The sequence below is a fragment of the Streptomyces hazeniae genome, from assembly GCF_031845485.1.
GTDB classification, from domain to species: domain Bacteria; phylum Actinomycetota; class Actinomycetes; order Streptomycetales; family Streptomycetaceae; genus Streptomyces; species Streptomyces hazeniae.
The window spans coordinates 1-57081 of the sequence record NZ_JAVREQ010000010.1; the positions used below are offsets into that span (position 1 = coordinate 1).

At 73.5% G+C, this 57081-nt stretch carries 50 protein-coding genes (1 of these 50 only partly in view); 32 read left to right on the top strand and 18 right to left on the bottom strand.

The features are described from left to right. Positions 1 to 123 precede the first annotated feature (123 nt). A complete protein-coding gene (locus RM572_RS12895; protein WP_311673613.1) occupies positions 124 to 1404 on the bottom strand; it encodes a transcriptional regulator in 1281 nt (426 codons plus the stop codon). Between the two features lie 274 nt (positions 1405 to 1678). On the opposite strand from RM572_RS12895, the gene RM572_RS12900 reads away from it, so the two are divergent. Continuing rightward, positions 1679 to 2416 carry a DUF4232 domain-containing protein gene (locus tag RM572_RS12900; RefSeq protein ID WP_311673465.1) on the top strand — a complete coding sequence of 246 codons (738 nt, stop codon included), beginning with the start codon at positions 1679 to 1681 and terminating at the stop codon, positions 2414 to 2416. Positions 2417 to 2542: 126 nt separating this feature from the next. Here RM572_RS12900 and RM572_RS12905 read toward each other — a convergent pair whose 3' ends face one another. Then, complete coding sequence (locus RM572_RS12905; RefSeq protein WP_311673466.1) at positions 2543 to 2965, bottom strand: hypothetical protein; 423 nt, start codon at positions 2963 to 2965, stop codon at positions 2543 to 2545. Between the two features lie 285 nt (positions 2966 to 3250). Between RM572_RS12905 and RM572_RS12910 the strand changes: the two genes are divergently transcribed. The 11 genes from RM572_RS12910 (at position 3251) to RM572_RS12960 (ending at position 20415) form a co-directional block, all read left to right on the top strand. Beyond that, entirely contained in the window at positions 3251 to 3538 is a 288-nt protein-coding gene (locus tag RM572_RS12910) for a hypothetical protein (RefSeq protein WP_158687344.1), read from the top strand. Positions 3539 to 3543: 5 nt separating this feature from the next. Next, a complete protein-coding gene (locus RM572_RS12915) occupies positions 3544 to 5595 on the top strand; it encodes a BTAD domain-containing putative transcriptional regulator (protein ID WP_311673468.1) in 2052 nt (683 codons plus the stop codon). Positions 5596 to 5599: 4 nt separating this feature from the next. After that, positions 5600 to 7807, top strand: a complete 2208-nt coding sequence (locus RM572_RS12920; RefSeq protein ID WP_311673469.1) for a TOMM precursor leader peptide-binding protein — start codon at positions 5600 to 5602, stop codon at positions 7805 to 7807. Beyond that, the gene (locus RM572_RS12925; protein WP_394813598.1) at positions 7794 to 9809 is read left to right on the top strand and encodes a TOMM precursor leader peptide-binding protein; all 2016 of its coding nucleotides are present in this window, start codon (positions 7794 to 7796) and stop codon (positions 9807 to 9809) included. Before RM572_RS12920 ends, RM572_RS12925 begins: the two co-directional genes overlap by 14 nt. Before the next feature lie 56 nt (positions 9810 to 9865). Beyond that, positions 9866 to 11503 (top strand): nitroreductase family protein, encoded by a 1638-nt coding sequence (locus RM572_RS12930; RefSeq protein ID WP_311673470.1) that lies wholly within the window; start codon positions 9866 to 9868, stop codon positions 11501 to 11503. Between the two features lie 7 nt (positions 11504 to 11510). Then, positions 11511 to 14306, top strand: a complete 2796-nt coding sequence (locus tag RM572_RS12935; protein WP_394813599.1) for a lantibiotic dehydratase — start codon at positions 11511 to 11513, stop codon at positions 14304 to 14306. After that, a complete protein-coding gene (locus tag RM572_RS12940; protein ID WP_311673472.1) occupies positions 14303 to 15412 on the top strand; it encodes a lantibiotic dehydratase C-terminal domain-containing protein in 1110 nt (369 codons plus the stop codon). The genes RM572_RS12935 and RM572_RS12940 overlap by 4 nt, the downstream gene beginning before the upstream one ends. A gap of 95 nt (positions 15413 to 15507) precedes the next feature. Then, complete coding sequence (locus RM572_RS12945) at positions 15508 to 16557, top strand: M50 family metallopeptidase (protein ID WP_311673615.1); 1050 nt, start codon at positions 15508 to 15510, stop codon at positions 16555 to 16557. A 113-nt stretch (positions 16558 to 16670) separates the two neighbouring features. Further along, positions 16671 to 17552: an ABC transporter ATP-binding protein gene (locus RM572_RS12950; RefSeq protein ID WP_311673616.1), complete on the top strand. Its 882-nt coding sequence runs from the start codon at positions 16671 to 16673 to the stop codon at positions 17550 to 17552. A 62-nt stretch (positions 17553 to 17614) separates the two neighbouring features. Further along, positions 17615 to 18370, top strand: a complete 756-nt coding sequence (locus RM572_RS12955; protein WP_136183351.1) for an ABC transporter permease — start codon at positions 17615 to 17617, stop codon at positions 18368 to 18370. Beyond that, the gene (locus tag RM572_RS12960; RefSeq protein WP_311673473.1) at positions 18367 to 20415 is read left to right on the top strand and encodes a TOMM precursor leader peptide-binding protein; all 2049 of its coding nucleotides are present in this window, start codon (positions 18367 to 18369) and stop codon (positions 20413 to 20415) included. Before RM572_RS12955 ends, RM572_RS12960 begins: the two co-directional genes overlap by 4 nt. 168 nt (positions 20416 to 20583) lie before the next feature. Here RM572_RS12960 and RM572_RS12965 read toward each other — a convergent pair whose 3' ends face one another. Further along, a complete protein-coding gene (locus RM572_RS12965) occupies positions 20584 to 20760 on the bottom strand; it encodes a thiazolylpeptide-type bacteriocin (protein ID WP_023529351.1) in 177 nt (58 codons plus the stop codon). A 194-nt stretch (positions 20761 to 20954) separates the two neighbouring features. Here RM572_RS12965 and RM572_RS12970 point away from each other — a divergent pair, with 194 nt between their 5' ends. Both RM572_RS12970 and RM572_RS12975 read left to right on the top strand, forming a co-directional pair. Then, the gene (locus RM572_RS12970) at positions 20955 to 22328 is read left to right on the top strand and encodes an amidohydrolase (protein ID WP_394813603.1); all 1374 of its coding nucleotides are present in this window, start codon (positions 20955 to 20957) and stop codon (positions 22326 to 22328) included. Further along, a complete protein-coding gene (locus RM572_RS12975) occupies positions 22325 to 22606 on the top strand; it encodes a hypothetical protein (RefSeq protein WP_311673475.1) in 282 nt (93 codons plus the stop codon). The genes RM572_RS12970 and RM572_RS12975 overlap by 4 nt, the downstream gene beginning before the upstream one ends. A 60-nt stretch (positions 22607 to 22666) precedes the next feature. Here the strand turns inward: RM572_RS12975 and RM572_RS12980 are convergent, their stop codons facing one another. The 3 genes from RM572_RS12980 to RM572_RS12990 all read right to left on the bottom strand — a co-directional run bounded on the left by RM572_RS12980 (position 22667) and on the right by RM572_RS12990 (position 25977). Beyond that, positions 22667 to 23644, bottom strand: coding sequence for a helix-turn-helix transcriptional regulator (locus RM572_RS12980; protein ID WP_037790409.1), 978 nt, complete (start codon positions 23642 to 23644; stop codon positions 22667 to 22669). 367 nt (positions 23645 to 24011) lie between these two features. Further along, positions 24012 to 25079, bottom strand: a complete 1068-nt coding sequence (locus tag RM572_RS12985) for a zinc metalloprotease (protein ID WP_311673477.1) — start codon at positions 25077 to 25079, stop codon at positions 24012 to 24014. Positions 25080 to 25581: 502 nt separating this feature from the next. Next, positions 25582 to 25977, bottom strand: coding sequence for a pyridoxamine 5'-phosphate oxidase family protein (locus RM572_RS12990; RefSeq protein ID WP_311673478.1), 396 nt, complete (start codon positions 25975 to 25977; stop codon positions 25582 to 25584). Positions 25978 to 26144: 167 nt separating this feature from the next. Here RM572_RS12990 and clpB point away from each other — a divergent pair, with 167 nt between their 5' ends. The 3 genes from clpB to RM572_RS13005 all read left to right on the top strand — a co-directional run bounded on the left by clpB (position 26145) and on the right by RM572_RS13005 (position 31856). Further along, positions 26145 to 28760, top strand: coding sequence for an ATP-dependent chaperone ClpB (clpB, locus tag RM572_RS12995; protein ID WP_311673480.1), 2616 nt, complete (start codon positions 26145 to 26147; stop codon positions 28758 to 28760). 210 nt (positions 28761 to 28970) lie between these two features. After that, a complete protein-coding gene (locus RM572_RS13000) occupies positions 28971 to 29510 on the top strand; it encodes a type III secretion system chaperone family protein (protein WP_311673481.1) in 540 nt (179 codons plus the stop codon). 252 nt (positions 29511 to 29762) lie between these two features. Next, positions 29763 to 31856 (top strand): acyltransferase family protein, encoded by a 2094-nt coding sequence (locus RM572_RS13005; protein ID WP_311673482.1) that lies wholly within the window; start codon positions 29763 to 29765, stop codon positions 31854 to 31856. Between the two features lie 23 nt (positions 31857 to 31879). Here RM572_RS13005 and RM572_RS13010 read toward each other — a convergent pair whose 3' ends face one another. The 4 genes from RM572_RS13010 to RM572_RS13025 all read right to left on the bottom strand — a co-directional run bounded on the left by RM572_RS13010 (position 31880) and on the right by RM572_RS13025 (position 38554). After that, positions 31880 to 33961 (bottom strand): SpoIIE family protein phosphatase, encoded by a 2082-nt coding sequence (locus RM572_RS13010; protein ID WP_311673483.1) that lies wholly within the window; start codon positions 33959 to 33961, stop codon positions 31880 to 31882. Positions 33962 to 34158: 197 nt separating this feature from the next. Beyond that, the gene (locus RM572_RS13015) at positions 34159 to 35103 is read right to left on the bottom strand and encodes a M28 family metallopeptidase (RefSeq protein WP_311673485.1); all 945 of its coding nucleotides are present in this window, start codon (positions 35101 to 35103) and stop codon (positions 34159 to 34161) included. A gap of 105 nt (positions 35104 to 35208) precedes the next feature. Then, positions 35209 to 36807, bottom strand: a complete 1599-nt coding sequence (locus RM572_RS13020; RefSeq protein WP_311673486.1) for a M4 family metallopeptidase — start codon at positions 36805 to 36807, stop codon at positions 35209 to 35211. Positions 36808 to 37357: 550 nt separating this feature from the next. Next, positions 37358 to 38554 carry a pyridoxal phosphate-dependent aminotransferase gene (locus tag RM572_RS13025; RefSeq protein WP_311673487.1) on the bottom strand — a complete coding sequence of 399 codons (1197 nt, stop codon included), beginning with the start codon at positions 38552 to 38554 and terminating at the stop codon, positions 37358 to 37360. A gap of 169 nt (positions 38555 to 38723) precedes the next feature. On the opposite strand from RM572_RS13025, the gene RM572_RS13030 reads away from it, so the two are divergent. The 13 genes from RM572_RS13030 to RM572_RS13090 all read left to right on the top strand — a co-directional run bounded on the left by RM572_RS13030 (position 38724) and on the right by RM572_RS13090 (position 50080). Further along, positions 38724 to 38951 (top strand): hypothetical protein, encoded by a 228-nt coding sequence (locus tag RM572_RS13030; protein WP_311673488.1) that lies wholly within the window; start codon positions 38724 to 38726, stop codon positions 38949 to 38951. 337 nt (positions 38952 to 39288) lie between these two features. Continuing rightward, complete coding sequence (locus RM572_RS13035; RefSeq protein ID WP_311673489.1) at positions 39289 to 39894, top strand: DUF2617 family protein; 606 nt, start codon at positions 39289 to 39291, stop codon at positions 39892 to 39894. A gap of 116 nt (positions 39895 to 40010) precedes the next feature. Further along, positions 40011 to 41666, top strand: coding sequence for a polyamine aminopropyltransferase (locus RM572_RS13040; protein WP_311673490.1), 1656 nt, complete (start codon positions 40011 to 40013; stop codon positions 41664 to 41666). A gap of 146 nt (positions 41667 to 41812) precedes the next feature. Next, positions 41813 to 42766 (top strand): SRPBCC family protein, encoded by a 954-nt coding sequence (locus RM572_RS13045; RefSeq protein WP_311673491.1) that lies wholly within the window; start codon positions 41813 to 41815, stop codon positions 42764 to 42766. A gap of 118 nt (positions 42767 to 42884) precedes the next feature. Next, entirely contained in the window at positions 42885 to 43721 is an 837-nt protein-coding gene (locus RM572_RS13050) for an aldose epimerase family protein (RefSeq protein WP_311673492.1), read from the top strand. Between the two features lie 39 nt (positions 43722 to 43760). Continuing rightward, positions 43761 to 44300, top strand: coding sequence for an orotate phosphoribosyltransferase (pyrE, locus tag RM572_RS13055; RefSeq protein ID WP_311673493.1), 540 nt, complete (start codon positions 43761 to 43763; stop codon positions 44298 to 44300). 249 nt (positions 44301 to 44549) lie between these two features. After that, positions 44550 to 45572 carry a class II fructose-bisphosphate aldolase gene (gene fbaA, locus RM572_RS13060; RefSeq protein ID WP_311673494.1) on the top strand — a complete coding sequence of 341 codons (1023 nt, stop codon included), beginning with the start codon at positions 44550 to 44552 and terminating at the stop codon, positions 45570 to 45572. A 120-nt stretch (positions 45573 to 45692) separates the two neighbouring features. Then, entirely contained in the window at positions 45693 to 46106 is a 414-nt protein-coding gene (locus RM572_RS13065; protein ID WP_027764225.1) for a DUF3151 domain-containing protein, read from the top strand. 251 nt (positions 46107 to 46357) lie between these two features. Beyond that, a complete protein-coding gene (locus RM572_RS13070) occupies positions 46358 to 47248 on the top strand; it encodes a tryptophan 2,3-dioxygenase family protein (protein WP_311673495.1) in 891 nt (296 codons plus the stop codon). Beyond that, complete coding sequence (kynU, locus tag RM572_RS13075; protein ID WP_311673496.1) at positions 47241 to 48497, top strand: kynureninase; 1257 nt, start codon at positions 47241 to 47243, stop codon at positions 48495 to 48497. Before RM572_RS13070 ends, kynU begins: the two co-directional genes overlap by 8 nt. Beyond that, positions 48494 to 49231, top strand: coding sequence for an alpha/beta fold hydrolase (locus RM572_RS13080; RefSeq protein WP_311673497.1), 738 nt, complete (start codon positions 48494 to 48496; stop codon positions 49229 to 49231). Before kynU ends, RM572_RS13080 begins: the two co-directional genes overlap by 4 nt. 136 nt (positions 49232 to 49367) lie before the next feature. Next, positions 49368 to 49745, top strand: a complete 378-nt coding sequence (locus tag RM572_RS13085; RefSeq protein ID WP_311673498.1) for a type II toxin-antitoxin system RelE/ParE family toxin — start codon at positions 49368 to 49370, stop codon at positions 49743 to 49745. Next, positions 49742 to 50080: an XRE family transcriptional regulator gene (locus RM572_RS13090; RefSeq protein WP_311673499.1), complete on the top strand. Its 339-nt coding sequence runs from the start codon at positions 49742 to 49744 to the stop codon at positions 50078 to 50080. Before RM572_RS13085 ends, RM572_RS13090 begins: the two co-directional genes overlap by 4 nt. Positions 50081 to 50251: 171 nt before the next feature. Here the strand turns inward: RM572_RS13090 and RM572_RS13095 are convergent, their stop codons facing one another. Further along, positions 50252 to 51613 carry an MFS transporter gene (locus tag RM572_RS13095; protein WP_311673500.1) on the bottom strand — a complete coding sequence of 454 codons (1362 nt, stop codon included), beginning with the start codon at positions 51611 to 51613 and terminating at the stop codon, positions 50252 to 50254. Beyond that, entirely contained in the window at positions 51610 to 52236 is a 627-nt protein-coding gene (locus tag RM572_RS13100) for an ArsR/SmtB family transcription factor (protein ID WP_311673501.1), read from the bottom strand. Before RM572_RS13100 ends, RM572_RS13095 begins: the two co-directional genes overlap by 4 nt. Positions 52237 to 52404: 168 nt before the next feature. Here RM572_RS13100 and RM572_RS13105 point away from each other — a divergent pair, with 168 nt between their 5' ends. Together RM572_RS13105 and RM572_RS13110 are read left to right on the top strand one after the other, a co-directional pair. Beyond that, positions 52405 to 53367 (top strand): D-2-hydroxyacid dehydrogenase family protein, encoded by a 963-nt coding sequence (locus tag RM572_RS13105; protein ID WP_311673502.1) that lies wholly within the window; start codon positions 52405 to 52407, stop codon positions 53365 to 53367. Positions 53368 to 53439: 72 nt separating this feature from the next. After that, a complete protein-coding gene (locus RM572_RS13110) occupies positions 53440 to 53835 on the top strand; it encodes a hypothetical protein (RefSeq protein WP_311673503.1) in 396 nt (131 codons plus the stop codon). Here RM572_RS13110 and RM572_RS13115 read toward each other — a convergent pair. From RM572_RS13115 to RM572_RS13140, 6 genes are all read right to left on the bottom strand, one after another. Further along, positions 53822 to 54097, bottom strand: a complete 276-nt coding sequence (locus tag RM572_RS13115) for a hypothetical protein (protein ID WP_311673504.1) — start codon at positions 54095 to 54097, stop codon at positions 53822 to 53824. The genes RM572_RS13110 and RM572_RS13115 overlap by 14 nt on opposite strands. Continuing rightward, positions 54097 to 54405 (bottom strand): hypothetical protein, encoded by a 309-nt coding sequence (locus RM572_RS13120; RefSeq protein WP_311673505.1) that lies wholly within the window; start codon positions 54403 to 54405, stop codon positions 54097 to 54099. Before RM572_RS13120 ends, RM572_RS13115 begins: the two co-directional genes overlap by 1 nt. 167 nt (positions 54406 to 54572) lie before the next feature. Beyond that, complete coding sequence (locus RM572_RS13125; protein ID WP_311673617.1) at positions 54573 to 54752, bottom strand: DUF397 domain-containing protein; 180 nt, start codon at positions 54750 to 54752, stop codon at positions 54573 to 54575. Positions 54753 to 54765: 13 nt separating this feature from the next. Next, a complete protein-coding gene (locus RM572_RS13130; protein ID WP_311673506.1) occupies positions 54766 to 55626 on the bottom strand; it encodes a Scr1 family TA system antitoxin-like transcriptional regulator in 861 nt (286 codons plus the stop codon). 367 nt (positions 55627 to 55993) lie between these two features. Then, a complete protein-coding gene (locus RM572_RS13135) occupies positions 55994 to 56185 on the bottom strand; it encodes a DUF6381 family protein (RefSeq protein WP_027764216.1) in 192 nt (63 codons plus the stop codon). Between the two features lie 244 nt (positions 56186 to 56429). Further along, a protein-coding gene (locus RM572_RS13140) for an adenylosuccinate synthase (protein ID WP_311673508.1) crosses the window boundary here: on the bottom strand, positions 56430 to 57081 show its 3' portion. It continues 632 nt past the right edge of the window; the window shows 652 of its 1284 coding nt (coding positions 633-1284); the start codon falls outside the window, past its right edge; it ends in the stop codon at positions 56430 to 56432.

A 57081-nucleotide genomic window follows, 5' to 3' on the forward strand; every position in this document is an offset into this window, starting at 1 on the left:
GACGCCCCGTCGTCGGTAAGTGCGGCTCCAGTCGGGCCCACTCCGCATTACTCAGATCACCCCGCCCCATGCCGAGCACAACGAGCCATCGACCCGACAGTCACATGATCCGCCGGACAGGCCCTAGCCCTCCGTCCGCTCGACCCACTCGCTGCCGCCCAGCGGGTAGTCGTAGCCCGGGCGGCCCGCGTTGGCACTGGTGCGGAAGGGGGTGCTGCCGTTCTCGACGTGCACCGTCCCGCGGCGGCCGCCGCTGGACCAGTCCAGGGAGAGGTCCCAGCGGACGTCGTGCGCCTTGGTGCGGGCGTCGACGTAGAAGACCTCGGGGTCGGACTCGCTGACCTTGTACGGGAAGTCGCGCTGCCCGTTCCTGCCGGTGACCGTCGGGCTGCCGTCGTCGAGGTCGATCTCGAACGACCTGGTGGCGACGTTGCCGCCGCAGCCGACGCCCATCGAGTAGTCGTTCCAGGCCACCGGGGCGCCCTTGGTGACGACGCGTACGTGCAGCGCCTCCAGTACGACGGTCTCGCTCCCCGTGCCCTGCACCGTGAGGGCCACGCGCTGCTCCCCGGAGGGGACCGCGCCGTAGGCGGCGGCCCAGCGCGGCGCGTCCTGTTCGCCGGCGGGCGGGCCGACCTGCTCGGGCTCGCTGTCCACGAGGAAGTGCTGACTGCACGGGTTCTTGTAGACGTACGGGCGGGTGGAGACCTTGAGTGGTACGCCTCCGGGCTGCTCCGCGGAGTCGTCGGTGTCCCGGGTGGCGGACGCCGAGGGCGGGGCTGACGGCTTGCCGGACTTCCCGCCGCGCGACGGGGAGGCGGAGGTGGAGGGCCGTTCCCCGCCCGCCCGGGCGGTGTCCGTGCCGTTCCCGGCAGGTTTCCGCTTCCCGCTGTCGCCGCCGGTGGACGACGACAGGTCCACGGCGAGCACGACTGCCCCCAGCACGGCCACCGCGGCGACGGAGGCGAGCACGGCGGGGCGCCTGCGGAGCCGTACGGGCGCGGAGGGGCCGGTACTGCTGACGACCGGTTCGTCGCCGTCCGGTTCGTCGCGTACGCCGCCCGGGGTGGATGCGACGGGAGCCGGTCCCTCCGCGGCGGGCTCCCGCCCCGGCGGGGGCTTCCCGTCTCCGGTGCCCGCGGCGGCCTCGGTCGTGGCGCCCGCGGCGGCCTGCCCCGGCCCCTTCCGGCCCCGTGCCGCGTCCGCGAGGATCCAGAGGCGGTGCAGCTGTACCAGTTCCTCCGGCGTCGCCCGGCACTTACGCGCCAGCCGCTCGGCCGGCGCGTACTCGGCCGGGACCGCGCTGCCGTTGCAGTAGCGGTGCAGCGTCGACGTGCTCATGTGCAGTCGCTGGGCGAGCGCGCCGTAGCTCAGCCCGGACCGCTCCTTCAGCCCCCGCAGCATGCGCGCGAACGCGTCCGCCTCCCCGGCGGTGCCCGCCGCTCCGGCGTGCCCTGCTCCGTCCTTCGCCCCTGACAACGTGGTTCCCCTCCCGGTACAGCACCCGGCGCGTCCCGTTCCCGCGTTCCAGGCTTCGCGCGTTTCCCCTGATCAGAGCCCGTTCTTCCGTTCCAGTGTCCCCGGCTGCCCGGCAGGCGTGGCGACGGGGACAGGTCAGCCCGCACGCTCCGGTCATCAAAGCATCACACCCACCGCGCCATCGAAGGGGAACAGCCACATGACCGCCATCCGGAGCTCCCGTACCCGCCTCCTGACCGCCGCCGCGACCGGCGTGCTCGCCGCCCTCTCGCTCACCGCGTGCGGCGACGGCTCGGGCGTCGAGGACGACGGTTCGGCGCACGTCTCCTCCTCGTCCTCCGCCTCCGAGTCCGATGGTTCCGGCTTCTGGGCCGAGGAGGGCGACGAGTCCGCACCCGGCGGTACGGAACCGGGCGAGGGCAAGGACTCCGCGGCCTCCGGCAAGGACGGGGAGGAGGGGAAGGACGGGAAGGGCGGGAACGGCACGAGCACCGCCACGAACGGAAGCGGAGCGGTCACCTGCCACGGCTCCGGCACCAAGACGGTCGCCACCCCCGTACGCCGCCCCCTGAACCACGTGCTGCTCACCGTCACGAACACCGGCAGCAAGACCTGCCACCTCTACGGTTACCCGGCCGTCCGCTTCGGCGAGGCCCAGTCCGTGCCGCCGGTCATCGAGTCGTCCAAGCCGCAGGCCGTCGTCACTCTCTCGCCGGGCGAGTCCGGCTACGCCTCGATCACCACCTCCGCCGCCGACGGCACCGGCACGCACGGCCGTACGGAGAAGAGCCTGGCCGTCCACTTCCAGGACCGCTCCGGCTCCTGGGACGGCCTCGCGCCCGCCCACCCGGCGCTGCCCGCGAAGGGCGTGCACGTCGACGACACCCTCAGGGTCTCCTACTGGCAGCAGTCGAGGGACGACGCCCTCACCTGGTGACACCGGCGGCCCGCACGCCACCCGGGGGCGCACAGGGGACGCCCCCGCGTGGCGTGCCGGCATCCCGGAGGGCCCCTCGCTTGCGAGGTGCCCTCCGGCGTGTGTGGGCCCGGTGGCCGGCCGGTGTCAGGGGTGGCAGGTGACGCAGGACGGGTCGGGGCACTGGGGGCGTTCGCTGTGCAGGAGTTGGGAGAAGCGCTGCGGGGAGACGTTCAGTACCCGGGCGGCGTCCCGGCCGGTGAGGCCGGCGTCGCGGAGGCTCGCCGCCATCCAGCGGAGGTGTGACGACACCTTGAGCTGTGCCCTGTGCAGGTCCACCTGCGCCTGCACGGTGGTGCGCCGGGCGCGGTCGAGTGCGTCGCCGAGCGCGTACGTGAGGACGGGGAGCAGGGAGTCGGGCGGTACGTCGCGCGCCAGGGCGATCTCCTCGCGGGCCCGTTCGAGGGCGCCCTCGAGGCGGCGGGTGAAGAAGGGTTCGATGCCATCGGCGCTGAGCTGCCACCCTTCGGGTACGCGCCGGGCGACGACCTTCTCCGAGCTGAGGGTCATGGTGGTCCCCTTTCGTCGCGGTGCCGCTCGTCAGGCCCGACAAGAAGTCTAGGGCGCCTTGATGTTTGCGTCTAGGGCTATGGATGCAGATGTGAGGGGCCCTTTCATGCATGTAAGCGCTGGCAAGAACCTGCTTCACGGATGCAGCAACCTGACACGTCGCCGTATGGGCCCTCACGGCCCCAGCTGGCAAGGTCTGTTGCGCCGGTCGGCCGGACGAAGATCCTCTTCTCCCGCCGGGACGGACCGGTGCAGACCTGAGACCAGCAGTTCGAGGGGACAGTGATGGGTGCACAGACCACATCCAGCACGACGGACGGGCAGCGTTCGACTCGCGCCGGACGGGGGCGCGGCGCGGTTCTGTCGGTGCTCACCGCGGCACTGTTCTCCCTGTCAGCCGGTGCTGCGGCGGCGTCCCCCGTTGTAACGCCCCCGTCGCCGCAGCACCTTCAGGGCGAGGTCTCCGTCTCGCAGTCCGTCGTGGACGACGTCTGCTCCGGCCTGACGGGCGTCCTGCCCTCGGCCGGTGCGATGCCGGACGTGGTCTGCAAGAACGTCAACGGCTGGCAGTAAAGGCCATGCGGTTCCAGCTTCTCGGACCGCTGACCCTCACCGACGGGAACGACGCCGTCGTCCTGCAACCGTCCAAGCCGACGATCCTGCTCGCCACCCTGTTGCTGCAGGCGGGCTCGGTGGTGTCCGCCGGCTACCTGCAGCGCACCATCTGGGGCCCGGACCAGCCGGCGACGGCGAAGGCGGCGCTCCAGACCTGTGTGCTGCGCCTGCGACGGCTGTTCACCAAGCACGGGGTGACGGAAACCCCCATCGACGCGGTGCCGGGCGGGTACCGCATCACCGCCGATCCGGACACGCTCGACCTGCTCGCGTTCCGTGAGCGGGTGCGGGCGGCGGCCGGGCTGACGGACGATCCGGAGGCCGAGCTGTACGCCCTCCAGGACGCCCTCTCGCTCTGGCAGGGTTCGCTGCTGGCCAACGTGCCCTCGGACGTGCTGCACCGGGACGAGGTGCCGCGGCTGACCGAGGAACGCCTGCGCACCGTGGAACGTGCCTGCACCCTGGAGCTGCTGCTCGGCCGGTACGGGCAGGCGCTCGTCGAACTGTGGAGTGCGACCCGCGCGTTCCCCGCGCACGAACGGTTCCGGGAGCAGCTCATCGAGGCGCTGTACCGTTCGGGCCGGCAGGCCGAGGCCCTGGCGGAGTACCGGTCCATCAAGGGATACCTGCTGGACGAGCTGGGCGTGGACCCGTCGCCGGCGCTGCAACGTCTGGAGCTGGCGATCCTGCGGGGCGACGAGCTGGACGCGCCGCAGCCGCGCGAGCGGGCGGTGCTGACCCGGGCGACCGTGCCCGGCCAGACCCGCGGCCACCGGCCCGGCGCGAGCCGGCTCGCGCTGCCCGCCGGGGCCGGAACGCCGGCCCCGGAGGCCGGCGCGGAGGGCACGACCGGCACGCCGGGCCCGGCCGCGGAGGCGGCCGCCGCCCCCGCCGGAGCCGCGACGGGAGAGGCCGCGGAGTCCGTAGCGGACCACGGCGAGGACGCCGCGCCGGGCGCGAGCACCCCCACGGGGAGCCCCGCGCGCGAGCAGGTCACGGTGCCCGCCGTGCCGTCCGCCGTGTCCGAGGTGGCGGGCGTGCCCTCGTTCGCGGGACGGGCGGCGCACCTGGCCGCGATGACGGAGCACCTCACCGGCGTCCGCGACGACCCCGCCACCCTGCTGGTCTGCGGCGCGCCCGGCATCGGCAAGACGGCGCTGGCCCGGCAGGTGGCCCACCTGGTGCGGGACCGCTACCCGGGCGGCCGGCTGCTGGTGCGCATGGTGGGTCCGGACGGCGCGGCGCGCAGCGCCGAGGAGGCGGCCGCCGAGATCGCCGCCGCCCGGCTCAGACGCAGCGGCCCCGTTCTGCTGGTGCTCGACGACGTGGTGGACGCCGATCAGGTACGGCCGCTGCTGCCCGCCGACTCCGACGACGCCGCTCTCGTCACCAGCCGCCGCTGGCTCGCCGGACTGATCGCCACGCACGGCGGCAGGGTCCACCGTCTGGACGCGTTCGTCTCCGACGAATCGCGCGCGCTGCTGCGTGCGGTACTCGGCGCTACGCGCGTCAACGCCGAACCGGAGGCGGCCGACCGGCTCGCCGCGGCCTGCGGCCACTTCCCGCTGGCGCTCCGCATCACCACCGCCTGGCTCTCCACCCGGCCCGGGCTCCCCCTCGCCGACGCCGCCGACTGGCTCGCCGAGGACCCCGTCGGCCGCCTCTCGCTGCCCGGCGACTCCCGCATGTCCGTCCGCGAGGTGCTCACCGGTGCCCTCGGCCGGCTCGAAGAGCCGTGCGCGGAGGCGCTGTTGCGCCTCGGGTCGCTCGACGGCGCGGACACCGACGGGTTCCGTGCGGACGACGCGGCCGCCGTTTTCGACGCGGACGCCGCCGAGGAGGCGGCGACCCTCCTGGACCACCTCGCGGACGCCGGGCTGCTGGAGGACGGGCCGCCCGGCCCGTACCGGATGCACGCGCTCGTCCGCTCCTTCGCGCGGCACGCCGTCCGCACGCACGGCACCGCCGGCCCCCACGGACACCGACCGACTCGCAGACACGCACAGAAGGTGTGACCAGATGGCAGCAGCGTTCGAGGCCCTCGCCGGCACCAGACCCCGTATCCGGCGCGACGTGCTCTTCACCGAGACGCCCGGCGGGGTGCTGTTCCACAACGCCGACGGAGGCTTCCACCTCACCGGCCGGACCGCGTACCGGTTCGCCTCGCTGCTCGTCCCGCACCTGAACGGCCGGCACAGCCTGGCCGACATCTGCCAGGGCTTCCCCGACGCCCAGCGGGCCATGGCCGCCGGCCTGGTGGACCGGCTGTACGACCGCGGCTTCGCCCGCAGCGTCCCCGAGGAGGACGACGACGTCGCGGCGCACGTTCCCGATCCCGCCGCGGCCGAACGGTTCGCGCCGCAGATCGCCTACATCGACCACTACACCGGCGGCGCGCCCGCGCGTTTCCGCCGCTTCCGCGAGGCGCGGGTCGCGGTGCTGGGCCGGGGCCCGGTCGCCCGCTGGTGCGCCGTCAGCCTGCTCCGCAACGGCTGCGCCCACATCGCCGTGCAGGAGGCGTCGGCCGAGGTCGGCGCCGAGGAACGCGCACTGGCCGAGGGCGGCTGCCCCGCGCGCGTCGACCGCCTGGAGACGGAGCCGCGCGACTGGGCGGCGCTGGAGGGCTACGACGTCGTGGTCGTCACCGGCGACGGCGCCGCGCCGCTCGCCCACCGGCTGCTGGCCGAGGGCGTGCCCGACGGCCGGACGCTGCTGCCGTCCTGGACCTTCGGCGACCGTGCCGTCACCGGGCCGGTCAGCCGCCCGGGCGGCACGGGCTGCCTCGGCTGCGCGCTGCTGCGGCTGGGCGCGGCGACCGACGCGGACGCCGCCGCGGAGACGTGGAGCGTGATCGCGGGTGTGGTCGCGCCGCGCGAACCGGTCGCCGGGGGCGGCCTGCACGGGCCCGTCGCCGCCATGACCGGCAACCTGCTCGGCTACGAGGTGTTCCGCCTCACCACCGGTGCGCTGCGCGCGGAGACGGACGGCCAGATCCTCCTCCAGGAACTGGAGTCGCTGGACGTGGTCGCCGAGCCGTTGCGCCCGCACCCGCGCTGCCGCGTCTGCACGCCGGAAGCGGAGCCGCCGGACGCCGCCGGGGAGACCGGGGCCGCCCGGGTGCTCGCCGAAGGGCTGGCGCTGCCGCGCACCGCGACCGTCGCCACCGCGCGGGACGCCGAGCAGACGGTCGAGGACCTCAACGCCCTGGGTACCGCCCTGGTACGGCCGCACGCGGGCGTGTTCACGCGCTTCGACGACGAGGACCTGACGCAGACCCCGCTCAAGCTCAGCCGGGTCGAACTGCCGCTCGGCGCGGGCGGGAAGCGCCGCATCGCCGCCTTCGACGTGCACCACCTGGCCGGTGCCCGGACCCGCGCCCTGTACGCGGCGGCGGCCGTCTACGTCGAGCACGTGGTGCCGCCCGCGCTCGTCGGCGACGGGGAGGTGGCGGCGTCGTCGCTGCTCACCAAGGAGCCGGTACGCGTTCCCGCCGCGGCGGTACGGCCGTTCGGTCCGCACAACCGCACCCGCGTCCACCCGGCGACCCGCGCGGGCGCCGGCGCGGGCGCCACCCCGCAGGAGGCGGCGGGCACCGGCCTGTTGTCGGCGCTCGCCCACGACGCGCTGCTGCGCGCCCTGCGCGGCGCCGCCCGGCCGACCCTGCTGGCCGTCGAGAGCGGCACGACGGCCCCGGCCGGGGAAGCGGAGGGGGACGCCGTCGCACAGGCCGACCCGGAGCTGGTGTTCCTGCGGAAGACCGCCGCCACCATCGGGGTCGACGCCGAACTGCTCGACCTCGGCGAGAGCGCCCACTCCTCGGCCCACGTGGTGCTGGCCCGCGAGGCGGACGGTGCGCGCTGGGCGGTCGGCTGCGACCTGAACCGCGAGGCCGCGGCCTGCGCCGCGCTGCGCGACCTGCTCGGGCAGGCCCAGCTCGTGGGGGACGAGGCCGCGGGCGATGCGGCGGGCGAGCAGGGGGACGTCGACCTGGGCGACCCGCTGGTGCCCGACCTGGCCCCCGGCACGCTCGTCGTCGAGGGCGACCCGGAGCTGCCCGCCGACGCCCCCGACACCGACTGGGACACCGTGCTCGACCGGCTCCGCGCCGCGGGCCGCGACGTGCTGCACGTCCCCACCACCCCCGCCGACCTGCGCACCGCGGGCGTGCACACCGCCCGCGTCCTGCTCACCGGCGGCCCGGAGGACGGTGCCCGTGCCCAGCGCTGACGTCGCCGACGCGCCGGCGTCCCGGGCAGCCGTCCCGGACGCCCCGTGGGACCGGTCCTGCCGTGCGCTCGCCGCGGCCCTCGGCCCGGCCCTCGCGGAGCTGGGCTGCCGGGCGCCGGTCACCGTCGCGCCGCTCGGCGTCGCCGACGCGTTCGCCGCCGACGGCCCGGCCGGCCGTGCGGCGGACGCGGTCGCCCACCCCGTCCCCGGCACGGGCGCCGACACGCCGGCCGCCGTGCCGCTGCCGGTGCACGTGTACGGGCGGCAGGTCGTCGTGGGCCCGGCCCCCGGCGCGCCCGCCTGCCCGCAGTGCCTCGCCCGGCGCTGGCAGGCCGTACGGTCCGTCACGCTGCGGGAGGCGCTGGAGATCGGCGGCGGCACCCGGGCCGCGGGCGAGTCGCCGTACGGCACCCCGTACGCGGCGGCCGCCGTCGCCGCCCTGGTGACCGGCCTCGCCACCGGGCCGGCCCCGTCGCCCGACGACCCCTACGCCCGGGTGCAGGTGCTGGACCTGGAAAGCCTCACCGTGCGCCGCCACTCGCTGGTGCCCGACCCCGAGTGCCCGCGCTGCGCCCGTCCGGAGGCGGACACCGCCGAGGCGGCGACGCTCGCGCTCCGGCCCGCGCCCAAGAAGTCGCCCGGCTCGTTCCGGGTGCGCGGCATCGGGGAGTACGCGCTGCCCGTGGAGCCCTACGCCAACCCGGTGTGCGGCTCGCTGGGACCGTCGATCGTGCACGACGTGTCGTCCACCTCGACCTCGGCCACCATCGGCTGCTTCTCCATGCGTTCGGGCGACTACCTGCGCGAGACCTTCTGGGGCGGCCACGACGACACTTTCGGCACCAGCATGCGCATCGGTGTCCTGGAGGGGCTGGAGCGGTACGCGGGCATGCGCGCGCGGGCCCGTACGGCGTCGGTGCGCGACTCGCTGGACGGTCTGCGGGCCCGTGGGGTGCCGGCCGTCGACCCGCGGGTGTGCGGTCTCTACTCCGAGGACTTCCACCGCGCCAACCCGCACATCACCCCCTTCACCACGGACCGCGAGGTGCCGTGGGTGTGGGGCTGGTCGCTGCGCGACGAGCGCCCGCTGCTCGTGCCCGAGGTGCTGACGTACTACCACGCGCCGGGGCTGGAGAACCGCTTCGTGCAGGAGAGCTCCAACGGCTGCGCCTCCGGCGGCGCGCTGGAGGAGGCCGTCTACTTCGGGCTGATGGAGGTCGTCGAACGGGACGCCTTCCTCCTCAGCTGGTACGGGCGCGCGGCCCTGCCCGAGATCGACCCCGCGACCAGCGGCAGCGCCGCGACCCGGCACATGGTCGACCGGCTGGAGATGTACGGCTACGAGGCGCGCTTCTTCGACACCCGCATCACCTTCCCCGTGCCGGTCGTCACCGGAGTCGCGCTCCGCCACGACGGCGGCCTGGGCCGGATGTGCTTCGGCGCGGGCGCCGGGCTGGACCCCGAGGCGGCGCTGGCGGCGGCGCTTTGCGAGATCGCCACCGACGCCGTCAACCTCCAGGGCCGCACCGAGCGGGAGGAGGAACGGCTGCGCGCCATGACCACGGACTTCCACCGCGTCGCCGCGCTGCACGACCATCCCCTGGCGTACGGCATCCCCGAGATGGGCCGGCACGCCGACTTCCTGCTCGGCCGCCCCGGCGCACCGCGCCCGGCGCGGCGGAGCATGGCCGACCTGTACGGCGACGGGTCGGTGCCGACCGTCGCCGACGACCTGCGCGAGGACCTCCTCACCTGCGTGAAGGCGGTCACCGCCGAGGGCTTCGACGTGGTGGTCGTCGACCAGACCATGCCCGAGCAGCGGCGGCTCGGCCTGCGGACGGTCAGCGTCCTGGTGCCCGGGCTGCTGCCCATCGACTTCGGCTGGACCCGGCAGCGCGCGCTGGGCATGCCCCGGCTGCGCACCGCGCTGCGCGAGGCCGGACTGCGCGAGAAGGACCTGACGCCCGACGACCTCAACCCCGCCCCGCACCCCTTCCCCTGACCGTCCGACCCCCTCGGCGCCCCGCAGGGCCCGACCACGAGCAGCAAGGAGCACCCGTGGGTCTCGCCCATGACTACGCCACCGCGATCCTCCATCGTGGCCGGGTCCCGATGGACCCCGCGGACTTCGTGCCCGACTGGGCGGACGGCCCGCGCAAGGGCAAGCACTACCCCGGCGTGGACCGGCTGCCGCTGCCCGCCGGCGGCTACCCGGCGGACGCGCACGTCGACCGGGGCCTGGCGGCAGCGCAACCGGCCGGTCCGGACGACGGGTTCGACCTGGACGCGCTGTCCGGCATGCTGCGGGACTCCTACGGGCTGACCGGGCGGCGACTGGCGGTGCAGGCCAACACCGACCTGAACGCGCTGCCGTTCTACCCGCTGGCCAACTGGTCGCGCGGCTCCGCCTCCGGTGGCGGCCTGTACCCGGTGAGCATCCACTGGGTCTCCGGCACGAGCGGCCCGGTGACCCCCGGGCTGCACTACTACTCCACCCGGCACCACGCGATGCACCGCCTGCTCACCGGGGACGTGACCGGCGAGGTGCGGGCCGCCCTCGGCGGCGACGGAGCCCCGGGCGCGGACGCCGACCACTACCTCGTGCTGGGCGTGAAGTACTGGCAGAACGCGTTCAAGTACAACAACTTCTGCTTCCACGTGGTGTCCATGGACCTCGGTGCGCTGGTGCAGACGTGGCGCATCTGGGCGCGGGCCCGCGGCCTGGAGGTGGAGCCGCTGCTGTGGTTCGACGAGGAGCGGATGGCGCGGCTGCTGGGCGTCGAGGGCGACGCGGAGGGCGTGTTCGCGGTGGTGCCGCTGCGCTGGCGGCGCACCGAGGACTCCGACCCGGACGCCGGGCCGCAGGCGCGCACGCCGCGCGTCGCTCCCGCACCGGCCGCCGTACGCCACCGGGACGTCGAGAAGTCCCGTCGCCTGCTGGCCTTCGACGACGTCCGCGCGATGCACGAAGCCACGCTGGGGCGCGCGGAGGACCGCCCCGCGCCCGGCGCGCTGGAGTCCGCGGCGGCGCACGCCCCCGACGCCTCCGCCGCGTTGCGGCCGCTGCCCGCGCCGCGCCCGCTCGAGGCCGACGTGCGGACCGCGCTGCGCCGCCGCCGCAGCAGCTTCGGCCGGTTCGACGCCCGGCGTCCGGTGACCGCCGACCAGCTCGCCGCCACCCTCGCGGCGGCCGACGCCGGGGCCCGCCTCGGCGGCGACTGCTCCGGCGGCCCCGGCGGCGGTTCGCCGGTCCGGCTGGCCCGCACCTTCGTCTTCGTCAACCACGTCGAGGACGTCGCGCCCGGCAGCTACCTGTACGACCCGGAGGCCGGCGGGCTGCGGCCGGTGCGCGAGGGGAAGCCCGGCTCCTTCCTCCAGGAGAACTACTTCCTGTCCAACTACAACCTGGAGCAGGCCGGCGCCGTGCTGGTGCCCACCGTCCGCACGCACGCCGTGCTGGACGCGGTCGGCGACCGCGGCTACCGGCTGGTCGGCGCCACCGTCGGCGCCGTCTCCCAGGCCGTCTACACCGCGGCCGCCGCGCTGGACCTCGGCTGCGGTGTGGCGCTCGGCTTCGACAACGTCTCCTACACCGACGAACTGGGCCTGGCCGGCACCGACGAGGCGCCGCTGCTGATCATGATGATCGGCCACGAACGGCCCGAACCCGCCGCCTTCCACTTCGAGATCGCGTGACGGCCGCATGTCCACCGCTCAGACCCGGGAAGCGACCCGGGAACCGAACCAGGAGGAGACCGGCGTGACCGGTGAGCTGTTCCACCGCCCGTTCGTGCTCCGGGTCGCCGGCCTGCCCGTGGAGACCGTGCAGCGGTTGCGCTGCCCCGGGAGCCGCCAGTGGGCCGACGAGGTGCTGGACGCCTCGACGCGGTCCCGCGCGGCCGGGGAGGCCGTCGGCGACCTGCTGCACGATCTGGTGGGCGGCTGCGAGGACGGCGGCGTGCGGCGCCGGCTGCTGAAACTGCGCCGCGAACTCTTCAACAACCGCCTGCCGCACGACCCGGAGGCGGCCGTCGCGCTCGTCGCCGGACTGGACGCGCGGGTGGCCGAGAAGCTGACCGCCTGGCTGGCCGACCGCCGCCACCTGGTGGCCCGTACGGCGGACGGCGCCGAGGTGCTGGCCGGCGAACTCGACCGCACCCGCACGGAACTGCGCGCCCTGGCCGGCGAACGCCGCCTGGCCGGCGGCCTGCTGCTCGCCTCGCCCTCCCTGGACGCCCAGGTCGACGGCTACGCCGCCGGTCCGCCCGTCCGCGCCGACGGCAGCCGCGACAAGGGCGCGGAGAAGCGCCACCGGAAGATCGAGCGCTCCCTCCTCGCCTACCTCTACCGCACCGCCTGCAAGACCAGCCCGTTCTCCACCTTCACCGGCCTCGCGCTGGGCGAGTTCACCGACGGCCCCCGGGACGACGGGGCGGACGGGGCGGACCCTCTGCAGATCCGGGTGGACGACGTGTGGACCAGCCACACCCGGCTCAACGTCGTCGCCCTCGGCCGCGTGGCGCAGACCGTGCTCGACGACCCCGAACGCCGCGACGGGCTGCCCGTGACGCTCGCCTCCGGCTGGGGCCACGACGAGGACCGCGTCCGCTACGTCCGCCGCTGGGTGACCACCGGCGACGACGACACCGCCGTCACCTTCGACAGCGTCAAGGACCGGCTGTTCTTCCTCCGCCGCAGCGGCGCGCTGGAGAGGATGCTGGCCTTCTTCGAGCGCCGCCCGGAGATCCGCTACGGCGAACTCGGCGGCCTGCTCGCGGACGAGGAGCCGGACGCCACCGCCGAGGACGTGGACCGCTACCTGGCCGCCCTCCTCGACCTGGGCATGCTCCAGGTGCCCTGCCTGCGCATCGGCGTGCACGACACCGACCCGCTGCGCGCCTTCCAGGCCTCCCTGCGCGGTCTGGACCGCGACTGGGCCGACAGCCTCGCGGACGACCTGGCCGGACCGCTCGCCCGCATCGACGAGTTCGCCGGGGCGACGCCGGCGCGGCGTCGCACGCTGCTCGCCGAACTGCGGGACTCGCTGGCCGCGATCCAGCGCGGGCTCGGCGCCGGGGAGCCGCGCGTCCCGCAGACCGTGCTCTACGAGGACGCCGCCCCGGTCGCGCCGTCCGGCTGCGACCTGGCCGCCTGGAGCCGGATCGCCGGGGAGCCGCTGCGGGACGTGGAGCGCGCGCTGCCCGCCTTCGACGTGACGCTGCCGCAACGCCTGACGTTCCAGGGCTTCTTCACCGCCCGCTTCGGCCAGGGCGGGCGGTGCGACGACCTGCTCAAGCTGGTCCACGACTTCCACGAGGACTTCTTCGACCAGTACATCTCCTTCACCGCCAAGCGCAGCACGTTCGACGCCGAAGGCCGGTACGTGCCGGAGGAGAACTGGCTCGGGCTGCCCCGCATCAAGGCGCTCGACACCGCCCGGCAGACCTTCTTCGAGGGCATGCGCGAGGTGTGGGAGCGCAGCGGCGCGTCAGCGGCCGGCTCGGGCGTCGCCGAGGTGGAGATCGGCGAGGGCCTCCTCGACGCCGTCGCCGGCGGACTCGACGGCGTGGCCCCGGCGTTCGCGCCGCTCAGCCACCACGTGCAGCTCGCCGAGCGGCCCGGCGACCCGCTCGTCGTCCTCAACCGTTCCTACGGCGGCCTGTCGTTCCCGTTCAGCCGCTTCACGCACTGCTTCGACGGGCTCGCGGACCGGCTGCGCGAGGAGACCCGGCGGCTCGCGCCCGACGGCGCGGTCTTCGCAGAGATCACCGGCGGCCCGGTGACCAGCAACCTCAACCTGCACGACCGGCTGCTGGACTACGAGATCGTGTGCCCCGGCGAGACCGGCGGCGTGCCCGAGGAACACCGGCTGCACCTGGACGACCTGTACATCGTCCACGACGCCGACGCCGACCGGCTGGTCCTGCGCTCCACCCGCCTGGACCGCGAGGTGATCCCCGTCTACCTCGGCTACCTGGTCCCGCTGGCGCTCCCGGAGATCCCGCGCACCCTGCTGCTGCTCTCCCCGACCTCCATGACCCGCCTCGACGTCTGGGGCGGCGTCCCGCCGGGCGAGCCGGACGAGGGGGTGACCACGCGCCCCCGCGTGCGGCACGGCAGCGTGGTGCTCAGCCGGCGCAGCTGGAGCGCGCCCGCCTCGGCGCTCCCGCTGCGCGGACCCGGCGTCACCGACGCCGACTGGTATCTCGGCTGGCACCGCTGGCGCCGCCGGCACCGCCTGCCCGACCGGGTGTTCGCCACCGTCTCGGACGGCGGCGGGCGCGGCGCGACCAGCGCCAAGCCGCAGTACGTCGACTTCGACAGCCACCTCTCGCTGACCGCCTTCGAGGCGCTGCTGCGCACGGCGGAGGCGCGCGTGGTGTTCCGCGAGGCGCTGCCCGACGAGGACGACCTGCACACCGTCTCCGGACGCGGCCGGCACGTCGCCGAGATGGCCCTGGAGACCGCGCCCGCCCCCGAGGGAAGGACCCGCACGTGAACGCCGAAGTGACCGCCTCCGGCACCGCAGCCCCCGCCGGTACGGACGCCGCCGCGAGGGCCGCGTCCGGCGGGGAGCACCGGGGCGCCTGGCAGGCCACCCACGTCTTCTACGCCGCCAACCCCCGCCCGCTCCTGCTCCAGTGCGTCCGCCCGCTGGTGCGGGAACTGGACGCCGACGGGCTGCTCGCCAACTGGTTCTTCATCAACTACTGGCTGGAGGGCCCGCACGTGCGGCTGCGGGTGCGGCCGTCCTCGCCCGAGGCGGAGCCGGAGGTGCGGCGCCGCACCGAGGAGGCGATCGACACCTTCCTCGCCGAACGCCCGGCGCTGTACGAGGTGGACACCGGCTTCCTCAACGAGTTCTACAACGCGCTGTTCGACATCGAGTTCCCGGACGCCGAACGCAGCCCGTACACCGACGACGAGGGCCGGATGAACCTGCGGCCCAACAACTCGCGGCACGCCATGCCGTACGACCCGGAGTACGCCAAGTACGGCGGCCCGGCCGGGATCGAGCTGGCCGAGTGGCACTTCCGGTACTCCAGCGAACTGGTCCTGGACGCCTTCCGCACCAAGAACCTGCACCTGCGCACCGTGCTGCTGGGCACGTCGGCGCAGCTGATGATGGTGATGGCCGCCTGCTTCCTGCCCGACGAGGAGGACCTGGCGGACTTCCTGGACGACTACTACCACTTCTGGCACAAGGCGTTCCCCGGCACGGGTTTCATCGGGGACAAGGAGTACGAGAACAACTACGCGGCCACGGCGCCGTCGCTGTCCCGCATGTTCGGCGCGATCCGTTCGGCGCTCGCCGCCGGGGAGGACGAGAAGCTGCCCGACTTCCTCGCCGGCTGGGCCGCGCACTGCCGCGAACTGCGCGACCGGGTGCGGGAACTGGCGGCCGACGGCGCACTGGTCTTCGGCTTCGACAAGGGCGCGCGCGAGAAGCGCATCACCGACCCGGACGGGGCCCTGAAGGTCCTCCTCTCCCCGTACATGCACATGACGAACAACCGGCTGCACGTGACCATCCGGGACGAGGCCTACCTCTCCCACGTGCTGCACCGCGTGCTGCGGGAGGACGGCCCCGGAGGCGCGACGTGACCGCGCCCGCCGAGCGGACCGGGGGCGGCGCGGCGCCGGAGGCGGCGCCGGGCCCGCACCCGCGGCCGGGAGCCGCCGCGGAGTACCGCCCGCAACTGCGGCCCGGGGTGCTGCTCGGCGACGCCGTGCTGCGCGGCGACCGCTTCGTCCACCTGGTGAAGAACACCGGCGACGGCCGGTCGTTCGAACTCGGCCCGCGGGAGCACCACCTGCTCTCCCGGATGGACGGCACCCGCACCCTGGCCGAGCTGGGGCGCGGGTACGCGGAGGCGTTCGGGCGGCGGCTCGGCGACGGCAACTGGACCCAGCTGCTCACCCTGCTCGGCAGCCGCGGCCTGCTCGTGGGCGGCCCCGCCGCCGACCCGCCGGAGGAGGAGGCGAAGCCGTCCACCGGCACGCTGCGCATGGTCGCCGACGCCGACGCCACCGCCCGTCGGCTGCACCGCGCCGTCGGCTTCCTGCTGCACCCCCTCTGCCTGCTGCCGCTGCTCGCCGCCGTGCTCGCCATGGAGACGATGCTGGTGCTCCGCGCGGACGAGGTGCTCGAAGGGACCGCCGCCACGTTCGCGAACCCGGTGCTCATCACCGGCGCCGCGCTGCTGATGTGGCTGTCCACGGCTCTGCACGAACTGGCGCACGGCGTGGTCGCCGTGCGCTTCGGCGGCACCGTCGGCGAGATCGGGCTGCGCTGGAAACCGGTCCCGATCATGTACTGCAGCGTGGAGAACTACCTCTTCCTGCCCCGCCGCCGGGACCGGATCTTCACCGCCGTCGCCGGGGCGGTGGCGAACCTGCTGTTCCTGCTGCCGTTCTGCGCGCTCTGGCTGTTCGTCCCGGTCGACGACGCCACCCGCGACGGGCTGGCCGGGCTGCTGCTCATCGGCACCGTCCAGGCGCTGGCCATGCTGCTCCCGTTGCCGCCGCTGGACGGCTACAAGGTGGTGAGCCAGGCCGCCGGCGCCACCGCCCTGGCCGCCTCCAGCCGTGACTACCTGCGCCTCGCCCTGCGCCGCGACCCCGCGGCGAAGCGGTACCCGCGCCGTGCCCGTGCCGTCTACACCGCCTACGGGCTCGGCTCCACCGCCGTGGTCGCCGGGCTGGCGGTCCTCGCCGCCCTGCTCGTCGCCTCGCTGTTCCACCCGTGAAGGAGAACCACGTGTCCACCACCCCCACGCCACCCCCCGGCACGGCCGCCGCCGCGGACACCGGGCCCGACACGGCCGCCGCCGCAGGTACCGGCCCGGAGCCCGCCGTCGAACTGACCGACGTGCACAAGCGCTACGGCGACACCCGCGCCGTCGACGGCGTGTCCCTCACCGTCCGCCGCGGCGAGTTCCTCGGACTGCTCGGCCCCAACGGCGCGGGGAAGACCACGCTGGTGGAGATCATGGAGGGGCTGCGGCAGGCCGACGCCGGCACCGTCGGCGTCCTCGGCACGTCGCCCTGGCCCCGCAACCTGGCGCTGCTGCCCCGCATCGGCCTGCAGACCCAGGCGTCGGCCTTCTTCGTCCGCCTCACCGCGCGCGAGCACCTGCGGACCGTCGCCGCGCTGTACGGCGCCGCCCGCGACGCCGCCGAACGCACCCTGGCCATGGTCGGCCTCACCGAACAGGGCGACACCCAGGTGGAGGGACTGTCCGGCGGCCAGCGGCAGCGGCTGGCCATCGCCTCGGCGCTGGTGCACGGCCCGGAGCTGATCTTCCTCGACGAGCCCACCGCCGCCCTCGACCCGCAGGCGCGCCGCGACCTGTGGCAGGTGCTGCGCGACCTCAAGGGCGAGGGCCGCACGATCGTCTACACCACCCACCACCTCGACGAGGCCGAGACGCTGTGCGACCGCGTCGCGATCATCGTGAACGGCCGCATCACCGCATTGGACACGCCCGCCCGGCTGGTCGCCGCCGGCAGCGGCAACACCCGCCTGCTCGTGCCCGCCGACCGGCTCACCGAGGCCCGCGCCCGCGAACTCCCCGGCGTGCTCGACGTGCAGGTCGACGGCGACGTGGTGGTGCTGGAGACCACCGAAGCGGGCCCCCTGCTCAGCGCCGTCGAGGCGGTCGCCGGGCTCCAGGGCGTCCGCACCCGCACCGCCAGCCTGGAGGACGTCTACCTGCAACTCACCGCGACCGGCGACCGCTGACCGCACCCCGCCACGGCGACACACCCCCCACGCCCACCCCTTCCCGACACGGAGCAACGCCCATGAGTGCGTACGCGGCGCTGACCACGGCCGGCTACCGGGCCTACACGCGCGACAAGACCACCCTCTTCTTCTCCTTCGCCTTCCCGCTGCTCTTCCTCGTCGTCTTCGGCCTGATCTTCTCCGGCCAGGACGTCGACCAGAGCGGAAAGCCCTACATCAGCTACATCGCTCCCGGCGTGCTCTCCTGGGGCGTCGCCAACTCCGCCGTGTTCTGGATCGGCTTCGTCCTCATGCAGTGGCGGCGCGACGACCTGCTGCGCCTCATCCGCATGACGCCCACCCGCCTGCCCACCGTGCTCGGCTCGCGCTACGTACTGGCGCTCGCCGTCGGCGTGGCGCAGACCGTGCTGTTCGTCGGCGTCGCGATGCTTCCCGCGTTCGGCCTGGAGGTCGACGGCCGGGTGCTGCTGATGATCCCGGTGCTGATCCTCGGCGTGACCGCGTTCCTCGCGCTCGGCGTCATCGTCGGCACGTACGGGAAGACGCCGGAGGCCGTCGCCGCGATCGCCAACTGCATCATGGTGCCGATGGCGTTCCTGTCCGGCGCGTTCTTCCCCATCGACGCCATGCCGGAGTGGATCCAGACCGGCTCCCACGTGCTCCCGCTGCGCTGGTTCAACGAGGGCGTGTCCGTCGCGCTGCTCGGTGACGGCAGCACCGCAGACGTCGCGCTGGCCTGCGCCGGACTCACCGGCTTCACCGTCCTCTTCGGGCTGGTCGCGCTGCGCACCTTCCGCTGGAGCGACCGCGCATGACGACGACGCCCACCGTGCCGCCGCCCGCGGACGCCGCCGCCTCCCCGGGGCCGCGCGCGCTGGAGTCCGCGCGCGCCCACCTGCAGCGCGAACTCGACCCCCGCTACGTGCAGTTCCCCGCCTGCGCCGCCGACGCCGGACCGCAGCCGCTGGTGGTGCCGCTCGGCGCGGCGGACGTGCTCGGCGACGCCGCCGGCGACCCGTACGCCGCGGTGCGGCCGCACGCCACCGTGCACCTCACCGCCCGCGCCGTGCTCATCGGACCGTGGGGCGGCGAGGCGGAGGCCCCCGGCTGCGGGCGGTGCCTCGGCATGCGCTGGCAGCGGCTGCGCAGCCGCTCCGAACGCGAGGCCCTGGAGGGCCGGCAGCCCCTGCAGGGCGCCGAGGACTGGCCGTTGCTCACGCCGTTCGCGGTGGACGCCGTACGTGCCGCCTGGTCGTCGGCGTTCGGCCCGGTCCACGAGTCGGACCCGGCCCCGGCCGGTCCGGTGGCCGCGCTGCGGCCGCCCCGGGCCGTGCCGGCGTCACCCGGAGCCGAAGGGCTGCCGCGCGTGACCCGCGTCGACCTGGCCACGCTCGCGCTGGCCACCTTCCCGATGCTCCCCGAACCGCTGTGCCCGCACTGCGTGCAGCGTGTGCCGGACACCCCCGAGGCCGGCCGGATACCGCTCGGCCCGGCGCCCAAGCCGGACCCGGACGGCTACCGCGTCCGGCCCCTGGAGTCGTTCCCGCTACCCGGCGACGCGCTGGCCAACCCGGTGTGCGGCGCCCTCGGCTCGGGCACCTGGATCAACCCGGCCTCGACCACCACCGCCCCCGTCGCGGGCAGCGTCTTCGTACGCGGCTACGCCGGGCTCAACGACGTGACCTTCAGCGGCCAGGCCAGCCGCTACACCACCAGCCGGCTGCTCACCTACCTGGAGGGCCTGGAACGCTACGCCGGCACCCACCGCCGTCGTCCCGAACAGCCCGTCGTCGCCTCCCTCGACGCCCTCCGGTCGGCCGGGGAGCCGGTGCTGGACCCCGCCGCGTGCGGCTTCTACGCCCCGGAGACCTACGCCACCGACCCCATGGTCAGCCCCTTCGACCCGGCCCGGGCGATCCCCTGGCTGTGGGGCCACTCGCTGCGCGACGACCGGCCGATCCTGGTGCCGGCCCGGCTGGTGCACTACAGCGCGGGTGTCGCGGCGGACAACTTCGTCTTCGAGTGCTCCAACGGCTGTGCCACCGGCGGCAGTCCGGTGGAGGCGATGCTGTTCGCGCTGCTGGAGCTGATCGAGCGGGACGCGTTCCTGCTGGCCTGGCACACCCGCACCCCGCTCACCGAGATCGACCTCGGCTCCTGCACCGGCCGCACCGTGCGGTCGCTGCTGGACCGGGCCGGCATGCACGGCTACGACGTGCGGGCCTACGACACGCGGATGGACCTGCCGGTCCCCGTGGTCACCGGGCTCGCGGTGCGCCGGGACGGCGGCCCGGGCACGCTGTCCTTCGGCGCCGCCGCCGGGTTCGACCCGGAGGACGCCGTCGAGTCCGCGCTCTCCGAGGTGCTCACCTACATCCCGCACCTGCCGTACCAGGTCACCGAGCGGCAGGCGGAACTGGAGGCCATGGCGGCCGACTTCGGCCGCGTCCTGCACCTCAAGGACCACGCCCAGCTGCACGGGCTGCCCGGCATGGCGCACCACTCGCGGGAGTTCCTGGAACCGGCCGGACGCGGCGGCATCCCGGAGCTGTTCGCCGACTGGCACCGCGAACGGCCGCGCACCGGCGACCTCGTGGACGACCTGCGGCTGCTCGTCGACGCGCTGGCCGACGCCGGCCACGACGTCATCGCGGTGGACCAGACGGCGCCCGAGCAGCGGCGGATGGGCCTGCACACGGTCTGCGCGACCGTTCCCGGGCTGCTGCCGCTCGACTTCGGATGGAACCGGCAGCGGGTGCTGCGGACGCCCCGGCTGCTCACCGGGCTCAGACAGGCGGGCAGACGGGCCGACGACCTTCCGGCAGCCGACGTCAAACGCGTACCGCACCCGTTCCCGTAACCCCCGAGGGGAGTTCCCGTGCCGCACCCGCAACGTCAGCAGAGCGGCCCGCAGGCCCCGTTCCCCGTCGCCGCCACACACGGCAGCGGCCCGTTCCCGCGCCGGAGACGGCGGTACGGGAACGGGCCGCTGGGGTACCTGAGATACCCGAGTCCGGTGGGAACCGGATCAGGCGCTGCAGGAGGTGGTGCTGGTGGTGCTGGAGCAGGTCGAGGTCGACGAGCAGGAGGTGGAACCGGCCAGGACGACCTCGGCCGCGTCGGAGTAGTCCGAGATCTCGAAGGTCTCCGACTCGAGCTCCAGGATCTCGTCGGCGAGCGTGGCGAGCTGCGTCTTCTCAGCCATGGTGTCTCCTCAAGTCGCGCCGGCGGCCGGCTGTTCCGGCTGCGCGCCCCGGCGTCGGAACCATTGGACCCGGCGCCACTGGCAGATCCGCACGGCTTCCGCTGTCACACCGCTGACAACCGGTGTCAGCGGACTGCTCGGCATATGCGCAACGCGTGCAGCACGCTCGGAACGCGTACCCGAAGGAGGCGCTGATGGCCACGGCGGCGGTCGCGGACCCGGCGGGCGCGGACCCGGGCCCCGGCCCGCGCGGTCCGGCCGTGCCCTCCGACGTCCTGCGCGCCGCCCTGGAGCTGTACCTGGACCTGCACGCCCATCCCGAGCTGTCCGGTGCGGAGTCGCGCACCGCGGCCCGGTTCGCCGACGCCCTGGAGCGTGCGGGCTGCACGGTGACGCGGGGGGTGGGCGGGCACGGCGTGGTCGGCGTCCTGACGTCCGCCCCTTCCGGGGACGGGGACGGGAACGGGGACGGACGCCCGCCCGGCCCCACCGTGCTGCTGCGCGCCGAGCTGGACGCGCTCCCCGTCACCGAGAACACCGGCCTCGCCTACGCCAGTTCGGTGCCCGGAGTGATGCACGCCTGCGGCCACGACCTGCATCTCGCGGCGCTGTACGGCGCCGTGGCGATGCTCGCCGCCCGCCGCGAACGCTGGCGCGGCACCGTGCTCGTCGTCGGCCAGCCGGCCGAGGAGACCCTGGACGGCGCCCGGGCCATGCTGGAGGACGGCCTCTACGCACGCTTCGGCGTCCCCGACGTCGTGCTCGCCCAGCACACCGCGCCGCTGCCTGCGGGCACGGTCGCCCACGGCGACGGACCGGTGCTGGCGGGCAGCACCGCACTGGACGTCCGCATCCACGGCCGCGGCGGGCACGGGGGCGCGCCGCAGCTGACCGTCGACCCGGTGGTCACCGCCGCCGCGGCCGTACTGCGCCTGCAGACCGTGGTGTCGCGGGAGGCCGCGCCCGCCGAGCAGGCCGTGCTGACCGTCGGCGCGCTGCACGCGGGCGAACGGGCCAACGTCGTTCCCGAGTCGGCCGCCCTGTCGGTCGGCCTGCGCGCCTTCTCCCCGGGCGCGCTGGCGCGGATGGAGACGGCCGTCGAACGGATCGTGCGCGGCGAGTGCGCGGCGGGCGGCTGCCCGCGCGAACCGGAGTTCGCCGTCGCCGCGCGCTCACCCGTCCTGCAGCCCGACGCGGACCTGACGACCACCCTGCGGGGTGGCCATGCGCGTCTGTTGGGGACGGAGCGGGTACTCCCGTGGCAGGCTGGAACCGCGGCCGAGGACTTTGCCTGGTTCGGGGCCGCGGGCGCGGACGTGCACGGCGCTGCCGGAGTGCGTACCGCGTACTGGATGCTGGGGGTGACCGGGGCCCGCACATGGCGGGCCGCCGCGCGAGCGCATGCCGACGGTGCGTACGGCATGCGTGGCGAAGCGCGCGGCGTTCCGGCCAATCACGCACCGGAGTTCGCGCCGGACGTGCGTGTCGCGCTGCCCACGGGCATCGCGGCGATGTGCGACGGCGCCGAAGCGATTCTGGACGTTCCGGAGGGGGAAACGTGCCGATGACGAGTGTGACCAGGGCCGACAGCAGTACGGTCCTCAGCTGCGCCTTCATGGACATCGTGGTGGTGCGCCGGGAGCCCTGTGCTCCCGGCGGAGAGACCACGGTCGTCCGGCTTCTGGGACTGCTGCCGCCCCACTGGAGTTGCCTGCCGGAGGTCGAACGGGACCGTGTGGTGCTGCACGTGATGCTGGGCAGCACCGACGGCTGTGACGCCGTCCGCACCGAGGTGGAGGAGGTGATGGCGGACCCGGCCATGCGTGGCTGGTTCGCCGAGACCTGACCCGGGGCGCGCGGCCGCGCGCCCCCGTGGAGGACCGGGCCCGCCTCGGCGGGCCCGGGATCAGACCCAGCCGTGTTCGCGGGCCAGCAGCGCCGCCTGGGCGCGGCTCGCCGCGCCCAGCACCCGCATCAGGTCGGCCACGTGCCGGCGGTAGGTGCGTACGGAGATCCCCAGCTCCCGCGCACCCGCCTCGTCCTTGCCGACCGACACCATCGAGGCGAGCACCCGGCGCTCCATCTCCGAGAGCGTCGGTGTGCCGTCCGGCTCGCTGATGGCGGTGAGCAGGTCCTCGGCCTGGTCCCAGATCTTCTCGAAGAGCGCGATGATGTTGCACACCAGGCCGCTCTCGTGGGCCAGCAGCGCCCCGCGCGAGGTGTCGCCGGGGTCGACGGGCACCAGGGCGACCCGGCGGTCGTAGACCAGGATGCGTTCGGAGGCGTCGTCGGCGACGCGGATCTGTGCGCCCTTGTGCGCCAGCTCCCGCAGGTAGGCGACGGTCGGCGGGTGGGTGGTCGCCTTGCGCAGCACGACGTTCCGGATGCGCACCCCGCGTCTGAGGCAGCGCATGTCCAGCGGCCGGGCGTGGTCGATGTTGGCCGGGGTGAGTTCGGTGTAGGGCTCGACCGAGAGGATCTCCTCGCGGGCGAAGAACGCCAGGTCGTCGATCCGGCTGCGGATCTGGGCCAGGTCGGTGAGCTGCTCCACTCCCTGCGGGGCGGGCGTACGCGAGCCCATCTCCGCGCGTAGAGCATCGATGACGTAGCGTGACTGGGTCACCCGCATGATCTCCTCGTGGAGTTCGTGCAGGCGGCGGTCCATCAGCCGGGCCATGGCGATGTCGGGATTGGTCGGGGTGTACGCGTGGCGTTCGCCGCTGTCGCGCACCAGGCCGAACTCCCGGAGACGTTCCAGCGCCCGCTTCGCGACGGGCGCGTCGATGTGCATCTTCACGTGGAGGTCGTCCGCGGGGGTGCCGGGATGGCGGAGGAAGTGCCGGTAGATCTCTTCTTCCTCCGCGGAGATGCCGAAGACTGACATCATGTTGGTACCCAAGTCGGCCCCCTGCTGCTCGGATGGCGAACCGGTGGTGTGGCTCGTTGGTCGGGCGAGCACCACGGCGCGCGAGCAGAGCGCCGGGCGGGTCGAGGCCAGCGTATGCCGTGAACAGCCACAGGTGCAGTGCGAGGAGGCAACAGAAGTGGAACCTGTGGACGAACCGTGATCGATGTCCTCGCTCTGCGTGGCGGTACCGGTTCGTAGGGCCACGCGCGGTGCTCAAGTTGCCCGATGGACAACGAAGTTGTCGCAGATTCAACAGTCCCGTCCGCGCGGCGGCGGGCCCGCACCGTGACCGGTACGGGCCCGCGGCGGCCGGCGGAGGGTATGCGGCCCTCGCGCACGGCGGTCAGGCGCGGTAGGCCGTCCAGAACTCGTTCATGCGGTCCACCTGGCCCTGGGTGAACAGGGTCATGCAGGAGTCGTACGTGTAGTCCATGAAGTTGTGGATCGGGTCGGCGCCCCCGCCGCTGCAGGTGTCGCGGCCCGTCGGGCACTCGAACGCGGGGCTGGCCTCGGCCGCGGTGTCCGAGACGTAGTCGCCCTGGCCGCCGCAGCCGCCCTGGAAGGTGTGGTACAGGCCCATCCAGTGGCCGACCTCGTGCGTGCCGGTGTCGCCCTCGTCGTAGTTGGTGGCCGAGCCGCCCGGCAGCGACGCGTCGAGGACGACGACGCCGTCCATCTCCGGCTCGCTCTGGTAGGAGGTCGGGAAGGTGGCCCAGCCGAGCAGGCCGCCGCCCAGGTTGGCGGTGTAGAAGTTCAGCGCGTTCGCGCCGCCCTGGCGGAGGCTGGACTTCATGTTGGCCTCGGCCGCGCTGTCCGGCTGGAGGCCGTTGTACCAGTTGGCGTTGTCCGTGTAGGTCGTGTCGACCAGCTCGAAGCTGTAGGGCGACGCGGTGTTGCCCGAGCCGACACCGCCGAAGGCGTCGTTGAGGACGTCCATCTGGGCGCCGATGTCGCCGGCGGTCAGCTTGCCGGTCGCGCCGTCGTGGACGACGTGGAAGTAGACGGGGATGGTGACGGGGGCGAGCTGGCCGTTCTTGCCCTTCTTCTGCGCGAGCAGACCGTCGGCGCGCATCCGGTCGAGCTTCTTGTCGAGGGCCCGCTCCATCGCGGCGGCCTTCTTCGCGCTCACCGCGTTGGGTTCGTGGGCGGCGTGGTCGTGGCCGTGCGGGCGGGCCACGCGGGCGGCGGCGGGTGCGTTGCCGTGGCCCTCGGCGTGGCTGGGCTCGGAGTTTCCGTGGCCCTCAGCGGTGCGGCACTCCGCGTCGACCGATGCGGCGGTCGTGGAGCGGGCGGCGTCGGCGGCGGCTCCCGTGGGGGCGGAGACGGGCACGAGGGCGAGTGTTCCGGCCACTGCGGCGATACCGATGAGGCGGTTACGGGCGGATGGGGATATTCGTCTGAATCGGCGCAAGGTGCGCTCCTCCCGAGACACCGGCGCGAGGGATCTCCTCGCATCCGCGGCGCACGCTATGGCTGAGTGGCGAAAGTCAGCCAGGCTCGATCCGGCCCAAAGATTCGACGCAGCGTCGCCATCGGTGAGTGTGAGAGGTCTGGACAACTCGCGCCGGTGGGCCCACGCGACCGCCGTGTGACGCAGAACACTGCGGCATGTGCGCGGATTCGTACGGATGTGCGCCCGGCGTGCCGGGGTGGGTCGTCCCGCGTCAAGGGCCGGGAAGGGTCATCGAAATCTGGCTGGAAAGCGTCTTGCCTCGTCGCTTACCGGCAAGGAATGCGCCGGGTACCGGACGCCTGGGAGGCGTGGAGTGCAGGAGTGGGCCGACCGGTGGGGCGTGCGAGGTGCGGGAGGCGGCCGGGAGGGGTGCGACATCCGGGTCGTCCGGGGCGTGCGGGGCGTGCGGGGGCGGGGGTCGCCGGGGGGGTGTCCCGCGCGCCGGGGGTTGCGGCGTGCGTCAGAGGCGGCTCATGGTGCGGTCGACGGTGACCTCGATCAGCACCCGCTCCGGGTTGGGCTTCGGGCGCCGGCCGTAGCGCGCCTCGTACCGCTCCTCGGCGTCGGCGATCAGTGAGGGCTCGGTGCGGACCACCGCCCGGCCCTCCAGGGTGGCCCACCGCCGGCGGTCCACCTGGCACAGGGCGACCCGGCTGCCCTCCGGCCCGGCCGCCCGCACGTTGCGCACCTTCCGGCTCGTCCCGCGCGCGACCACCCGGGCCGTACGCGTGCCGGGGTCGTACGTCACGCTCACCGGGACCACGTGCGGCGTGCCGTCGGGGCGGAAGGTGGTGAGAGTGGAGTAGTGGCGTTCGCGCCAGAAGGCGAGGAACGCCGGGTCGTCCTGGAGGGCCATGCCCCGACCGTAGCGCGGGGCTTCACGGTGGTGGGGGCGGCTCGCGGGTGCCCTCGCGAGCACTGCGCGGACTGCTGCCGATATAGTTGAGTGGAACAGACTCAACTTGTTGTACCGTGGACCGTGCAAGCCATGGGATGTCGAGGAAGAAGGAGGCAGAGACGAGCGTGGACGCCGAGCTGACCAACAGGAGCCGGGACGCGATCAGCGCGGCCAACGACCGGGCCGTCACCGACGGGCACCCCGACATCACCCCGGCCCATCTGCTGCTCGCCCTGCTCGAGGGCGAGGACAACGAGAACATCCAGGACCTGCTCGCCGGGGTCGAGGCGGACCAGGCCGCGCTGCGGGCCGGCGCCGAGCGGGAGCTCGCCGGACTGCCGCGCGTCCAGGGCTCCACCGTCTCCCGTCCGCAGGCCGACCGTGCGCTGCTCGCCGTGATCGCCGACGCCGGGCAGCGGGCCAAGGAGCTGGGCGACGCCTTCATCTCCACCGAGCACCTGCTGATCGGCGTCGCCGCCCGCGGCGGGCGTACCGGCGAGCTGCTCGCGGAGCAGGGCGCCACCGACAAGAAGCTGCTGGCGGCGTTCGAGGAGGTCCGCGGCGGCCGCCGGGTCACCACCCCCGACCCCGAGGGCACGTACAAGGCGCTGGAGAAGTTCGGCACCGACTTCACCGCGGCCGCGCGCGAGGGCCGGCTCGACCCGGTCATCGGCCGCGACCAGGAGATCCGCCGTGTCGTGCAGGTGCTCTCCCGCCGCACCAAGAACAACCCGGTGCTGATCGGCGAGCCCGGCGTCGGCAAGACCGCCGTCGTGGAGGGGCTGGCCCAGCGCATCGTGAAGGGCGACGTCCCGGAGTCGCTGCGGAACAAGCGCCTCGTCGCCCTCGACATCGGCGCCATGCTGGCCGGCGCGAAATACCGCGGCGAGTTCGAGGAGCGGCTGAAGACCGTGCTCGGCGAGATCAAGTCCAGCGACGGGCAGATCATCACCTTCATCGACGAGCTGCACACCGTCGTCGGCGCAGGCGCGGGCGGCGACTCCGCCATGGACGCGGGCAACATGCTCAAGCCGATGCTGGCCCGCGGCGAACTGCGAATGGTCGGCGCCACCACGCTGGACGAGTACCGCGAGCGGATCGAGAAGGACGCCGCGCTGGAGCGCCGGTTCCAGCAGGTGCTGGTCGCCGAGCCCACCGTCGAGGACTCCATCGCGATCCTGCGCGGACTCAAGGGCCGCTACGAGGCGCACCACAAGGTGCAGATCGCGGACGGCGCGCTGGTCGCCGCCGCCACCCTCTCCGACCGCTACATCACCTCCCGCTTCCTCCCCGACAAGGCCATCGACCTCGTCGACGAGGCCGCCTCCCGGCTGCGGATGGAGATCGACTCCTCCCCGGTGGAGATCGACGAGCTCCAGCGCGCGGTGGACCGGCTGCGGATGGAGGAGCTCGCGCTCACCAACGAGACCGACCCCGGCTCGGTGCAGCGCCTGGAGCGCCTGCGCCGCGAGCTCGCCGACAAGGAGGAGGAGCTGCGCGGCCTGACCGCCCGCTGGGAGAAGGAGAAGCAGGGCCTCAACCGGGTCGGTGAGCTGAAGGAACGCCTGGACGAGGCGCGCGGCCGGGCCGAGCGTGCGCAGCGCGACGGCGACTTCGAGGCCGCCTCCCAGCTGCTGTACGGCGAGATCCCGGCGCTGGAGCGCGAGCTGGAGGAGGCCAGCGAGGCCGAGGAGGTCGCCGACAAGCAGGCCGCGGCCGCTCCCAGGGAACTGATGGTCAAGGAGGAGGTCGGCCCGGACGACATCGCGGACGTCGTCGCCTCCTGGACGGGCATCCCGGCCGGCCGGCTGCTGGAGGGCGAGACGCAGAAGCTGCTGCGCATGGAGGACGAGCTGGGCCGCCGCCTGATCGGCCAGACGGAGGCGGTGCGCGCGGTGTCCGACGCCGTACGGCGCAGCCGCGCCGGGGTGGCCGACCCCGACCGGCCCACCGGCTCCTTCCTCTTCCTCGGCCCGACCGGCGTCGGCAAGACCGAGCTGGCCAAGGCGCTCGCCGACTTCCTCTTCGACGACGAGCGGGCGATGGTCCGCATCGACATGAGCGAGTACAGCGAGAAGCACGCGGTGGCCCGGCTGGTCGGCGCCCCGCCCGGCTACGTCGGATACGAGGAGGGCGGCCAGCTCACCGAGGCGGTGCGGCGGAGGCCGTACAGCGTGGTGCTGCTGGACGAGGTCGAGAAGGCGCACCACGAGGCGTTCGACATCCTGCTCCAGGTCCTCGACGACGGCAGGCTCACCGACGGGCAGGGCCGCACGGTCGACTTCCGCAACACCCTCCTCATCCTCACCTCCAACCTCGGCAGCCAGCACCTGACCGACAGCCTGGAGAAGCCCGAGGAGCGGCGGGAGAAGGTGATGGCCGCGGTGCGGTCCGCGTTCCGGCCCGAGTTCCTGAACCGGCTGGACGACGTGGTCGTCTTCTCCGCGCTCGACGGCGCGGAACTGGCCCGGATCGCCGAGCTGCAGATCGGCGCCCTCCAGCGGCGGCTCGCCGACCGGCGGCTCCTGCTGGACGTCACCCCCGCGGCGCTGGCCTGGCTGGCCGAGGAGGGGAACGACCCGGCGTACGGCGCCCGGCCGCTGCGCCGGCTGGTGCAGACGGCGATCGGCGACCAGCTCGCCCGGGAGATCCTGTCCGGAGAGGTACGGGACGGCGGGACCGTGCGCGTGGACCGCGTCGACGGCGGGGACGGCCTCTTCGTCGCGCCCGCCGGCGAATGACCGCCCGCGACCGTCCGCCCGCGCCCCGGCCCGACAACCGGCCGGTGCGGGGACTGCCCCGCGCCGGCCGTGGTACCCGCCGTACGGGTGCCGCCCGCCTCCGGGCCCGTCGGGACCACCCGACGGGCGGCATCCGTCGCGGCCCGCGGTTTGCGTCTCCCGGCCCGTCATGGGGGAGGATGGCCGTATCCATACGAAGGGAAATCCACGGTGAGCATCGACCCGTCCTCGATTCCTAACTTCGGGGGCCAGCAGCCCGACCAGCAGGAGACCGGTCCCACCGGACCCGTCGTCCCCGACCAGGATCTGGTCAAGCAGCTCCTCGACCAGATGGAGCTGAAGTACGTCGTCGATGACGAGGGCGACCTCGCCGCTCCGTGGGAGGAGTTCCGCACGTACTTCATGTTCCGCGGCGAGGCGGAGCAGCAGGTCTTCTCGGTGCGCACGTTCTACGACCGGCCGCACAAGATCGAGGAGAAGGGCGCCGTCCTCGAGTCGATCGACGACTGGAACCGCCGCACCCTGTGGCCCAAGGTCTACAGCCACACGCACGACGACGGCACCGTCCGTCTCATCGGCGAGGCGCAGATGCTGATCGGCACCGGCGTGTCCCTGGAGCACTTCGTCTCCAGCGTCGTCAGCTGGGTGCGCGCCTCGATCGAGTTCGACAAGTGGATGGTGGAGCAGCTCGGGCTGGAGAAGGACGCCGGCTCCGGCGCCGACGGCGAGGACTCCGCCTCCGACTCCTGACCTCCGTCGCACGGCGCCCACGGGCCCGGGCGAGGTGCCCCGGCACCCCGCCCGGGCCCGTCCGCGTCCGTGCGCTCCGAGGTGTCCCGGCAGCGCGGCGGACCCAAAGGACCCCCTTCCCGTCATGCGGAAATCCGCTTCCTCATGGCGGTGCGGGACACCACCCATGGCGCTGTGACCTTTCCGTGACCTACCCTGGCCCGGCTCGTGATCCGAGGAGGACGGACGCGACGAGGCGGAAGATGGGCAGGCATGCAGCGGCCAGAGGGCACGACGGGTCCGGTCGGAACGACGGTGGCGGAACGCCCGCCGGGGACACGCGAGGGCGCGCCGCCCCGCGAGCAGAGATTCCGCGGCGACGTGGAGGGGCTGCGGGCGCTGGCCGTGTGCGTGGTCCTCGCCTACCACGCGGGAGCGACCACGTTCGCCGGGGGCTACGTCGGCGTCGACGTGTTCTTCGTCGTCTCGGGGTATCTGATCACCGGCCTGCTGCTCCGGGAACTCCAGCAGACCGGCAGCATCGCCCTGACACGGTTCTACGCCCGTCGCATGCGGCGCCTGCTTCCGCTGGCCTGCCTGGTGCTGCTCACGGCGGCCGGGGCGGCATGGCTGCTCTTCTCGCCGGTCGAGCGCCAGCAGGTCTTCGAGGACGTCATCGCGTCGGCGCTCTACGCGGTCAACTGGCAGCAGGCGGCAGAGGCGGTCGACTACTCCGCGGTGGGCACCGCCGCGAGCCCCGTCCAGCACTTCTGGTCCCTCTCCGTGGAGGAGCAGTTCTACCTCGTCTGGCCGCTTCTGCTGCTCGCCTGCGGTCTCGGCAGCCGCCGACGCGCGCCCCGGGTCCGTCTGGCACTCGGCCTGGGCTCCGTCGCCGCCGCCTCCTTCGCCTACTCCGTCGTGCTGACGACCACCGAGGCGGGCGTGGCCTACTTCTCCACGCTCACCCGGGGATGGGAGCTCGCGGCCGGGGGACTGCTCGCCCTGGTGCCGGCCGCGCGTCTGCGTGCCCTCCCCCGCCGGGCGCCCGCGGTGCTGGGCTGCGGCGGCCTCGCCGCCGTCCTCACCTCCGTCACCGTCTACGACGACACGACGCCGTTCCCCGGTGTGCCCGTGCTGCTCCCGGTGCTGGGCACCGTCGCCCTCATCGCTGCCGGCACCGCGGGCCCCCACCCGGCCGCCCGGGTCCTGGAACTCCCGCCGGTCCGCTACCTCGGCCGGGTCTCCTACTCCTGGTACCTCTGGCACTGGCCGGCCATCGTCTTCGCGACCGCCTTCTTCTCCGGTCTGCCCACCTCGATCCTCCTGCTCGTGGTGGTGCTCTCGCTGATCCCCGCCGCACTGAGCCACCGTCTGGTGGAGGAGTACTTCCGCCGCGCCCGCGCGTTCGCGCCGAACGGCCGCAGCCTGGCCCTGGGCGGCGGGTGCACGGCGCTCGCCGTCCTCGCCGCGGCGCTCTCCTGGAACAGCGTGCCGCGGGTTCCGCAGGCGGAGCCGCACGAGGTCGCCGGTGCCCGGACGTTGCTGGGCGGTGAGCCGCTGCAGCACACCGCGGACGCCCTGCGCCCGCTGCCGGAGAAGGCCGCCGACGACAAGGGCCGGGCGCACCGGGACGGCTGCCTCGTCGCCCAGCGCGACACCCGGTCCCCCGCGTGCGTCTACGGCGACACCACGGCCGGCACGACCGTCGTGCTCTACGGCGACTCCCACGCCATGCAGTACGCCCCGGCCCTGGAACGCGTCGCCCAGAAGCGGAAGTGGCGGCTGGTCGTGCTCACCAAGTCCGGGTGCACGCCGGCGGACCTCCCCACCTGGAACCCCCGGCTCAAGCGGGAGTACACCGAGTGCGCGGAGTGGCGCGAGCGGACGCTGGAGCGCATCGAGCGGGACGAGAAACCCGCCCTGGTGGTGACCGGAAACCTGGCCACGGTGCGCGCCGTCGCCGACGGCGACCGGCTGGGGGCCGAGGACAGCGCCCGCCGCGTCCGGACGGCCTACGCCGACACCCTGGAGCGCCTGCAGGGGGCGGGAGCGCGCACCGTCGTGGTCGCGGACAACCCGCACCCGCCCGAAGACGTGCCCGCCTGTGTCTCCGCACACCTGGAGGATCTCTCGCAGTGCGTCGTGCCCGAACGCACCGGACTGGACTTCACGCCGGTCAACCGCCAGGCGGCGGGGGACGTCTCGGGCGCACGGCTGGTCGACCCGGGCGAGGCGCTGTGCCGGGACGGTGCCTGCCCCGCGGTGATCGGCAACGCACTCGTCTACCGCAACGGCGCGCACCTGACGGCGACCTACATGGAGACGATGGCCGACTGGCTGGACGGCGAGCTTCCCTCCGTCCGCTGAACCGGCGTGGCCGCCGACCCCGTTCAGGGGCGGGTGATGCGGGCGATGAGGAGGGCGATGTCGTCGTGGTGGTCGGGGTGCCGCAGCGCGCGCAGCAGCCGGTCACAGGTCTCCTGGAGCCCGGCCCCGGGCGTGAGGAGTTCCCGCAGCAGGGCCAGCCGTTCGTCGATGTCCTGGCCGCGAACCTCCACCAGGCCGTCGGTGTAGAGGACCAGTTCGTCGTCCGGGCGCAGCCGGACGGCGGTGCTGTGGAAGGGGACGGTGCCCACGCCGAGCGGGGCGCCGGTGGGCAGGTCGAGGAGCTGCGCGGGCTGCCCGGGGCGGGCCAGCACCGGCGGCAGGTGCCCGGCCGAGGCGAGCCGGCACTCGCCGGTGGCGGGGTCGTACACGGCGTACAGGCAGGTGGCGATCGACTGCTCCAGGCCGGTGCTGCTGCGGTCGACGCTGCGCAGGATGCCGTCCGGCTCCAGGTGGAGGTGGGCGAGCGCGCGGATGGTCGTCCGCACCTGGCCCATGGTCGCGGCGGCGGTGACTCCACTGCCCATCACGTCGCCGACCACCAGCGCCGTCCTGCCGCCCGCCAGCGGGATGACGTCGAACCAGTCCCCGCCCACTTCGCTGGCGGCCCCTGCGGGCTGGTAGCGGTAGGCGATCTCCAGGCCGGGCTGCGGCTCGGGGAGCTGCGGCAGCAGGGAGCGCTGGAGGGTGAGCGCGGTGGCACGCTCCCGCTGGTACCAGCGCGCGTTGTCGATGGAGATCGCCGCCCGGCCGGCCAGTTCGCGCGCCAGCACGATGTCGTCCTCGTCGAAGGGCTCCGGGTTGCCGATGCGCTTGAGGTCGAGCGCGCCGAGCACCGTGCCGCGGGCGATGAGCGGGACGGCCAGGTAGGAGTGCAGCCCGGCGCGGTCGAGGAGCCGCGCCGACTCGGCGTCGCGGGCGATGAGGGCCAGGTCGGCGGGGCGCACCCGGGGCACGCGGACCGGGGCGCCGGTGGCGACGCACCGGGCGACCAGCCGGTCGGTGCCGTAGCGGGCGGCCTCGCCGACCGGGTCGGCGGCGCGGGCGGCCTCGGTCGGGCCCGCCTCGGCCAGCGCGAGCGCCCGGAACACCGGCGGGCCGGACGCCTCCCCGGGCCCGCCGCGGTGCTCCAGGACGTCCTCGAGGATGTCGACGGCGGCCACGTCCGCGAGGCGGGGGACGACCGCGTCGGCGAGTTCGCGGGCGGTCTGCTCCAGGTCCAGGGTGGTGCCGATCCGTGCCGTGGCGTCCGCGATCGTGGTCAGCCGTTCCCGGGCGCGGGCCGCTTCGGTCGCCGCCTCGTGCTGCTGGGTGATGTCGCGCAGCGCGACGGTGAGCCCCAGCACGTCGCCGCCGGCCGACTCGAGCCGGAAGTAGGAGAGGTTCCAGGCGTGCTCGTGGTCCGGGTCGCCTGCCGGGCGGCCCAGGACGGCCTGGTCGCGCAGCGGCGTCCCCGTCCGCAGCACGTCCCGCATCACCGACTCGGCCGTGTCGGGGTCGACGAACGGCAGGATGTGCCGGACGCTGCGGTCGAGGCGGGCGTGCGGCGGGAGGCCGGCGATGTCGCCCAGCGCGGGGTTGACGCTGACGGTGCGCAACCGGGTGTCGAAGACCGCGACCCCGATCGGGGACTGGGCGACCACGCGGGTGGAGAGCGCGACCTCGCGCTCCACCTGGCGCACGGTGCCCTGGTCGGTCGCCAGCCCCAGCGCGTAGGGGTCGCCGCGGTCGTCCGTCAGCCGCATGTTGCGGAACTCCAGCAGGCGCACTCCGCCGTCCCGGTGGCGGATCGGGAACACGCCGGCCCACGCACCGCTGCTTTCCGCCATGACCTCGGCGAAGAGCTTCAGCGCGCGGTCGCGGTACTCCGGGGGGACCAGCGTCCGCACCGCCGGACGCCCGAGCACCTCCGACGCGCGGTAGCCCATCAGCTCCTCGGCCTGCGGGCTCCACAGCACGATGCGCCCGGAGGCGTCGATCACCACGGCGGCGACGGCCAGGACGTCCATCAGTCCGCCGGGAGGCGAAGGGCCGATAGAGGGCCGGTCCTCCTCGCCGACCCCGGTGCGGGACCCGTCGGTGACCATGTACGGCTGCTCCCTCCGGAGGGACCCCGCGGGTGCCGGCCGTGCGGCGGACACCGGGGGAGGGACCGCGGTCCTCTCATCGTCTCTCGCCTCGCCGGGCGCCGCAGCTTCCCGTGGGGCCCGGCCCGGACGCGGCGGAGCCCGGACGCCGGGATCGGCGGCCGGGCTCCGGCACGGTGACGGGCGGTGGCGGACGGTCAGCCGCTCAGCTCCCACACGGCGTGGGCGAGGGCGTCGGCGTTGCGGTCGAGCGCCTCCTCGCTGATGTTCGTCAGGTCGTCGCAGGAGGCGTGGTAGCACGGGTCGAAGGACTCGCCCGCCGTGCCGCCCCACTTGTCGGCCTGTTCCTGGGTCTTCGTCGCGCCCGCTCCGGTGAAGAGGCCGCCGACGGGTATGCCGGCGTTCTGGAACGAGGCGTGGTCGCTGCGCCCGTTCGTCTCGGTCGACGCCTCGGTGGGGATGCTCTTCGCGGAGAACCAGTCGGTGAAGACCTTCTCCAGCGCCGGGTCGGAGTCGTAGACGAAGTAGCCGGGGTTGGGGGAGGCGATCATGTCGGCGTTGAGGTAGCCGTCGATCGTCTCCGCCTGGCCGGCCGCCAGGCCGTCCACGTAGTGCCGGGAGCCGGCCAGGCCGACCTCCTCGGCGCCCCACCAGGCGAAACGCAGGTGCTTGGTGGGCTTCAGGTCGGCCTCGGCCACGGCGAGGGCGACCTCGAGGACGCCGGCGCTGCCCGAACCGTTGTCGCTGATGCCCGACCCGTCGCTCACCGAGTCGATGTGGGCGCCGGCCATCAGCACCTGGTTCGGGTCGCCGCCGGGCCAGTCGGCGATCAGGTTGTAGCCGGTCGCGCCGCCGTGCGTGAACTCCTGCAGGGAGGTCTCGAAACCGGCGGCGTCCAGCTTGGCCTTGACGTAGTCGACGGACGCCTTGTGGCCGGGCTGTCCGTGGGCCCGGTTGCCGCCGTTGTCGTCGGAGATCTGCTGCAGGTCCTTCAGGTCCTGGACGACGGCGCCGACGGGGATGTCGGGGGCCGCGGCGGCTGCGGGCTCCGCCTGGGCCTGGGTGAAGGTGAGGAGGGTCGCGCCGAGGGCCGTGCACGTGGTCACGGCCATGACGCTTCTGCGCTTGAGGGTGCGGATCATGCGGTGCTCCGGTGTGGTGTGGGGAAGCCGCCCGCCGGAGGGTGGGCCCCGGCGGGCGGCGAACCGGTCTGCATGTGTGGGGAGTTGCGAGTGCGGCGTCGCCGCTTACTGGACGTTGACCCCGCTCCAGGCGGCCTCGACCGTGGACACCTCGGTGCTGTCCGCGCCGTAGAGGGCGGTGGCCGCGGCGACCGTCGCCCGGCGGGCGTCGGCGTAGTCCGTGGTGGAGGTCATCTCCTCGGTCAGCGCCTTGAACCAGATGGCCGCCGCCTTGTCGATGCCGATGCCCTCGACGGTGGAGTCGTCGTGCGTCGGGCTGTTGTAGGTGACACCGTTGATCGTCTTCTCGCCGCTGCCCTCGGCCAGCAGGTAGAAGAAGTGGTTGCCGATGCCCGAGCTGTAGTGGACGTCGACGTTCGCGGCGTCCTCGGACCAGTAGTCCAGGGAGCTGCCGTCCTTGCTCGGCTGCGCCATGTAGCGCAGCGGGGAGCCGTCGCCGCGGATGTCGATCTTCTCGCCGACGTGGTAGTCGCCCGGGTCCTCCGGGTTCTGCGCGTGGAACTCCACGGCTGCGGCGAAGATGTCGGAGGTGGCCTCGTTCAGGCCGCCCGACTCGCCCTGGTAGACCAGGCCGGCGGTGGCGGAGGTGACGCCGTGCGTCATCTCGTGCGCCGCCACGTCGATCGACGTGAGCGGGTGCTCGTTGTTCGCGCCGTCGCCGTAGGTCATGCAGAAGCAGGAGTCCTGCCAGAAGGCGTTCTGGTAGGCCTCGCCGTAGTGGACGCGGCTGGTGGCGCCCTCGCCGTCGCCGCGGATGCCGTCGCGGCCGTGCACGTTCTTGTAGTAGTCCCAGGTCAGCGCCGCACCGTAGTGGGCGTCGACGGCCGCGGTCTGCGGGTCGGCGGGAGTGCCGTCGCCCCAGGTGTCGTCGGTGTCGGTGAAGACCTGGTTGCCGTTGTCGGCATCCTGCGTCTCGTGACCGCCGCGCGCGGAGTCGGTCATGGTGAACGACCCGCCGGAACCCTCGGTCCCGATCTCGACCTCGCCGGCGTACATGCTGCTGCCGGTGCCGTTGTGCACGGCCTGCCACTCGTACAGCTTCTCGCCGGTCTTCGCGTCGGTGACGACGTGCAGCTCGTTCGGGGTGCCGTCCTTCTGCTTGCCCCCGAGGACCTTCTCCCAGGCCAGCGTCGGCTTGCCGTCCGCGGCCCAGATCACCTTGCGCGGCGCCTTGCTGCCCTTCGCGTCCGCCTGCGCGGCGGACAGCGACGGCTTCTGGGACTTCGGCGCGTCGGTGGAGGCCACCTTGATCTCGGCCTCGACGGCCTTGGTGACGCCGGTCTTCTCGCCGGTCGCGTTGCGGTGCACGATCAGGTCGCCGCCGAGGACGGGCAGGCCGTCGAAGGTGCGGGCGTAGCGGGTGTGCGTGGAGCCGTCGCGGTTCTTCACCACGTCCTTCACCTCCAGCCCCTGCTTCTCGCCGAGGCCGAGAACCCGAGCGGTCCGCGCCTTGGCGGCGTCGGTGTCGGCCGACTTGACCAGCTCGGTGCGGTCCGAGGGCGACAGCGAGACGGGCATGGCGCCCTTGTCGAAGCCGTCCTTGTCGGGCGCCGCTCCGGCGGTGCCGGCGGTCACGCCCGCGGCGACCAGCGCCGCGGTGGCGGCGAGGGCGGATATCCGGTGCTTCTTCGTGGTGAGTCTCACCCGGTAACTCCTTCTGCGTGGGGACCGGGAGACGAGGTGAACTCCCGGGCAGAATCGGTTGCACGTCATTCGAACGAGTGACGTAGAACGGCACCCTGCCACGAGAGTCGGGTTCATGTCACCGGTGCGCCAGCAATGGCCTTTTCGTTTGCAGGCGTTCGACGCGTCCGCTATCCGGAGAGGTGGTGTGGACCCATGACGAGATCCCCACGTCAGAGGGCATGTCACGACGCCGCCGGACAAGTGCCCGGCGAGCAGGGGTTTTTCTTCCGGAGAACGTGAAGAATCGGTGTGCCTTCTTCGTCCTTGACCGAAAGCCCGTTCCCGAAGAGTGTGTGCGGCGCGGGCCGCACGGCCTTCGGCTCACTCGCCGAAGGCACGTCCCGTTGCGATTGCCACGACGGGAAAATCTTCAACTACCGCCCTGTCGGTTGTCGTCCGCGTTCCGGGAAACCGTCCGGAATGCCGCCCTATCCGCAGCTCTGCGGCATGGGGAAACCCCTTGCACCGGGCTCCCGGGGAATGGTCTCGCCGTCCGGGGGAAGACGCCTCAGCCCGCGCCCTTGAGCCGCCGGGCCGCCTCGGCGAGCACGTCGTGCCGCTTGCAGAAAGCGAAGCGGACGTAGGGCGCCCCCGCGGCCTGGTGGTCGTAGAAGACCTGGGTGGGCACCGCGACCACGCCGCAACGTTCGGGTAGGCCGAGGCAGAAGTCGAGTCCGCTCTCCGCGCCCAGCGGACGGATGTCGGCGGTCACGAAGTACGTGCCGGCCGGCCGGAAGACGCCGAAGCCCGCTTCGGCCAGCCCCTGCGACAGCAGGTCGCGCTTCTCCCGCAGGTCCTCGCGGAGCGCGGTGTAGTACGCGTCCGGCAGCGCCAGCGCCTCGGCCACCGCGTACTGGAACGGCCCGGCGGAGACGAACGTGAGGTACTGCTTCGCCGAACGCACCGCCGTGACCAGCTCGGCGGACCCGGTGACCCAGCCGACCTTCCAGCCGGTGAAGGAGAACGTCTTGCCCGCCGAGGAGATGGTGACCGTGCGGTCCCGCATGCCGGGGAAGGAGGCCAGCGGCAGGTGCTCGCCGTCGAAGACCAGGTGCTCGTACACCTCATCGGTGACGGCGAGCAGGTCGCGTTCGCGGCACAGTTCGGCGATCGCGGCCAGCTCCTCGCGGCGCAACACGGTGCCGGTGGGGTTGTGCGGGCTGTTGAGCAGCAGCAGCCGGGTGCGGTCGGTGACGGCGTCGCGCAGCTCGTCCAGGTCGAGGTGGTAGGCGCCGTCCTCTCCGGGGCGCAGGGTGACCGGCACCCGCGTGCCGCCGGCCATCGCGATGCTCGCCGCGTACGAGTCGTAGTAGGGCTCCAGCGCGATCACCTCGTCGCCGGGCTCGACCAGGCCCAGCAGCGAGGCCGCGATCGCCTCGGTGGCCCCGGCGGTGACCAGCACCTCGCGGTCCGGGTCGCAGGTGACGCCCAGGTGGCCGTAGAACCGTTCCTGGTGGGCGGCGACCGCCTGCCGGAGCTCCGGTACGCCCGGCCCCGGCGGGTACTGGTTGCCGCGGCCTTCCCGCAGCGCCCGTACGGCGGCTTCACGCACCTCCTCCGGGCCGTCGGCGTCCGGGAAGCCCTGGCCCAGGTTGAGCGCGCCGGTGCGCACGGCGAGGGCCGACATCTCGGCGAAGATCGTGGTCCCGAACTCGGCGAGGCGGCGGTTGAGCAGCGGGCGTCGGTCAGCGGTCATGGGCGCCATCCTCGGGTACGCCCCCCGCATCCTCAACCTCGTCGTACCACCGGGAAGCTCTGGTCTTCCTCAACTCCGGTGTGAGCGGGGCCGGCGGCGGCGATACCTCTGCCAAGCAAGGCGTCGCCGGTACAGGGGGCCGGCGACGCCGGACAGTACAGCAAGAACGGGGGATCTCATGAGCATCGTCATAGGCATCGTCGTGCTCGCCGTGATCGCGGCGATCATCGCCGTGCTGGCGAGCACGGCAGGGAAGTCCCGCCCGAAGCGGCGCACGCGGAGCACCTGGGGCAGCGGCGCCTGGGTCGGCCCGGGCGGCGGCGACGGCGGAGGCGGATTCTTCGACGGAGGAGGCGGCGGCGACGGCGGTGGCGGCGGTGGTGGCGACGGCGGCGGAGGCTGCTGAAGCCGGCGGAGGCCGCCCGCTTCGGTGCGGAGGAGAGGCCGGGGCCGGGGGCCGTCCGTCCGGACGTCCGGCCGGGACCGCCCGTCCGGACGCCCGGCCGGGACCGTCCGGCCGGGACCGGACGCGTCCGCGGCGGGAGGCCGCGCGGTGACACGCGCGTGAGGGCACCGTGACCGCGCGGTGTCCTTGAGGATTGAACAGGTGAGCGCTCCCGCCCCCACGCGGATGGAAACCGGCCACGGAAGGGCAAAAACGCTGTAGGTATGGCGAGTTCCGTGATTCGGTGAAGGCTCCACCCCCCTCCACCACCACCGACTGCGTCTTGCGGAGCCGACCCATGCTCACCACTCTCAAGACCGCGTACAGCGATACCCGCGCCGGCGACCTCGCCTGGGCGCTCGGTCGTGAACCGCTTCCCGCGCTGGCCACGCTGGATCTCGAACTCGTCGACGCACACGTGCAGTTGCGGCTGCTGGGCGCGTCGCACCAGGTCATCCTCGAGGACGGCCGGGGCTCCTGCTCCGAGACCGTCGCCTGCATGCCCGGCAGCACCGCACCGCTGCCGCTGGGCGTCTCCAGGCAACTCGGCGAATGGGACTACGAGTTCGCCTCCCGCGTGGAGACCCTGTCGACCGGCTCGTTCGTCGGCAGGGCGCAGGAGCTGATCGCGCTCGTCGCGGAACACCCGCACGGACTCGCGGGCACCTATCCGGGCAGCCCGCACGCCTTCACCGCGCTGCTGGTGCAGCGGCACGAGGATCAGGTGCACTGGCGCACCTGGCACTCGTACCCGCAGGAGGGCAGGCTCGTCTCGACCCGCACCCGGGTGGCGCTCGGCGTCCTGCAGGCGGGCGGGACCCCGGAACGGCGCGCGGACCGGAACACCCGCGGGGACGGCCGTCGGTCGTCCGGCGGGGCAGGCCGGGAGGGAGCGCTGCTCTGACGGGGCTCGCGCCCGCGCCCGCCCGGCGTGAACGGGGTTGCGCGCACGGTTGCGCACGCCCAGGTCACGCTTGTGGGTGACAGGCGGGGCATATCCCGTCACGTAGCGTGCGTGCCATGATCGACCAGTACGTCCCCTCCGCACGGCTGCCCGTACCGGCCGCAGTCGGCCGGGCGGTCGTGCTGGTCTGCGTCTTCGTCTGCGCGGCCTGCGGGCTCGTCTACGAGCTCGAACTCGTCGCGCTGGCCGCCTCCCTCATCGGGGATCCGGTGACCCAGGCGTCGGTGGTGCTGGCCGTGATGGTCTTCGCCATGGGCGTCGGCTCGCTGCTGGCCAAACGGCTCCGCTGCCGCGCGGCCGTCGGCTTCGGGCTGGTGGAGGGCCTGTTGGCGTTGGTCGGCGGCGGCTCCGCGATGGCGCTCTACGCGAGCTTCGCCTGGTTCGGTGCCACCCGGGCCATGCTGGTGGCCCTCGCCGTCGCCATCGGAGTGCTGATCGGCGCCGAGATGCCGCTGCTGATGACCCTGATCCAGCGCATCCGGCGCCAGGACCCGGGCGGCGCCGTCGCCGACCTGTTCGCCGCGGACTACGTGGGTGCGCTCGTGGGTGGGCTCGCCTTTCCCTTCCTCCTGCTGCCGTTCTTCGGACAGCTGACCGGCGCACTGCTCACCGGGGTGGTCAACGCGGTGGCCGGCGGCGTGGTGGTGCTCTGGCTCTTCCGGCACGACCTGGGCCGCCGTGCCCGCTGCGGGCTGCTGGTCCTCAACGGCGCGGTGTGCGCGCTGCTCGCCCTCGCCGCCCAGCTCGTCTCCCCCTTCGAGCACGCCGCCCGGCAGGCGCTCTACGGCGCGGACGTCCGGGTCTCCGTCGACGCGGACGGCCGGCAGCTCGTGCTCACCGGGCAGCCGCTGCCCGGCAGCCGCCGCAGCGGCGGCGAGCACCTGCTGCGGTTCTTCGTCGACGGCCGGCTGCGGGTCTCCTCGGCCGACGAGGAGCGCTACCACGAGGCGCTGGTGCACCCGGCGTTCGCCTCCGGTCCGCGCAGCCGGGTGCTGCTGCTCGGCGGCGGCGACGGCCTGGCGCTGCGGGAGATCCTCGGCTACCGCCAGGTCCGGTCGGTCACGGTCCTGGCGCAGGAGCCGGGAGTGGTGGACCTGGCCCGCACCGATCCGGTGCTGGCCCGGATGAACGGCCGCGCCTTCGCCGACCCCCGTGTGCGGGTCGTCGCCGCCGACGCCTTCCACCGTCTGCGGGCCCGCGATCCGGGCGCGCGACCGTACGACGTGATCGTCTCCGACCTGCCCGGCCCGCAGGGGCCGGACGCCCGCCGGCTCTACTCCCAGGAGTTCTACGGCCTGCTGGCCCGTGCCCTCGCACCGACGGGCCGCCTCGCCGTGCACGCCGGACCGCCGGACCTGAGCCCCCGCGACTTCTGGACGGTCGAGGCGACGCTGCGGGCGGCGGGCCTGGCCACCACGCCGTATGCCGTGGGCGGGCGGGTCTCCGGGCACGCCACGGCCTCCGCGCGCCCGGCCCTCCCCTTTCCCGGCGACGGGAACGGAGAGCCCGGGCGCGTCTCGGACCAGTGGGGATTCGTGCTCGCCGCGCCCGGGACGACGCCGCCCGCCGTGCGGACGGCGCCCCCACCGGAACGGCCCGCGCTCAGCGCGCTGACCGGACGCTCGCTGTCCTCCGCGGTGAGCCGTGCGGGGGCCCGGCGCATGGCCGGGCTGCCCTCCTCCACGCTGATGCACCCGCGCTACGACGAGTGAGCACGCGTCGCCCCGCCGGACGGGGGTGGCGGGACGGGGCGCGCCGGGTGCCCCGGGGGATGCCGGGCGCGGGGTGCGTGACGACGCGCGGAGGAATGCTGCCGGGGACATCCATCGATCCGGTCCTGGTGGGTAGGCTCCGGCGTATGGAGCACGAGGTGTACGTTCCGTTTTCCGTCGGCTCGGTACGTGCGGCGCTCGCCGAGCGTGAGCGCGTGGCACGCTGCGTCCCCGGACTCCACGTCGACGCCGCTTCGGGCGGCGGCGACGCGGTGGAGGGCCGCCTGCGCGTCCGCATCGGGGGGTCCACCATCACCTACCGGGGCAGTCTCACGCTGATCCCGCAGGGCGACGGCTTCACCGTCGAGGGTTCCGGCACGGAGGCCCGTGGCAGCGGCACGGTCAAGCTCGCGCTGAAGCTGGTGCCGCACGCCGCCGAGGACGGCGAGGGCACCCGCCTCACCTGTTCCGGCACGGTGACGGGGGAGGGCCGCCTCTTCGAGCACGAGCAGAAGACGACGGTCGGCGCCGGACGACGGCTGCTGGACCGCTTCTGCTCCGCGCTGGAGGAGAGCCTGCGCGCGGACGGCGTCTCCGGCCTCTCCGGCCCTCCGTCCGGTGCCGACGCACCGGAGGCCGAGGGCCCCGAGGAGGCCGAGGCCCGGAGCGGCTCCGGGGAGCCCGCCGGGCTCGGCGCACCCGACGACAACGAGCGCGTCATCCCCGGCATCCCCGGCCCGGAGACCGGCGAGCCCTCGGCCCGGCGTGAGGAGGAGAAGCCGTCCGGCGGCCTCTTCGACGCCGACGTCCCGCCCTCGTCCCTGGACCCGACGGGCGACGAGATCGACGACGAGGAACCGTTCGAGGAGGAGTTGGTCGACGAGGACGCCGCGACAGCGGAGGCCGCGCACGCCCGGCGCACCATGATCGGGCGGAGCGCCGAAGAGGTGGACCACGCTCCGCCGCGCGGCCGCTACGCGCCGGTGCCCTCGCCCCAGACCGGCGCCGCGTCCGACGCGCTGCGCTGGGCGGCGCCCGCCGCGGCCGCCGTGCTCGCCGGTGCCGTCGTGCTGACCCGCGCGCTGCGTCGCCGCCGCTGACCCGGGCGCCGCGCGCCGGCCGCCGTCGTCCCTGCCGTGCGGGCGACCGTGCGACGGCCCGTCAACACCCGGGCGCGGCCGCGCACCTCACCGTCGGCGTCCCCCTTAGGGTCGTCGCATGACCAACTCCGCCACCCCCGTCACGCTCCGCTCCGGCGACACCGCGGTCACCGTCGAACCGGAGAACGGCTGCCGTCTGGCGTCACTCGTCGCGGGCGGCACCGAACTGCTCGTCCAGGGCCCCGGCCACGGGGCGTTCGTCATGGCTCCCTGGTGCGGTCGCACCGACCACGGGCGCTTCCGCAACGGCGGGGAGCTGCATCAGCTACCGGTGCCGTCCGAGCAGGACGTCCGCGACGGGCTCGGTGGTCCGCACGCGATGCACGGCACGGTCCGGCGCCTGCCCTGGCGCACCGTCCGTGCCGACGAGCGCTCCGCCGCGTTCACCGTCGGGCTGACCGACCCGTGGCCGTGGGACGGCGTGGTGACCCAGCTGGTCGAGCTGGCGGAGGACGGCGGCGGCATCACGCTCACCCTGGGCGTGGAGACCTACGGCACCTCGTTTCCGGCACAGGCCGGCTGGCACCCGTGGTTCCGGCGCACGCTGCGCGAGGGCGGAGCGGAGGCGCAGATCCGCTTCGCTCCCGAGTGGCAGGAGGAGCGCGGCGCGGACCATCTGCCCACCGGCCGTCGTATCGAGCCGCAGCCCGGGCCGTGGGACGACTGCTTCGGCATGCCGCAGGGCGTGGACGTCACCCTGACCTGGCCGGAGGAGCTGGAGCTGAACGTCTCCAGCCGCGCCGAGTGGGTGGTGCTCTACGACGAGCAGCCGGCCGCCGTGTGCGTGGAGCCGCAGTCCGGCCCGCCGAACGGGCTCAACTCGCTGCCGCGCTTCGTCACGCCGATCGAGCCGTTGGAGATCGCCACCACCTGGACCTGGCGCCACCTGACCTGACCGGACCCGATCAGGGGGCGCTCGCATAGGCTCGGGCGCATGGACGAGACGCGTGCCGCGCTGCTGGAACAGATCAAGACCAAGGCCGTGGTGCACGGCAAGGTGACCCTCTCCTCCGGGATCGAGGCCGACTTCTACGTCGACCTGCGCCGGATCACCCTGGACGGCGAGGCGGCCCCGCTCGTGGGGCAGGTCATGCTCGACGCCACCGCCCACCTCGACTACGACGCCGTGGGCGGCCTGACGCTGGGCGCCGACCCCGTCGCGGCCGCCATGCTGCACGCGGCGGCCGCCCGAGGCCGTCACCTGTACGCGTTCGTCGTGCGGAAGGCCGGCAAGGCGCACGGCCTCCAGCGCCGCATCGAGGGCCCGGACGTCGCCGGACGGCGCGTGCTGATCGTGGAGGACACCTCCACCACCGGGGGTTCCCCGCTCACCGCCGTCGAGGCCGCGCGCGAAGCCGGCGCCGAGGTGGTCGCGGTGGCGACCATCGTGGAACGCTCCGCCGCTGCCGCGATCGACGACGCCGGCCTGCCGTACGTGTACGCGTACGACCTGAACGACCTGGAACTCGCCTGACGTTCACGCGGACGGCCGGTCGATGTTTCACGTGAAACTACGGTCCGTGACCGTCTACGCCGCAGTCGTGCGCGGCTGGGCCACCCGGCCGGCGGGCCGGGCCCGCGGGTGAGGGGGTCTGGAGGTTCGGGGCCCGTCTGGAAAGATGGGGGGCGACGATGACGTCGCCTCCCTCAGCCGAGCCCGGTCCCGGCCCCCGACCCCGGAGCCGTACGGCCACGCACCACGTACTTCACAAGGAGCGGACAGATGCCCATCGCAACCCCCGAGGTCTACAACGAGATGCTCGACCGGGCGAAGGCAGGCAGGTTCGCCTACCCGGCCATCAACGTCACCTCTACGCAGACGCTGCACGCCGCGCTGCGCGGCTTCGCCGAGGCGGAGAGCGACGGCATCATCCAGATCTCCACCGGCGGTGCGGAGTTCCTGGGCGGCCAGTACGACAAGGACATGGTGACGGGTGCGGTGGCGCTCGCCGAGTTCGCGCACATCGTCGCGAAGAAGTACCCGGTGAACGTCGCCCTGCACACCGACCACTGCCCCAAGGACAAGCTGGACGGCTACGTCCGCCCGCTGGTCGAGATCTCCAAGGAGCGCGTGGCCGCAGGCCAGAACCCGCTCTTCCAGTCCCACATGTGGGACGGCTCCGCGGAGAACCTCAAGGACAATTTGGAGATCGGCCAGGAGCTGCTCGCCGCCACCGCCGCCGCCAAGATCATCCTCGAGGTCGAGATCACCCCGACCGGCGGCGAGGAGGACGGCGTCACCCACGAGATCAACGACGAGCTGTACACCACCGTCGACGACGCCATCCGCACCGCCGAGGCGCTCGGCCTGGGGGAGAAGGGCCGCTACCTGCTGGCCGCGTCGTTCGGCAACGTGCACGGCGTCTACAAGCCGGGCAACGTCGTGCTCCGTCCCGAGCTGCTGCGCGACCTCCAGGACGGAGTCGCCGCGAAGTTCGGCACGCAGAACCCGTTCGACTTCGTCTTCCACGGCGGTTCCGGCTCCACCGATGAGGAGATCGCCACCGCGCTGGAGAACGGCGTGGTCAAGATGAACCTGGACACCGACACCCAGTACGCCTTCACCCGCCCGGTCGCGGACCACATGTTCCGCAACTACGACGGCGTGCTCAAGATCGACGGCGAGGTCGGCAACAAGAAGGTCTACGACCCCCGCAGCTGGGGCAAGGCCGCTGAGAAGAGCATGGCCGCGCGCGTGCAGCAGGCCTGCGGCGCCCTGCGCTCGACCGGCACCCGCCTGAAGTGACCCGCACGCCCGGACGCTGAGGCGCCCGGCGCCCGCAACCCGGCTCCCCGCAGGGCCCGGCACCGCACGGTGCCGGGCCCTGTGCGGTGGGTGGCCGGGCCGGGCGTGCAGACTGGAGACATGACCGTTCACGAGAACCTGCTCGGGGGCCCGCCCCCGACCCACCTGCCCGACGACCCCGAGCCGCGGGAGCTGCTCGCCTCCGGCACGGCGCCCGCCGACGTGGCCGCGAAGCACCCCACGTCCTCGCTGGCCTGGGCGCAGCTCGCCGACGACGCCTACACCGCGGGACGGGTCGTCGAGTCGTACGCCTACGCCCGCACGGGCTACCACCGGGGCCTGGACGCCCTGCGCCGCAACGGCTGGAAGGGCCACGGCCCGGTGCCGTTCGAGCACGAGCCGAACCGCGGCTTCCTGCGCGCGCTGCACGCACTCGCCCGGGCGGCCCAGGCCATCGGCGAGCTGGAGGAGTACGAGCGCTGCAGCACCTTCCTCAAGGAGAGCTCGCCGACCGCGGCGTCCACGCTGTCGTAGCGCACGGCGTCGTGACGGCGTCGCGCTCGGCGTGACGCACGGCGCCGCACGGCGCACGGGGGCCTGCCCGGATGGCCGGGTGAGCACCGTCTCGCGGCATATGCCCGGCCCGGACTTGTCCCGGCCGGGCATGCTCGCGATGATGCTGTGTGGGCCGTGCACGGATCGCACGGCCCGAGGGGACCGGAGCTCCATCGCCGAACGGAAGGAGCGGACCGCTACCCGGACGCCACGATCCACGGAGACACCAGATGTCCCACGAAACCGGCGTTCCCGCCGGTCAGCCGTCCCCGGACGCACCCGCGCCCGAGTCGCAGACCGACGAGGTACAGGCCCCCGAGCTGGACTTCCACGGCACCACCCCGTACGAGGACTACGTACAGGCGGACGTGCTCACCCACCTCCAGCACCCGCTCTCCGACGACCCGGGCGAAATGGCCTTCCTGGTCACCACACAGGTCATGGAGCTGTGGTTCACGCTGATCGTCCACGAGTGGGAGACCGCCGCGCGGTCGCTGCGCGAGGACGACCTGAACGGCGCGCTGGCCGCGCTGAAGCGTTCGACCTACGAGTTGCAGTCGCTGAACGCGTCCTGGGAACCGATAGCCCACCTCACCCCCGCACAGTTCAACGCCTACCGCTCCGCCCTCGGTGAGGGCAGCGGCTTCCAGTCCGCCATGTACCGGCGGCTGGAGTTCCTGCTCGGTGAGAAGTCCGCGTCCATGCTGGTGCCGCACCGCGGCGCCCCGCGCGTGCACGCCGAGCTGGAGAAGGCCCTGCACCAGCCCAGCCTCTACGACGAGGTGCTGCACTACCTGTCCCGGCACGGCCAGGACGTGCCCGCGCAGGTGCTGGAGCGGGACGTGTCGCGGAAGTACGAGCCCGACCCGGCCGTCGAGGCCGTGTGGGCCGGCGTCTACACGGCGGAGGGCGACGGCGATCCCGAGCTGGTCCGGCTCGGCGAGGCGCTGACCGAGGTCGCCGAACTGGTCTGGCGCTGGCGCAACGACCACCTGGTCGCCACCCGCCGCGCCATGGGCTCGAAGGTCGGCACCGGCGGCTCCGCCGGCGTCGCCTGGCTCGAGAAGCGCGCCACCAAGAACGTGTTCCCCGAGCTCTGGACGGCCCGCAGCCATGTCTGAGACCACCACCGTCGCGGGTGCAGCCCGCCGCGGCGGCCTCGCCGAGGAGGCCGCCGCCCGCGACGCCGGGGACCGTCTCGCTGCCAAGCGCGCCGAGTTCGTCCTCGACGACACCGTCTACCTGGACGGCAACTCGCTGGGCGCGCTGCCCGCCGGGGTGCCCGACCGGGTCGCCGACGTGGTCCGGCGGGAGTGGGGCGAGATGCGCATCCGCTCCTGGACGGAGTCCGGCTGGTGGGAGGCGCCCGAGCGGATCGGCGACCGCATCGCCCCGCTCGTCGGCGCCGCCCCCGGCCAGGTCGTGGTGTCCGACTCCACCAGCGTCAACGTGTTCAAGGCCGTCGTCGGCGCCGTCCGCATCGCGCAGGAGGACGCCCCGGGCCGCACCGAGGTCCTGGTGGACGCCTCCACGTTCCCCACGGACGGCTACATCGCCGAGTCCGCCGCCCGCATGACGGGCTGCACGGTGCGTCCGGTCCCGGCGGGCGAGATGGCCGCCGAGGCCGGCCCGTACACGGCCGTGATGCTGGTCAACCACGTCGACTACCGCACCGGCGAACTCGCCGACCTGTCCGGCACGACTCGCGCGGCCCACCGCGCCGGCGCGCGTGTGGTGTGGGACGTGTGCCACACCGCGGGCGCGCTTCCCGTCGACCTGGACGCGCACGGCGTCGACTTCGCCGTCGGCTGCACCTACAAGTACCTCAACGGCGGCCCCGGCGCGCCCGCGTTCCTGTACGTGCGCGCCGACCTGGCCGAGCGCTTCGACTCGCCGCTGCCGGGCTGGAACTCACACGTCGACCCGTTCGCCATGGCGTCGGTCTATGCGGCGGGCGACGGCGCGGTGCGCGGCCGCGTCGGCACGCCGGACATCCTGTCGCTGCTCGCGCTGGAGGAGTCGCTGAAGGTCTGGGACGGCGTCGACATCGCGGAGGTGCGCGCGAAGTCCCTCGCCCTGACGGACTTCTTCGTCCGCTGCGTCGAGGCGTACGTACCGGACGGGCGGGTGCACGTCATCACCCCGGCCGCGCACGAACGGCGCGGCAGCCAGGTCGCGTTGCGCTGCCCGGACGCGGGCGGGGTGATGGCGGAGCTGATCGCGCGCGGCGTCGTCGGCGACTACCGCCGGCCCGACGTGCTGCGCTTCGGCTTCACGCCGCTCTACACCTCGTTCGCCGACGCCGAGCGCGCCGCGCGCGTGCTCGCCGAGGTGCTGGCCGAGGCCACGACGCCGGGCGGCCCGGCTTGAGCGACGCCCCCGGCACCGGGCAGGCCGACCGGGAGTGGGCCGCGCTCAGCGGCCTGCCCCCGGTCGCCCCCGACCGCACCCTGCGCTACGGCGACCACCCGTCGCAGGTGATCGACCAGTACGGCCCGCCCGACGGCCCCCGCGTCACCGTGCTGCACGGCGGCTACTGGCGCGAGGCGTACGACCGCTCCCACCTCACGCCGTTCGCGGGGGCGCTGGCCGCGCACGGCTGGACCGTCGACCTGGTGGAGTACCGCCGGGTCGGCGGCGACGGCGGCTGGCCGCGCACGGCCGACGACGTGGATGCCGCGCTGGGCGCCCTCGGCGCACCCCCGCACGTGCTGCTCGGCCACTCCGCGGGCGGCCAGCTCGCGCTGTGGGCGGCGTGGAAGCGGGACCGCGCGGCGGCGGCCCGCGTGCTGGCCGTCGCGCCGGTCGCCGATCTGGCCCGCGCCCACGCCCTCGGCCTGAGCGAGGGCGCCGTCGCGGAGTTCCTGGGCGGCGAGGAGCACGTCGCGGCGCGGCTGCCGGAGGCCGACCCGATGCGCCTCTTCCCCCGCGTCCCGGTGGAGATCCTGCACGGCACCGCCGACCCCGACGTCCCCGTCGAGCTCTCCCGCCGCTACGCGGCCGACTGGGGCGCCCGCCTCCACCTCCTCCCCGCCACCGGCCATTTCGCCCCCCTCACCCCCGGCACCCCCGCCTTCCACGTCCTCCTCGACGCCCTGCGCTGACCTCCACGCAGGCCGGGCTTGCCAGCGAGGCCCGTGTCATCTCCGCAGGCGAGGCCCAGTTCCGCCGTCCACCCGATCGTGTGATCGCCGCGCAGACGCAACCACGAGGGTTAACACTTGCATTAAGTTGCTGGCTATGGCTGAATGGGAAGTGCTCCTGGTGGCCGAGGTGGCCTCCTGGTACGAGGACCTGCTCGTCACCGACAGTGCGAGTGCGGATCAGGTAGAAGACGCCGTCAACGTACTGGCCGAGGCCGGGCCGACGCTTGGGCGGCCCTTGGTGGATCGCGTCAAGGGGGCGGAGCATCATCACATGAAGGAGCTCCGCCCAGGTTCGACGCGTTCCAGTGAGATACGCATCCTGTTCGCCTTCGACCCCGTTCGGCGAGCTGTACTTCTCGTCGCCGGGGACAAGTGCGGAGACTGGCGCGGCTGGTACGACAAGAACATCCCGTTGGCCGAGGAGCGCTACCGGAGCCACCTCCTCGAACTCGAGACTCGGGAGTACGAATGACGACGGTCCGTTGGGAAGAGGTCAAGCGGAACGCGGAGAGGCGACGGCGGGCTGAAGGCATCCCGGTCCGCAGCGCCGAAGAGAAGCGGGCGGCGGCCGACCGCCTGCACGCGGAGGTGCGGGCCTACCGCCTTGCGGAACTTCGGCGGGAGCAGGAACTCACCCAGCGGCAGATCGCCGACACCATGGGCGTCTCGGCACCGCGAGTCTCGGCCATAGAACATGGCGAGGTCGACCGGACGGAACTGGCGACACTGCGCTCCTACGTCGAGGCGCTCGGCGGGCGACTCCGCGTGGTCGCCGACTTCGGCGACGTCGAGTACACGGTGGCGTAGCCGCGTTCCTTCCACGTCCTCCTCGACGCCCTGCGCTGACGTCCGGGCCCCGCTCGGCGCCACGCCACCCGCGGGGATCGTGGGCCCGTCCGCGGCGGGCCGAACGGGCCGCCGAGCGCCGCGACGCGGATCCGGGCCGGGGGCAACCGGCGTCGTCCGCGCCCGCACTCGTCAGCCGGGTGGGTCCGGTTGCTTCGCCGGGACGGCGTCGTGCCGGTTGTCGGGTGCGGAGTGGCGTAGGGCGGTGCTGCGCGTGCGGTCCATCTCCCGCCACTCCGGACGCAGTGCGGATGCCGAGACCACCGCGACGTACACCACCGCCACGCCCACGAGCGCGGGTGCCAGGCCGAAGCCCGCCACGGCCGCGCCCGCCAGCAGCCCGCCGAACGGCATCCCCGCCCAGGCCACCGAGTCGCCCAACGCCCCCACCCGGCCCAGCAGATGACGCGGTACGCGCTCGAAGAGGACCGCCGCCAGGATGGGGTTGAGGAAACCGGCGGCGAAGCCGCCCACCACGACCACCGCCACCACCGCGCCAAGCGGCAGCTCCGCCGCCATGGCCAGGCAGCGCGGCGCACCCGCCACCAGGAAGCACAGGAAGAGCATCATCCGGCGCGGGAGCCGGTGCGCCACCACCGTCGCCACCAGGCTGCCGCAGATCGCGGCCCCGCCCAGCGCGGCGCCCACCAGACCGATCGCCTCCGGCCCGCCGCCCGTGGCCTGTGCCCACGCGGGCAGCAACACCGCGCGAACACCCATGTCCAGCAGGTTCGTCACACAGATCATGCCGACCGCGAGCAGCAGCAGCCGGTCACCGCGCAGGAAGCGGAAGCCGTCCACGAAGCTCCGCCAGTAGCCCTCGGGCCCCTCCTGACCGGGTGTCGCAGGCGGTGTCGCGGCCCGCCCCACCCCCCGCGGCAGCGTCACGCCGATCACCAGCGAGCCGAGCGCGAACAGCACCGCGATGACCCCCAGGCTGGGGACCGCGCCGAGCAGGGCCACCACGCCGCCGCCGACCGCCGGGCCGACCGTCCCCGCCAGCCGTTCCGTCACCCCGGAGACCCCCGCGGCCCGTTCCAGCGGAACCCGCGCCCGTTCGGCCGCTTCCGGGACCATGACCTCCTTGGCCAGATCGCCCGGCCCGCGCGCCGCGCCGATCACCGCGACCAGCGCCAGCACCTGCCAGAACGCCAGCACGCCGAGCACGTGCAGCACCGGTACGGCCGCCGCCGCGACCGCACTGACCAGGTCCGTCGACCACGACACCACCCGCGGCCCCACCCGGTCCACCAGCGGCCCCAGTCCCGCCTTCACCGTCACGTACGGGGCCAGCTCGCAGAACGCCACCAGCCCCGTCTGCGCGACGCTTCCCGTCGTCACCAGCACGAACCACGGCAGCGCCACGGCCGATATCCGGGTGCCCGTCAACGACACCGCCATCGCCGCCAGCACCCCGACCAGCGGCCGCAGGGTCCTGCCGTGGGCGCCGTCCTCCCCCGTTCCCGCCCCCGTTTCCGCCTCCGGGCCCGTCATGGCGTGTCGGTTCCCGCGTCCGGCTCCGGCAGCAACTGGGTGATGAGCACGATCCGTTCGGCGCCCTCCGGCGCGTCCTCCGTGCAGCCCGGGGCGTCCCGCCGGTACCGCGCCATCAACTCCCGCAGCTCCGACCCGAGCTGCTGCGCCTCCTGCGGCGTGAGCCGCAGCGGCACCTGGCTCATGTCGAACGCCTCCTGCCACACGGGGGGCATCGTCTGCAGTTCCGCCAGGGCCCGCTGCGCCTGCGTGCTGTTCGCGGCGGCCACGGACTGGAGGTACTGCATCGTCGCCTCCGGCTCCCGGGGCGCCAGCTCCCGCGACTCGAACCACGTCGACTGGTGCACTGCCTGCCACCAGCGGTCCCGCCCGTTGCCGCGACCCTCGTCCTCCGCGACGAAGCCGGCGTCCGCGAGCCGCCGCAGGTGGTAGCTGGCCGACCCGGAGTTGATGTCCAGCCGCTCCGCCAGCCGTGTCGCCGTGGACGGCCCGTGCTTCCGCAGCAGGCCCACGAGCCTCACCCGCAACGGATGCGCCAGCGCCCGCAACCCCTTCGCGTCCAGTAGCACCGCGTCCTCGGCCGCCGCCTGCTCCGCCAGATCCCGCCGCTCGTCCTCATCCATGCGGTCACCGTAGACCGCAAACATGTCTTTGCGAAGACTTCTTCGCGAAAGTCTCTTTGCTGTTCGCCGCCCAGCCGCCAGTCGGCTCGATCCCGGTGGGGAGTGGCATGCTGTCGGCGGGCGCTCGCCCGAGGGGCGCGCCGTTCCGCTGCGGGAGGGTTCACCGGGATGAAGCTGCGCTGCGCGTTGCTGGACGACTACCAGGGCGTGGGAACCACGGTCGCCGACTGGTCACCGGTCGCCGACCGGGTGGAGGTCGTCGCCTTCCGCGCACACCACGCGGACGAGGCGGCACTCGTCGCCGCCCTCGCCGACTTCGACATCGTCGTCACCCTGCGCGAACGCGTGCCGTTCCCGGCCTCCGTCCTCGCCGCGCTCCCACGCCTGAAGCTGCTCGTCGCCTCCGGCATGCGGAACGCGTCCATCGACTACGCCGCCGCCGAGGCGCACGGCGTCACCGTCTGCGGCACGGCCAGCTCCTCCGCCCCGCCCCTGGAACTCACCTGGGCGCTGCTGCTCGGCCTGGCCCGGGGCCTGGTCCCGGAAAGCACCGCGCTGCGCGAGGGCGGGCCCTGGCAGAGCACCGTCGGCGCCGACCTGGGGGGCCGCCGCCTCGGCATCCTCGGCCTCGGCCGCATCGGCACCCGCGTCGCCCAGGTCGCCCTCGCCTTCGGCATGGAAGTCTCGGCGTGGAGCCAGAACCTCACCGCGGACCGTACGGACCAGGCCGGGGTCCGGCTCGCCGCGTCCAAGGAGGAACTCCTCGCCGGCAGCGACTTCGTCACCGTCCACCTCAAGCTGAGCGACCGCACCCGCGGCCTGATCGGTGCACCCGAGCTGGGCCTGATGCGTCCGTCCGCCTACCTGGTCAACACCTCGCGGGCCGACATCGTCGACCAGGACGCCCTGCTCGCCGCCCTCCACGAGGGACGTATCGCCGGCGCGGGTCTCGACGTCTTCGACGTCGAACCCCTCCCGGCCGACCACCCCCTGCGCACGGCCCCGCGTCTCCTCGCCACGCCCCATCTCGGCTACGTCACCCACGCCAACTACACCCGCTACTACGGCCAGGCCGTCGAGGACGTCGCCGCCTACCTCGACGGCTCGCCGATCCGTCTGCTGGGCCGCTGAACCGCCTTCGCGAAGGCGGTTGACTTCAATAAAACGCTCACAGACAGCAGCGCCGTCCTCTTCCGCAACACCATGCGCATCACCGACGGCCATCTCGACGGCTTCCGGCACGCCATCGCGCAGGCGGTGGCCTTCACCGAGGAGCACGGACCCCAGCTCATGGTGGACGTCTTCGTCGACGAGGAGCGGATGCTGGCCCACAGCTTCCAGCTCTACCGCGACTCCGACGCCATCCGCACCCACTGGCGGCTGTCGGACCCGTACATCCGCGGGGTGATGGAGCACTGCACCGTCGAGCACTTCGAGGTGTTCGGCGCACCGGACCCCGACATCGTGGCAGCGCTCACGACGCCCGACGGCGATTCCTTCCCCGTCGTCATCTCGCCCCGCATGGCGGGCTTCCACCGTCTCGGCGGGACCGCGGCGACGCCGCGGCCCCACTCGGGAGAGCCCGCTACGGCCGGCTGACCGGCTCCGGACGACTGCCGCCGACCCGGCGGCAGTCCGGGGTGTCGGCCGGACGGGTCGTCACGGGGGCGTCGGCGAGGGCGAAGCAGAGCTGCGCGTGCAGCAGTTCCGCCTCCGCCGGGGACATGCGGAGGGCGAGGTCGCCGTCGAACCGGCCGTCCTGTTGCAGCCAGAGGTGCAGCGCGTACCGTCCGTCCTCCTCCCGCCGCAGCGGCTTGCCGGGAACGCGGTGGACGCGCAGTCCGCGCGGGAGCGAGCCCATCAGGCGGCCACCCCCGCCCACGACGCCCCGTTCGCCGGGGAGCCGACGCCCTGCCGGTCGAGGGCGAGTGCCAGTGCGGTGATCCGCTCCCGCTGTTCGGGGGTCAGCAGCCACGGTCGGCTGAGGACGCGCCCGGGGTGGTCCACGATCGGCCACCAGTCGTCGGCGGCGCGCGGCGAGGGCCGCGATGCGGCCGGGGCCGCCGTGTCGCACGTCGCCGTCCTGCGGCGGCACCCGGTGGCGGGCACGAGCACCGCCACCAGGCCGGTGAGTGCCCGCAACAGGGCATGCCGGATAGGCTTGGTCACGCTGACGCTCCTCTACAAGCGTTGGCCACGCCCCGGGACGCGCACACGTCGCCGGGGCGCCTTCTTGCTCCGGGTCACGCGGTGAACGCGCTCCGGAGCCACGAGTGAGACCGTAGCGCCAACGCGCTTTCACATACAACGCGTTGTATGAGATTCGCCCGTTCGGGTCAGTGCTCGGCCCTTCGGGCATGTGTGAGAAGGGCGCACAGCACCGTCGCCGAGGTGCGGAGCACCTCGCCGGGTTGGTCGCTCTCGCGCATCAGGACTTCACCGTCCACTGCGGCTATCTCGATGCACGCCCCGTCGGGCTGCTCCGAGAAGGACGACTTGCGCCACTGCGGTTCCATCGCTGCCACACCCTCAGAGTCGCTGTGCCACCTCACGCACGAAGCGTCGTGAGGCATCCGGATCGAGCGAACGTTCCTCCATCCGCTCCAGCACCGCACGGTAGTTCGCCAAGTGCGTCTGCGCGTGCAGGAATACGGAGCCGACGGGGGTGTCCGTCTGCACCGTGTCCAGCTGCTCGACCGGTCCGCAGGCGTAGAGCGTCGAACTCGCCGCAGCGGGAAACCCGCCGGCGGCGAAGGGCAGCACATGCACTCGCACGTTGAGGCGTTCGGACTGCTCCAGTAGGTAGTCCAGTTGGCGCCTCATCACCGCCGCACCGCCGAAGCGCATGCACAACGCGGTCTCGTGGATGATGAAGGTGCACTCCGGCGCCTCGGGTCGGTCCAACACGCACCGGCGCCTGCCTCTGAACGCGAGCTTCCGTTCGAAGTCGTCCGGCGTCAGCGTCGGCACAGCCTCCTGGAAGACGGCCCGAGCGTAGTCCTCGTGCTGGAGCAACCCGGGCATGTGGGTGATCTGGGCCATCCGCAGGGAGGACGCGTGGTGCTCCAACTCGGCGAGGTCCAGGACCGTCGCCACGAGACTGTGGCGGTACTCGTCCCACCATTCTGTGGACGGCGACCGCCTTTCGCGAGCGATCTGGGCGAGCGCGTCGATGTACGCACCGTCGCGACAGGAGTAGTTGGCGGACCAGACGCGAACCCGGTCCGGGCTCACCCCGAAGCGGCCGGACTCCACGTTGCTGACCGTGGTGCGGTCGGTGCCGTGCAACGCGGCCGCATCCGTCAGGGACAACCCCGCGTGCTCGCGCATCTTGCGCAACTCCGCTCCGAGGCGGCGCTGACGCTCCGTCGGCGGCTTCCGCACGGCCATCGACCCGCCCTTCCCAAGCCCTACACGACCCCACAGGCTAACCGGCACCGTCCTGCCACCGGCACTGTCGGTGACTCTGCGTGCGGTGCGGCCATCGACGTGCATCGGGGGCGGGGGTGCAAGGGCGCATCAAGGCGCTCGACCGTTAGGTCCGATCCGTGACGTGGGACGGCGTCGGAGACCGGTCACGCCTGGGGAGACGTGGGGATTGGACTTTGCTGGGGAATGCCGCTGACGAGGGGTGGCTCGTCGCTTCTTCTCCGTGAGCGACCGAGGCGGTGACGCGCGCCCCGCCGCGTGAGGCCGTGCAGAGGGCGAGGTGTCGCGGGGCGTTCACCTGCGTGGAGTGTCCACAGAGGCGGGGCGGTCACATGGGCGGGTAGATGTCGCCGCCTGCCATGCCGCTCTCCTGCTCGCAGCGGCTCTCCATCCGTCGGGCTTTCTCCTCCAGGCGGGCGCGCTGCTCGGGGTCGTCCGTACCGGCGGCGGCCTTCGTCAGGTCCCGCACCTGTGCGCGCATCTGCTGGACCCGGCGCCGCGACTCTTCCATGGCCGTCATGACCGCTCCCTGGACTACGGGGAAGAAACCGTGCAATCCCCATCGAAACAGACACGGTGCCCACGCGTCATCCCCACGCCGGGAAGGCCGCCCGCAGCGGAGACGACGAACGGCCGACGGGACGCCCACGGGCAGGTGTGTGCGTGGGTGCCCCGTCGGCCGGACGCGCCGGGCCGGGCCGCTCGGGCGCCGGCCCGCTCACCGCCGGACGATCGGCTGATCAGGCCGTCATGCCGTACGGCGGTCAGATGAAGGAGTTGATCTGGATGGTCTCGTCGCGGCCGGGTCCGACCCCGATCGCGGAGATCGGCGCACCGGACATCTCCTCGAGCGCGCGCACGTAGCCCTGCGCGTTCTTCGGCAGGTCGGCGAAGGTCTTGGCCTTGGTGATGTCCTCCGACCAGCCCGGCAGGTACTCGTACACCGGCTTCGCGTGGTGGAAGTCGGTCTGGCTGTACGGAAGCTCCGTGACGCGCTCGCCGTCGATCTCGTAGGCGACGCAGACCGGGATCTGCTCCCAGCCGGTGAGCACGTCGAGCTTGGTGAGGAAGAAGTCGGTGAGGCCGTTGACGCGGGTCGCGTAGCGGGCGATGACCGCGTCGAACCACCCGCAGCGCCGGTCGCGGCCGGTGGTCACGCCGCGCTCGCCGCCGATGGTGCGCAGCGCCTCGCCGTCCGCGTCGAACAGCTCGGTCGGGAACGGGCCGGCTCCGACGCGGGTGGTGTACGCCTTGAGGATGCCGATGACCCGGTTGATCTTCGTCGGTCCGATGCCCGCGCCGGTGCAGGCGCCGCCGGCCGTCGGGTTGGACGAGGTCACGAACGGGTACGTGCCGTGGTCGACGTCCAGCAGGGTGCCCTGGCCGCCCTCGAAGAGGACGACCTTCCCCTCGTCG

Bases quoted from the DNA above. Each gene is read 5' to 3' on its own strand.
- RM572_RS12895 (WP_311673613.1), bottom strand. From the start codon at position 1,404: ATGCTGCGGGGGCTGAAGGAGCGGTCCGGGCTGAGCTACGGCGCGCTC.
- RM572_RS12900 (WP_311673465.1), top strand. From the start codon at position 1,679: ATGACCGCCATCCGGAGCTCCCGTACCCGCCTCCTGACCGCCGCCGCG.
- RM572_RS12905 (WP_311673466.1), bottom strand. From the start codon at position 2,965: ATGACCCTCAGCTCGGAGAAGGTCGTCGCCCGGCGCGTACCCGAAGGG.
- RM572_RS12910 (WP_158687344.1), top strand. From the start codon at position 3,251: ATGGGTGCACAGACCACATCCAGCACGACGGACGGGCAGCGTTCGACT.
- RM572_RS12915 (WP_311673468.1), top strand. From the start codon at position 3,544: ATGCGGTTCCAGCTTCTCGGACCGCTGACCCTCACCGACGGGAACGAC.
- RM572_RS12920 (WP_311673469.1), top strand. From the start codon at position 5,600: ATGGCAGCAGCGTTCGAGGCCCTCGCCGGCACCAGACCCCGTATCCGG.
- RM572_RS12935 (WP_394813599.1), top strand. From the start codon at position 11,511: ATGTCCACCGCTCAGACCCGGGAAGCGACCCGGGAACCGAACCAGGAG.
- RM572_RS12955 (WP_136183351.1), top strand. From the start codon at position 17,615: ATGAGTGCGTACGCGGCGCTGACCACGGCCGGCTACCGGGCCTACACG.
- RM572_RS12960 (WP_311673473.1), top strand. From the start codon at position 18,367: ATGACGACGACGCCCACCGTGCCGCCGCCCGCGGACGCCGCCGCCTCC.
- RM572_RS12965 (WP_023529351.1), bottom strand. From the start codon at position 20,760: ATGGCTGAGAAGACGCAGCTCGCCACGCTCGCCGACGAGATCCTGGAG.
- RM572_RS12970 (WP_394813603.1), top strand. From the start codon at position 20,955: ATGGCCACGGCGGCGGTCGCGGACCCGGCGGGCGCGGACCCGGGCCCC.
- RM572_RS12975 (WP_311673475.1), top strand. From the start codon at position 22,325: ATGACGAGTGTGACCAGGGCCGACAGCAGTACGGTCCTCAGCTGCGCC.
- RM572_RS12980 (WP_037790409.1), bottom strand. From the start codon at position 23,644: ATGTCAGTCTTCGGCATCTCCGCGGAGGAAGAAGAGATCTACCGGCAC.
- RM572_RS12990 (WP_311673478.1), bottom strand. From the start codon at position 25,977: ATGGCCCTCCAGGACGACCCGGCGTTCCTCGCCTTCTGGCGCGAACGC.
- RM572_RS13005 (WP_311673482.1), top strand. From the start codon at position 29,763: ATGCAGCGGCCAGAGGGCACGACGGGTCCGGTCGGAACGACGGTGGCG.
- RM572_RS13010 (WP_311673483.1), bottom strand. From the start codon at position 33,961: ATGGTCACCGACGGGTCCCGCACCGGGGTCGGCGAGGAGGACCGGCCC.
- RM572_RS13015 (WP_311673485.1), bottom strand. From the start codon at position 35,103: ATGATCCGCACCCTCAAGCGCAGAAGCGTCATGGCCGTGACCACGTGC.
- RM572_RS13025 (WP_311673487.1), bottom strand. From the start codon at position 38,554: ATGGCGCCCATGACCGCTGACCGACGCCCGCTGCTCAACCGCCGCCTC.
- RM572_RS13030 (WP_311673488.1), top strand. From the start codon at position 38,724: ATGAGCATCGTCATAGGCATCGTCGTGCTCGCCGTGATCGCGGCGATC.
- RM572_RS13035 (WP_311673489.1), top strand. From the start codon at position 39,289: ATGCTCACCACTCTCAAGACCGCGTACAGCGATACCCGCGCCGGCGAC.
- RM572_RS13040 (WP_311673490.1), top strand. From the start codon at position 40,011: ATGATCGACCAGTACGTCCCCTCCGCACGGCTGCCCGTACCGGCCGCA.
- RM572_RS13045 (WP_311673491.1), top strand. From the start codon at position 41,813: ATGGAGCACGAGGTGTACGTTCCGTTTTCCGTCGGCTCGGTACGTGCG.
- RM572_RS13050 (WP_311673492.1), top strand. From the start codon at position 42,885: ATGACCAACTCCGCCACCCCCGTCACGCTCCGCTCCGGCGACACCGCG.
- pyrE (WP_311673493.1), top strand. From the start codon at position 43,761: ATGGACGAGACGCGTGCCGCGCTGCTGGAACAGATCAAGACCAAGGCC.
- fbaA (WP_311673494.1), top strand. From the start codon at position 44,550: ATGCCCATCGCAACCCCCGAGGTCTACAACGAGATGCTCGACCGGGCG.
- RM572_RS13065 (WP_027764225.1), top strand. From the start codon at position 45,693: ATGACCGTTCACGAGAACCTGCTCGGGGGCCCGCCCCCGACCCACCTG.
- RM572_RS13070 (WP_311673495.1), top strand. From the start codon at position 46,358: ATGTCCCACGAAACCGGCGTTCCCGCCGGTCAGCCGTCCCCGGACGCA.
- kynU (WP_311673496.1), top strand. From the start codon at position 47,241: ATGTCTGAGACCACCACCGTCGCGGGTGCAGCCCGCCGCGGCGGCCTC.
- RM572_RS13085 (WP_311673498.1), top strand. From the start codon at position 49,368: ATGGCTGAATGGGAAGTGCTCCTGGTGGCCGAGGTGGCCTCCTGGTAC.
- RM572_RS13090 (WP_311673499.1), top strand. From the start codon at position 49,742: ATGACGACGGTCCGTTGGGAAGAGGTCAAGCGGAACGCGGAGAGGCGA.
- RM572_RS13095 (WP_311673500.1), bottom strand. From the start codon at position 51,613: ATGACGGGCCCGGAGGCGGAAACGGGGGCGGGAACGGGGGAGGACGGC.
- RM572_RS13100 (WP_311673501.1), bottom strand. From the start codon at position 52,236: ATGGATGAGGACGAGCGGCGGGATCTGGCGGAGCAGGCGGCGGCCGAG.
- RM572_RS13105 (WP_311673502.1), top strand. From the start codon at position 52,405: ATGAAGCTGCGCTGCGCGTTGCTGGACGACTACCAGGGCGTGGGAACC.
- RM572_RS13110 (WP_311673503.1), top strand. From the start codon at position 53,440: ATGCGCATCACCGACGGCCATCTCGACGGCTTCCGGCACGCCATCGCG.
- RM572_RS13115 (WP_311673504.1), bottom strand. From the start codon at position 54,097: ATGGGCTCGCTCCCGCGCGGACTGCGCGTCCACCGCGTTCCCGGCAAG.
- RM572_RS13125 (WP_311673617.1), bottom strand. From the start codon at position 54,752: ATGGAACCGCAGTGGCGCAAGTCGTCCTTCTCGGAGCAGCCCGACGGG.
- RM572_RS13130 (WP_311673506.1), bottom strand. From the start codon at position 55,626: ATGGCCGTGCGGAAGCCGCCGACGGAGCGTCAGCGCCGCCTCGGAGCG.
- RM572_RS13135 (WP_027764216.1), bottom strand. From the start codon at position 56,185: ATGACGGCCATGGAAGAGTCGCGGCGCCGGGTCCAGCAGATGCGCGCA.